Source organism: Paenibacillus sp. D9 (genome assembly GCF_001188365.1).
GTDB lineage: Bacteria > Bacillota > Bacilli > Paenibacillales > Paenibacillaceae > Paenibacillus_O > Paenibacillus_O humicus.
Genome location: NZ_JZEJ01000001.1, coordinates 3364034 through 3421704, shown reverse-complemented (window position 1 = coordinate 3421704; position 57671 = coordinate 3364034). Strand labels below are relative to the sequence as shown.

Below are 57671 nucleotides of genomic sequence, written 5' to 3'. Positions count from 1 at the left end.
GGACATGATTCATGTGACGGAAGAAAAAGATTTCTTGATCCGGCTCAACGGGCTCATCGGCGGAGCGCAGACCCTTCTGGATGTAGGAAGCGGCCCCGGACCGCTCCTGACGTCCCTTCATGCCCGGCAAATAGTCGCGCTCGACGTCCATAAGCCGTACGTGGACTATATTGCGGCCCACTATCCGTCCGTTGTGCCTCTACACGCCGATGCGCTTGAGATCGGAAGGCTCTTTGTCCCAGGCTCCTTTACGGCTGTTACACTGGTGGATGTGCTTGAGCATCTGGAAAAATCGGCGGGATACGAGCTTCTGAGGCAGGCGGAAATCATCGCGCGCGAGCGGGTCATCCTGTTCACGCCGCGGGGTTTTTTCCCGCAGGAAGCTTTCGACCATTACGGGCTCAACGGCGAAAAGTATCAAATGCATCGCAGCGGATGGGAGCCGGAGGAGCTTGCGGCTCTCGGATACGAGGTTATGGTCATGAAAGGGTTTCATGATGCGTCCAACCCGGCATTTGTGAACGCATACGACAGAGATCACGAGCCGGTCGATGCGCTGATGGCCGTCAAGCGGATGGCATAAGCAGACTAGGCGGTATAGAGAGGAGAAGGCCCGCGAGCGGGTCTTTTTTTTGCTCAAAAATGGCTTCGGAATCCAATCGGGAGAATTGGACGCCGGTTTCCGACATAGCCTTCTAATAATCAAGGGGGTTAATGGCATGCCTGATCAACCGAGAAGAAGAAGACACGTATCCAAGCGGCCTCACTCCCAAAAGGATTGCGAGATGCCTGTCCGAAAGAAGCATCATTGCGTGATTCCGGTCACGCCGGCGGAAGCGGATCAATGGGAAGCCCTGCTGGAATGGCTTGATCAGGCATTGTCGGAATGGCCAAGAGGCGTTGCGGACGGGTCGCTCAGAGAGGTGCTGGGCCAGCTGCTGCTTCTCATCAACTCGATGCGGATTCCCTTGCAGGAAAAAGGGGTGCTGCAGGCGGCTCTGGAGCTGGCGATCGGTCAGTATGAAAATCGGAGCGAAAGCGATGCGCTGCTGATTGTCACTCTCCAAGCAATGGTGACCGAGTTGCTCGGCGCGGTTCTCGTCTTTTGCGTATCCCCGCGCGTCAAGGATGGATGGGTCGGCCTGCTTCGCGAGACTGGACAGCTGCTGGCTCTGGCGGGGCGGTCGCTGGGCGCAAGAGGAGCTGCCGGCGCAACGGGCCCGACCGGACCTGCCGGTCCGGCAGGAGTTCCCGGGGCCATAGGCCCGGCTGGAGCTGTGGGGCCAGCCGGCGCCCCCGGCTTGCCGGGAGCGGCCGGGGCAACCGGGACGCCGGGTCCCCCGGGCGATCCTGGAGAGACCGGGCCGAGCGGCGCGACAGGAACGGCAGGGTCGGAAGGAGCGACCGGCGCAACGGGAGCGACCGGTCCGGCTGGACCTGCGGGAGGGCCGACGGGGCTTACAGGAGCGACGGGGGCGACCGGAACCGATGGCAGTACGGGGACGACAGGCCCGACCGGGGCGACCGGGACGACGGGAGCGGGAGCGACAGGAGCGACCGGGCTGGCCGGGGACACGGGAGCCACGGGAGCGGTCGGCGCGACGGGTGCAACGGGAGCGGGAGCGACAGGAGCGACGGGGCTGGCCGGAGCAACCGGGGACACGGGAGCCACGGGAGCGGTCGGCGCGACAGGTGCAACTGGAGCGGGGGCGACAGGAGCGACAGGGCTGGCCGGGGACACGGGAGCCACGGGAGCGGTCGGCGCGACGGGTGCAACGGGAGCGGGAGCGACAGGAGCGACGGGGCTGGCCGGAGCAACCGGGGACACGGGAGCCACGGGAGCGGTCGGCGCGACGGGTGCAACGGGAGCGGGAGCGACAGGAGCGACGGGGCTGGCGGGAGCAACCGGGGACACGGGAGCCGCGGGAGCGGTCGGCCCGACAGGTGCAACCGGAGCGGGGGCGACAGGAGCGACAGGGCTGGCCGGGGCGACAGGAACCACAGGAGTCACGGGTATTACAGGGAACACGGGCCCAACCGGAGCAACAGGGTTGACTGGAGCAACCGGAGCTACAGGAGCAAACGGAGTCACAGGAACAATCGGCGTAACAGGAGCAACGGGAGCCGCAGGAGTTATGGGTGTTACAGGGGACACGGGCCCAACCGGAGCAACAGGGTTGACTGGAGCAACAGGAATTACGGGAAGCACAGGAGTAACGGGGGCAACCGGAGTCACAGGAGCAACAGGCGTAACAGGAACAACGGGAGCCGCAGGAATTACAGGTGTTACTGGTGTTACAGGGGACACGGGCCTAACGGGAGCAACAGGGTTGACTGGAGCAACCGGAGTCACAGGTTTAACAGGAGCAACGGCAGTCACAGGAGCAACGGGGGTAACGGGAGCCACAGGACCAACCGGAACAACCGGATTCACAGGTTCAATCGGGGCAACCGGGGCAACAGGAGCAACCGGAGCAACCGGAGCCCAAGGAGTAACCGGGGTAACAGGTGTCACTGGACCAACCGGGGTAACGGGCGTGACCGGAGCGACTGGAATTACGGGAATCACGGGGGCAACCGGCTCCACAGGTTCAACAGGAGCAACCGGATTCACAGGTTCAACCGGGGCAACAGGAGCCACAGGCCCAACGGGAGCGACAGGAGCAACAGGAACCACAGGATTAACCGGGGTAACAGGCGGCACTGGACCAACAGGAGTCACAGGAGCAACGGGAGTCACAGGAGCAACAGGAACCACAGGATTAACCGGGGTAACAGGTACCACTGGACCAACAGGAATAACGGGAGCAACCGGAGCAACGGGAGCAACAGGAGCAACAGGAGCTGCAGGTTTAACAGGAGCAACTGGAACTACAGGGGCAACCGGGGTAACAGGTGGTGCTGGACCAACAGGACCAACTGGAGCGACAGGAGTCACAGGTTCAACAGGAGCAACAGGAGCAACCGGAGCAACGGGGTCAACCGGTATTGCAGGTACGGGGGCCATCATTCCTTTCGCATCCGGCACTCCTGTCGCATTGACGACGATTGCTGGGGGGCTTGCCGGAACGGGCGGGCTTGTCGGTTTTGGCAACTCCGTGTCGAGCGTCAATGTCGGAGGTGCCACGATTGATTTGACGGGCGCGGCGGGGACGCTACTCAATTTTGCCTTCTCGGTTCCGCGTGCGGGTACGATTACTTCCTTGGCCGCATATTTCAGCACAACGGCTTCGCTAAGTCTGATCGGCTCTACGATTACAATCACGGCTACGCTGTACAGCTCGGCGACACCAAATAATACTTTCAGCCCGGTAGCCGGAGCTGTCGTTTCGCTCGCGCCGGCTCTTACCGGGACTCTGTCGATCGGAACCGTCAGCAACGGCCTGACGTCGGGTCTGTCCATCCCGGTAACCGCACAGACTAGACTGCTGCTGGTCTTCTCGGCGACGGCGACGGGTTTGACGCTCGTCAATACGGCGGCGGGTTATGCGAGCGCGGGGCTGGCGATCACTTGATTCCGGTGATGAAAGAAGGATGAAGCCAGTTTGGATTCATATAAAGATTTTTCCATGAACTAAAACCGATCATGGCCGGGTTCTGTCCGTCTAACATGACCGGGAATGCGGCCTGCGGCGGAGCGGAATCTTCGCCGCAGGCTTTTTCGCCTCCGGCGGCGCTGCCCGCTCCGCCTCCTTCTGTGCCGGAAGGGACAAGCCCGCCCGTTCACGAACGTCGGACCCTCCAAGGCGGCAATGGATTCCAAGCCAAGACACGGAAGCCTCTTTGTGCTATGATGATACAGGTTTTTTGGCGGAGACGCGGCCGGGAGCTCCAAGCTTCCGGCTGCGTCCATTTGCCGCACGCGGTTCGTAACCATCCCGCGTCACCAAAACTAGGGGGTAGTATGTTCATGTTCAATTTCACCTGGGGCGTGTTCTTCGTCCTGGTCAACTTCGCGCTGTTCCTGGCGTGTTATCGTTTCTTCGGCAAAAAAGGCCTCTATGCCTGGATCGGCTTCGCGACGGTGGTCGCAAATATCCAGGTGACGGAGACGATCTCCATGTTCGGCATCGTCATGACGCTCGGCAACACGATCTATGCGTCGCTTTACATGACGACGGACTTGATCAACGAGCGCTACGGCGGCAAGGAGGCCCGCCAGGCGGTATGGTTCGGCTTCTTCATTCTCATCGCCACAACGATCCTCATGCAGATGGTGCTCAAGTTTGATCCGGCGGAGACCGATTTCGCCCACGAATCGCTGTCGACGATCTTCGGCCTGATGCCGCGTCTGGCGCTTGCCAGCCTGAGCGCTTACTTCATCAGCCAGTTTCTGGACGTGCGCGTCTTCTCGGTGCTGAAACGGCGCTTCGGCGGACGCAACCAGTTCTGGATCCGCATCAACGGAAGCACGATCTTGAGCCAGTTCGTGGATTCGCTCGTCTTCTGCACGATCGCGTTTGCAGGAGTCAGCGGTTATTCATGGGATATCTGGATTCAAATCTTCCTAACCACGTACGTGATGAAGTTCGTCATCTCCATCGCATCGACGCCGGTGCTCTATCTGGCGCGAACGTTCCGGTTCAAGGACGAATAAAGCCGCTCGGCGGCAGCCGCAGCAGCCCGGCCCGCATGAATGCGGCCGGGCTGCTGCCGTTTAGAAGGCGTATTCGCTGCGGAAGCGGATGAATTTTGGAAGGGAAAAAGCGTTGGATGTCGAATTCATTCCTTCCAAGACAAGGAGAGGTGGACAGCCTATGCAGGAGAGACCGCAGAACCATGAAGTGCCCGATTACGAGAAGCCTTATGTCGGGGCCGTTCCCGATGGAGACCTGCTCGCCATTCTGGAAGGACAGCAAGCCGACATGCTTGGCCTGCTGGATACGCTTGCGGAGGAACAGCTGGAATTCCGCTATGCGCCGGGCAAATGGAGCATTCGCCAAGTCATCGGCCATGTGGCCGACAACGAACGGATACTGGCCTACCGGCTGCTGCGTTTCGCACGCGGCGATGCCACGGAGCTGCCGGGCTACGACGAGAATCTTTTGGTTGCCGAGGGGCCTTTCACCAGCTGGACGAGGGCTCAGGCCGCGGCCGACTATTCCGCTGTGCGGCAGGCGACATTGACGCTGCTTCGCGGTTTGCGGCCGGAAGATTGGCAGCGCGAAGGAGTGGCCAACGGTCTGCGGCACTCGGTTCTGCTGCTGGCCTGCGTCATTGCCGGTCATGAGAAGCATCATTTAAACATCCTGCGGGAGCGTTATATGAAGGAGTGAGGGAAGAGAGAGCCGGGGACAGTTCCCGGCTCTCTCTTTGCGGATTTCATCCTGGAGATGGGACGGACTGCCTGCCAAGGGACGGCTTCTCGAGATCAGGTGCGGACAGAAGAGCATCCGCAGATATTTCGTTTGCCAGAGATGAATCCTCTGCGGTCAGGCTTGTGATTCGTTTCCTTGGGCTTTGATCCGCTTCAGCTGGGCTACGATCAGAATGCTGATTACGACGAGCAGGAACCAGGAGCTGAGCTTGCTCCAGTGGACCATCGTCCAGTCCAGCTCCTGGTCGGGGTAGCGCCAGGCGCCGAGAAAGGTGGAGATATTTTCGGCGATCCAGATGAACAGAGCGATCAACCCGAAGCTGAGCAGCATCGGCATGCGCATCGTTCTGCCTCCCGCCGTATAGGAGACGGTCGTGCGCCAGAACAAGAGGGCAAGCAGAGCTGTCAGCCACCAGCGAAGGTCGGGCAGCCAGTGATGGGTGAAGAAATTGGCATAGATCAGCAGGGCCGTCCCTGCGGCGGCATAGGAATTGGGCCAGCGGTGGAATTGAAGGCCGAGCCTTCTCCAGGCCTGGCAAATATAGCTGGCCACGCTGGCGTACATGAAGCCGCTGTAGAGCGGAACGCCGCCGAGCTTGCTCCAGGCTTCGCCGGGATAGCTCCATGAACCCATGTTTACCTTGAACAGCTCCAGCGCCAGGCCGATGAGATGGAACAAGGTGATGACCTTGAGCTCATCCCATGTCTCCAGCCGCGTCCATATCATCGCCGCCTGGGCCGCCAGACAGATGACGAGGAGCAGATCATAGCGGGATAATCCAGGAACATGCACAAGCTTGGTCATTCCGAGCGAAGCGAAGATGACAATCGGAAAGGCGCAGCTGAGCGCCTGGCTCCAGCCGAAGGCCAGCAGGGTGCGGAGGCTTGCTGCCGGAGACCAGGCTCCGAAGCGGCCGGTCAGGCTTTTCAGCATGATTTCAGCTCCTTTGAAGCCATGAACGAATGGGGTTGGAAAAAAGTTTCCACACGAGCAGGGAAGCCGGAAGCGGAAGCTTGCCCGCTTACGCGGCTTGGCGGCAAAAAAGGATGTCGGCAAAAAAACAGGACCGCGGGCAGCGGTCCTGTTCCAATGAATAGTTGCGGAGCTTCATGGAATGATTCTCGTCCAGGCCACGCTTCGTCTTGCAATGGCGGCACAAGGAGCCGGACGCCGACTAGCCGAGCCGCGCCGAGAGTACGGCTGCGAAGCGCTCCAGCTGCACGCGGTCGATATCGTCGAAGCGGTTCAGGATCGGGCTGTCGATGTCGAGCACGCCGATCAGGCGGCCGTCTGCCGTCAACAGAGGCACGACGATCTCCGACTGCGAGGCGGCATCGCAGGCGATATGGCCCGGAAAGGCGTGCACGTCAGGGACGAGCATCGTTTCCTTGCGCTCCGCCGCGGTGCCGCAGACGCCGCGCCCGACCGGGATGCGGACGCAGGCCGGAAGCCCTTGGAACGGGCCGAGCACGAGTCCCTGCTCGTCGAGCAGGTAGAATCCCGCCCAGTTGATATCGGCGAGGAATTGCGCGAGCAGCGCCGAGGCGTTCGCCAGGTTGGCGATGGCGTTCGGCTCGTCCTCGATCAGCGCTTCGAGCTGGCGGATGACCGTCCCGTACTGCTCTTCGCGGGTTCCGTCGTAAGTGACTGTATGGAACATTTGCTTCTTCCCCTTTCTTCGTGGACTTACAATATCATATCTGCGGCACTGCGGTAAATGGCATGGCGGTCCAATTATTGACCGATCGTTCTGAAACGAATATACTGGACTAAAATTTGAAGCCGATAGGAACAAAATGGAGGTGCAGGATGGCCAGACCGAAGGAGTTCGACCCTGCGAAGGCGCTGGACCAGGCGCTGGAAGCATTTTGGGATCAAGGCTACGAAGCCGCATCCGTGCAGGGGCTGTGCTCTGCCATGGGCATCAACAGGGGAAGCCTTTATGATACGTTCGGAGACAAGGAGACGCTCTTCACCGCCTGCATGGATCGTTTCCGCGCCTTGCAGGAGCAAGGGCTCTACCGGATCCTGGAACGCCGGGAAGAAGATCCGCAGGAGCAGCTGCGGCTGTTCTTCGATGCGGTCGTCGAGTCTTCGCTCGTGAACTTTTCCCGGGGCAGAGGGTGCTTCATGACGAACACGACGCTAGGCTCGTCGGTCCGTCTCCCCTCGATCGCGCAGCGTGTGGAGGATTATCATCTCTATACCGAAGACGTGCTGCTGCGTTTTCTGGAGGATGCGTCGAAGCGCGGATTGACCAAGGATGGCTTGCAGCCTCGAGAGGCGGCGCGCTTCCTGCTTGCCATCAAGCAGGGAATTCATGTCACCGCACGCACGGAAGCGGGTCGGAGCATGCTGGAGGATGTATGCCGGATGGCTGTGAATGCCGTATTTTGAGCGGCGTTTGCGCGCTCTTTTTTGAACGATCGTTCCAATAACCTGTCCAACCGAAAGGAAGTGTCTCTAATGAAAAGAATGCTCGGCATCCTCATCATCATGTCGCTGGTCGCCACATCGGTGTCCTCCTTGTTTCCGCTGTACCATCGGGACTATGGCCTGAACAGCCTGGAGCTGACCCTGCTGTTCGCCAGCTACGCGGCCGTCCTGCTTCCTGTCCTGCTCCTGACCGGAGTCCGTGCCGCTTCCTGGGGGCATAAGCGGGTCATACGGGTCGGAATCTGGCTGTCGATCGCCTCGTCGCTTCTGTTCATGCTCAGTACCGACGCCTGGATGCTGTATGCGGCGAGAATGGCCGAAGGAGCGGCATACGGCCTGTTCACGGGAACGGCGACCCCGTTCCTGCTTCGCCACACGCCGTCGTCCCGGACGGGGAAAGCGATTCTGCTGTCCGGCATGACCGTTTCCCTCGGCTTCGGAATCGGGCCCGCCATTACCGGACTGTTCGCCCAGTATGCTCCTGTCATGCCTTCACGGCTCCCGTATGCCCTGTTCATCGCCCTTCTGCTGGCATGCGCGGCTGTGCTGGAGACGCTCCATTCGCATGAGGAGGAGAACACAGGGGTACAGGCGCCGGACTTGGATAGAGATGCAGCAAGCGGAGCCGGGCTCCATAGAATTCCTGCGGCCGATGCCGCAAGCGCGCTCGGAGCGGAAGGGAAGAGCCGTGAGCGCCGGGGCGCGCTGCTCGGCGTCCCGGCATCCATCGGCAGACATTTCTGGACTATGAGCGCTTTGTCGGGGTTCACCATTTTCACCTTGAACGGAATTGTCCTCTCGCTCATTCCGACATTCGTCACGAACGTCCTCCACAGCTCCAATCTCTCCATCAGCGGCCTGCTGGTGCTGCTGCTGCTTGGAGGCGGCGCCTTGACGCAGCTGATTCCCCTTCCATTGAATCCCGTCGTGCGCCTGCGGGCCGGGCTGCTCATTCTGGCAGCCGGCGCCTGGACAGTCGTGCTCTCGGGCCATGAAGGAAGCCTCGGCCTGTTATGGTTTGGCGTCGGCCTGCAGGCGCTCGGCAGCGGCTGGTCCTTCCAGGCCAGCCTTCGCTTCGCCGGCGAGCTGCCCCGCCCCGCAGACCGTCCGCGCGTCATCACGACCTATTACCTCGCAGCCTACTCCGGCTTTATCGTTCCGATGACCGGGCTCGGAGTGCTCAGCTATGCTTTCGGCATGTCGGCGGCGATGGTGGTGCTGAACATTCTCGGCCTGCTGCTTGTGCTCTACGCCGCCTTTTATTCCGTAGGGTTCAAGCGCGAGTACGGCGCGCTGCTGAAATGCCGGGCCGCCGCATCCGTCAGTGGGGGGCGCCCGGCAGCGGCGGAAGGCTGATCGATAAAGAGACAGCCGCAGGCCTATCAGGCCTGCGGCTGTCAGTCCAGCTGGCAGGTCGCAGACCGCTCGCTTACGGCGGGCGCGTCATTCCGGAGAAGCGGCTGCCCGTCTATTCCACTGGTTATTTAAGGCAAGACGGGGAGAACGGACCGGGCTTGCCGTCTCCCTTGCCATCGTCGAGCGCTGCAAGCCGGCAGCCATAGTCGTTCTGAAAAAAATAGAAATGCATATTAATCGTATGATGAACCGCTATCCCATGGGTCGCCGCCAGTTCAGAAAGGAGGAATAGCCAGCGATAGAATGATCATCCTGTTTTGGCTTCGCAAATGTAATCGATTATATTTCAAAGAAAGGTTGTGTTCCTGATGAGTCTTCCTTCTTTCCTCCAAAAAAAGCTGGCTTTTACGTTAGCGCTTCTGGTCGGTATTTTGATGATCGCATTTCCGCCAGCCAAAGCATCCGCAGCGACTCTATACAGCCTCCAAGCCCGAGCCAACAACAGTTATGTCAGTGCCGACAATTATGGCAGCAATCCTTTAGTGGCCAACCGGACTTCGGCCAGCGCATGGGAACAATTCCAGGTGATCAACAATTCGGATGGCACCATCTCTCTCCTGTCCATGGCCAACAACAGGTATGTGGCGGCCGATCTTAATCAAGGAGCCAAGCTGATTGCCAGAAGCGCCAGCATCCAGCAATGGGAGAAATTCACGAAGGTCGTCTTGGCGGACGGAACCATCGCGCTAAGAGCCTTGGCCAACAATCAGTATGTATCGACCGATTTGAACAACGGCGCGGTTCTGGCGGCGAACAGAGCTGCCGTAGGCGGCTCATGGGAAGCATACAACCTTGTCAGCACCGGCTCTACGGGCGCGGGCGTATCCAAGCCTGCCGAAGCTCCCGGCTATATTTGGAACTATGCGGTGAATGCGGACAATCGGTTTGGCAAAAACGGCGATTTCGCTTTGCTCCTCTGTGCCGTGATCAAAAAAGAAACGAACTATGGCACCTATACATCCGGTCCATCCGGTGCGGATGGACTGATGCAGGTGGAGCCCAACACAAGAAACGGCTATTCCAGCCAGTTCCTCTCTACATTCGGGCATGCCTACAACCACGGCGATCAGCAGGACCAAGTGTATATGGGAGCCATGATTCTAAATGATATGATCAATAGGGGAGGATACATCTGGAAAGGGTTGGCGCTCTACAACGGGGGACCCAACTGGTATCCGGGAGCGACGGATTCCTACGGCCGTGTCATCCATGCCGAGCAATACGCTGACGAGGTCTATGCCACCTACCGCAGCTACGGCGGCGTGAACTGAGACGAACGAATCCGGGCCAGGGCGCCCATGAGAAGCACCGTTGTTTTTCATTATGATCGGCCCCTCTTCTTCCTTGCCGCATGCTGACTATAAAGGGCGGCTCTATAGGCCAAGGCTGGCGGACTTCCCTTCCATTGTGAGGGGGAGTCCGCCAGCGCTGGTATCGGCAGGAACCGCTCCTCGCAATTTCTGCACATGCAAAAGCCGGCATCTCCCCCTGAGGCAGAGGCCGGCTTGGGCCTTGTACTGGATGCGCTCCATAGGGGCGTCGATCGCCTCATGGACGATCCCTCGCAGCCGGGCGGCAGGCTCCCGCTGCCAAGGCTCCTTCACGGCTCCGGATTCATGGCCATTCCCCTTCTTATAAGATTGAAAATACGGTTGCCAAGGCGAAGAGGACCGCGATGGCGGCAGCCGTCATCGCGAATCCCTTGACATAGCTGCGGGCGAAGGACGGCCCTTCCTGCGGCTCGCGGCCGGACCACTTCCAGATGGCTCCAAGCGCGAGACCGGCCAGCGCGATCCGGACGGCAAAGCGGAGAAGGTTCAGGATGTAGTCCCGCAATGGAAGCTCGGCCACGCTCTTTACTCGACCGGAAATCTGCGTGACGGAGTCGGGCACGAGGAGCAGTCCCAGGGCCAGGCCGAGCAGAAACGTGTACAGGGCCGTTTTGAGCAGGTAACGCTCCATAGGCCGGATTCCTCCTTTCTATCTTTCGATGGACCCGTTCTTTAGAGGGCTCATCGCTGTTCTGTATTTGAAAAAGCTTCCGATCCTCCATACGGCGATGTAGCAGACGGCGATCGACATCGTGAGAAAGACGAATTGGCCCGGCTGCAAATGTTGCAGGTACCGGGACAAAGCCAGCCTGAGAACGATGACGGCTAGGATGACATACTTGAAATTCGCATTCGGCTTCGTATAGACGCGCCCGTCCGCATTCAGCTCGTATCCGGTATGGTACAGCATCACGGCGCCAAGCGCGATCCCGATCAGCACGGCGCACAGCTCCTCCCACAGGGGAGGGTATTGCACGGCTTGGCCGGTTGCAGACAGGGACGACACGCTGGCGAAGAAGCCGAGCAGCACGAACAGAATCGGCAGCATCATGAGCCACCCGCCGGCGCGGATCGGACGGGCCTGGGAGGAGCGCACGGAACGGCGCCAGTAGACGAGAAGCAGTACAAGCAGGATGAAGCCATAGGTGCCTAGCATTTCCGAATTCAAATTCCTCACTCCTTGAGCGGCCGCTGGGGCGGGATTGCTGTATAGGATAAGTGTAGGCTTATTCCCAATTCCATACAATAGCGAATAGGCTCGAAATTTTATTTCAACGACAACTTTGGTTTAGGCCGAATTCGCCATTGACGATCGAGAGGGGGCTGAAGTACAGTAACGGAATGGAAGGAAGTGTTCGTATGTCAGGGGAACAAACGGCGGGCGCCGTCAAGCCCGCCAAGGGCTGGGGCGTCTACCGGGAGATGCTGGCCCGCTACGTTTTTCCGCAGCGCCGGCTGCTGTGGAGCCTTGCGGCGCTGCTGCTCGTCTCGATCGGGCTGCAGCTGGTCAATCCGCAGATTATCCGGTATTTCATCGACAGTGCCCAAAGCCAAGGAAGCATCACGGCGCTGTACTATGCGGCGGGTCTGTTCATCGCTTTTTCTTTGCTTCAGCAGGGAGTATCGGTAGCGGCGGCCTACTTCAGCGAGAATCTCGGCTGGACGACGACGAACAAGCTGCGCGCGGAGCTCGCCGAGCATTGCCTGTCGTTGGATATGAGCTTCCACAAGACGCAGACGTCGGGCTCCCTGATCGAGCGGGTGGACGGCGACGTCAACGCGCTGGCGAATTTTTTCTCCAGCTTCATCATCCATCTGGCCGGCAACATCGTCCTGATGCTCGGCATCCTGGCGCTGCTGTTCCGCGAGAGCTTCTGGATCGGACTTGTCATGACGGCGTTCGTCGTCGGGGCCGTCTACGTCATCCAGTGGATCCGCAAGTTCAACGTGCCCGTGTGGAAGAACTGGAGGCAGATCAACGCCGAGTTCTACGGCTTCATCGGGGAGCATCTGGAGGGCACCGAGGACACCCGGGCCAACGGAGCGGCGGGCTACGTCATGAACCGCTTCTATGAGATGACGCGCCGCATGCTGCCTATCCGCATGCGGGCCTTCCTCGGATTCTGCATGATGTGGAGCACGACGATCCTGGTGTTCGCGCTCGGCAACGCGGCGGCGTTCATCGTCTGCGCGATCCTGTGGAAGAACGGCCAGAGCGGCCTGACGATCGGCTCCATCTATCTGGTGTTCTATTATACGGAGCAGCTGGCGAAGCCGATCGAGAAGATCCGCACCCAGCTGGAGGATCTGCAAAAAGCGGACGCCAGCCTCATGCGCGTGCGCGATCTGCTGGCGACGAAGCCGCTGATCCAGGACGGGCCGGGAGCTCCGCTGCCTGATGGGCCGCTCGCGGTGGAATTCCGCGATCTGGAATTCGCCTACGAGGAAGGCGGCCGCGCCACGCTCGACCATCTGCAGCTGAGGCTCGAGCCGGGACAGACGCTCGGCCTGCTGGGACGGACCGGCAGCGGCAAGACGACGATCGCGCGCCTGCTGCTGCGCTTTTACGATCCGCAGTCGGGCGCCATCGAGCTGGCGGGGACGGACATCCGCCAGTTCAAGCTCCACGAGCTGCGCCGCAAGGTGGCGATGGTGACGCAGAACATCGAGATTCTGGAGGGAAGCGTCCGCGACAACCTGACGCTGTTCGACGACAGCATCCGGGAGGAGAGGATCGCCGAGGTGCTCAAGGATCTGGGTCTCGGCGCCTGGTATGAGGCGCTGCCTGACGGCCTGGACACGATGCTCGCCTCCGGCGGAGGCAGCCTGTCGGCCGGAGAAGCGCAGCTGCTCGCCTTCGCCCGCGTCTTCCTGACGAATCCCGGCCTCGTCATTCTCGACGAAGCCAGCTCGCGTCTCGACCCTCTGACGGAAGCCCGCATCGAAGCGGCCGTCGACCGGCTGCTGGAGGAGAAGACCTGCATCATCATCGCCCACCGGCTGGCGACGATCCAGCGGGCCGATCGGATTCTGATCCTCGAGAACGGCCGGATGCTGGAGAGCGGACGCCGCGAGGAGCTTGCAGCCGATCCGCAGTCGCGGTTCAGCCGCATGCTGGCTGTAGGGATGGAGGAGGTGCTGGCATGAAGACTAGACATTTTTTCTGGCGGCTAATCGGCTACCGGCCCGGCTTGTATCTGCTCAACCTGTTGACCTGGTCGCTTATCCATATGGCTCCTCTCGTGCCCGGCCTGCTGACCAAAGCCTATTTCGACCATCTGGAAGGAACGTACGAGTTCCCCTACGGCGTATGGGCGATCGCGGCTCTCCTCGTCGCCGCGGCGCTGGCCCGGATCGCCCTGATCTTCGGAGGCTTCCTGACCGACGTCAACTTCCGCTTCCGGATGGCGATGCTGATCCGTCGCAATATGCTCTCCCATGTGCTGAGACAGCCGGGCGCGAGGGCGATTCCGACTTCGCCGGGCGAGGCGATCAGCAACTTCCGCGACGACGTCGATCATACGGAGGAAGCGATGAGCTGGTCGGTCGACACGCTCGGCCTCGTCGGCTTTGTCGTCGTTGCGAGCTGGATTCTCGTCTCGATCGACGCCCAACTGACCGTATTCGTGTTCGTGCCGCTCATCCTCGTCGTCACGGCGGCCCAGATCGCGACGGCGCGCATCCACAAGTTCCGCGCCGCCAGCCGGGAATCGACGGCCAAGGTGACGGGCGCGATCAGCGAGATGTTCTCCAACGTGCAGGCCATTCAAGTGGCGGGCGCAGAGAAGCGCATCGTGGACCGGTTCGTAGCCTTGAGCGAGAACCGCCGCCAGAATATGGTCAAGGACAAGCTGCTGACCGAAACGCTGTCGTCCGTGTTCACCAACTCCGTCAATCTGGGGACGGGCCTCATTCTCGTGCTCGCAGGCTATAAGATGCGCAGTGGAGGCTTCACCGTCGGCGACCTGTCGCTGTTCGTGTACTACCTCACCTTCGTCACCCAGCTGACTTCGAACGTCGGCAACTTCATGACCTACTACAAACAGATGGCGGTCAGCTTCGAGCGCATCAAGGCGATGCTGCAGGGGGCGCCGGCTTCTGTTCTGACAGCGGCCCGATATATCGGCCTTGGCAAGCGTGTCGGGGGACGGCCGGACAGGGCGGCATTCCCGGCTTCCCATCACGCTGAGCAAGCGGCGCCTGGCGCAGGCGGACCGGAGACGGGAACGGCTGGCCGGCCGGCTTCCGTGCGGAGAAGCCGGAACATGGACGACGAGCTGCCGTATTTCCAGGCGCCACCGCTGGAAATGCTGGAGGCAAGGGGGCTTACATACCGCTATCCGGAGACGGGGCGCGGCATCGAAGGCATCGATCTGAACATCCGGCGGGGCTCCTTCACTGTCGTTACGGGCATGATCGGGAGCGGCAAGACGACGCTCGTGCGCTCGCTGCTCGGCCTCCTGCCGGCCGAGGCCGGCGATATCCGCTGGAACGGCGAGCTTGTCGGGAATCCGGCCGACTTCTTCGTGCCGCCGCAGAGCGCGTACACCGCCCAGATTCCGCGCCTGTACAGCGACCAGCTGCGGCACAACATCCTGCTGGGAGCGGAGGATCGCCCGGGCGGCGTGGAGCGCGCCTTGCATGCGGCCGTGATGGAAGAGGACATGAACAATCTCGAGCATGGCCTCAGCACGATGGTCGGGCCTCGCGGCGTCAAGCTCTCGGGCGGCCAGGCCCAGCGCACGGCGGCGGCCCGCATGCTGGTGCGCGACGCGCAGCTGTATGTGTTCGACGACTTGTCGAGCGCTCTCGACGTGGAGACGGAACGCCGGCTGTGGGAGAGGCTGTTCACCGAGAAAGGGGACGCGGCCTGCCTCGTCGTTTCGCACCGCAAGGCTGCTTTGACCCATGCAGACCACATCATTGTGATGAACGGCGGCAAGGTTGAGGCGGAAGGCACGGCCGAGGAGCTGCTGAAGACAAGCGACAGCTTCCGCCAGCTGTGGTACGGCGAAGAAACCGGCTGAATGGATGAATGGCCGATTGTCCGTGCAGAGCGGAATCGCACCAGCTTTAGAACCTTACAAGAAGAGGCTGTCCGCAAGTCATGAACATGACTACGGACAGTCTCTTTCCTTTTTTTGGCGCTCCGGCTCCATTGCAATCAGGGATAAGCTCAAACGGCCTGCATCAAGAAAGCAGAAAGTCGGTAACGGACACCTTTGGGAAATTTCATTCATCGGGACCATCTTCGCATTCATGCGGTCGCTCCCTTTCCTTTCCCTGGCTGCAGGTCGAAGGGCCTGCCGGCTTGGGCAAAAAAGCCCTGCCATCTGGCAGGACCGGACAAGCGAAGCGTATGGATGCCGATTCAGAGCAAATAATGATACACATACGTTTTTCCGCACATATTGCGCATATCCGCGTCGTAGACGCGAATTCGAAGCACGTCGCTGACCGTCAGCGACTGGATATAGTCATTCAGCTCGGATTGGCGCTGGAACACGAGCTCCGGCTGCTGCTCATCCTGCCCATCCGCATACCGCAGCGTCCAGGTAGACATAAGGCGGATCCTCCATCTCCTACAGTGAACTCGGATAGATTCAGTTTCTCCTATATTCAATCAACCTAATCAGAACCCGTGAAACCGGATCATCAGGCGGGCCGCAGGCTGTCGCGGACGATGCCCGCAAGGGACAGCTTCTCGTCGGGCGGAAGCCATTCGGCGAGCCTCGCGGCAGCGAGAACCGGCATCCAGGCTTCGAGTTCTCCGCGCTCCAAGCCGCTCAGCCGCAGGTAGGTGCGAAGATAGCGGGAGAGCAGCAATCTGCGGACGGAGGTCAGAATGAGCTCGAAGGCGCGAGAGGACTCCTCCGGGAGCGAGCCCGTGCGCAGCATGAGCACGGTGCGGGCGGCATCCGCGGCAGGGTGGCCGTAGCTGGCGGTCATCCAGTCGATGATCCAGCCTTTGCGGCCGTCGATCATGATGTTGTCGGGATGAAGGTCGCCGTGGAGAAGCTGGCGGCCGACGGGCAGCTTGTCCAGGCTGGCGAGAACGCCTGCCTTCTCTTCGCGGGACAAAATAGGCGCCGCTTCGATCTTCTCCCGCAGCGCTTCCTTGAGGCAGGGCAGCCCGGAGTCCGGTCCGGCGCCCGTACGGTGCACGGCTACATGTAGACGAGCCATATGAGCCGCATCGCGGAAAAGATTCCACGGCTTCTGAACGAGCCGGCGCAGCATCGTGCTGCCGGACAGGCGCTCGTAGACGATGGCGGGGCGGTCTTCCCATTCCAGCAGCTGCTCCGGCTTGGGAGTGGGCAGGCCGGCTTTGACCGCGAAGCGTCCGGCCTTGAATTCGAACTCGGCATAGGCGCGCGGCATGCCTTCCTTGAAGATTTTCAGCAGGCGGTTCTGCCCATAAAGACGGATTTGCGCGGTACGGCCCTGTGCCAGTACCGCTCCGGGTGCATGCTCCATGGGTATTTTCATCTCCGATCCTAGAGGCAAGGTTCTCGTACAAAATACCTATTCTGGAAACGATTCCATAATCCTTCTTCTCCCAGACAAGGAATCGGGCCTCTGTAGCGCGGGAGAGCCCGGTTATGGTACGCTCAAGGTACTTGAACCGGGAGGTGAGTTTATTGTTCGAGCTTCATGAATTGCTGTCGTGGATCTGGTCCATCGGCATCGTCTGCTCCGCGGCTTATTATTATTTTGCCTGGTTCCATGATGCCGTCCAGGATGGCGGCTGGCGCCCCTCCGGAGTGCGCTTCGCGCCTCCGGGGGCGCCGAAGAGCGCCGCGATTCCAAGCCCGCTGCGGCTGCGGCTGGTCCGCCTGTCCAAGCGCAAGGATTCCCCCGATGATGACGGAGCGGATTGCCTCTCCCTATTCCAAGGCCGCTCAGCCAACGAATGGGGAGGATATTATTCATGGACACGAACAAGGACCGCCGATTCGCGGTTGCGGATGAGGTAACGAACAACCGCCGGAACGAAGCTCCGCGCAAGCGCAAATTCTGGAGCCGTCCGGCCAAGGCGATCGCCGCCGCGGGCAGCCTGCTGCTGCTCGCGGGATGCGGAGCCAAAGGAACCATCGACTCGGATACACCGGGATTTTTCAACCATTACGTCGTTTATCCGCTATCCTGGGTGCTGGAGCACCTCGCTTCTTTCTTCAGCGACAACTATGGCCTCGCCCTGATCGCCGTCACGCTGCTCGTGCGTCTCGTGCTCATGCCGCTCATGCTCCGGCAGTACCGGAGCCAGCAGATCATGAAGGGCAAGATGAAGAGGATGCAGCCGGAGCTCGACGACCTCAAGGCGCGCCATGCCGACAAGTCGCCGGAGACGATGCAGAAGCAGCAGCAGGAAATGATGGAGCTGTACAAAAAGCACGGCTACAATCCGCTGGCCATCGGCTGCCTGCCGATGCTGATCCAGCTGCCGATTCTGACGGGGCTGTATTACGCCATTCGGATGAGCCCCGATCTGGCCAGCCACACGTTTCTGTGGTTCCAGCTGGGCAAGCCGGACATCATCCTGCCTTTCCTGGCCGCCGCCGTATACTTCGTGCAAGCCAAAGTATCCCAGAGAGGCGTCGAACAGACGGACATGCAGCGCCAAATGGGCTGGATCATGTACCTATCGCCGATCATGATGGGCTTCTTCTCCTTCACGGCTCCCGCAGCGCTGCCGCTGTACTGGGCCGTCGGCGGCATCATCGTCATCCTGCAGACGCTGCTTGGGCAGCGGCTGTTCCGCCATTTGGCGGAGCCCGGACATCCGGAGGCGGCGGACAGCGGTCCGGCTGCTCCCGGCGGGCTCGCGCTGGCGGGCGGCGGAGCGTCGGTCTCGGCGGCCGCCGGAACGGGCCTTGCCCAGCAGCGCCAAGCTGCACGGGCCAAGGGCGACGGCGGCGGCTCCAAGCCGCGCGGCAGCTCCGGCGGCGACCGGGGCAGCGGCGGATCGCGCCAAGGACGCAAGCCGGGCAAGCGCTAGACGGGCTTGCCGCTACAACGGGAAAAGCCTTCATTCCGCCGACGTGCGGAATGAAGGCTTTTTTTGTGCGTCGTGCATGAAAACCGCCTGCGGATTGCGCGTGCCTGCAGGCCTATACCTGGACCTCGACAGGCTCGTCGGCGCCTTTTACCTTCACCAGCATCGCCTTCACGTTCTGAGACTCGCCGAGGTTGACGTTTTTCGCATTGAACTCGAAGCTGTCCTCGAGCGTTATGCGCTGTCCTTCGTCTACCGTCTGGGCGATCTCCTTGCGCAGCGAGCGCCCAGGATCGTTCAGCAGGAGATTGCCTTTCAGCACGGGCTCGACCCATTCGACTTCAATCGGCTTCTCGCTGACATTCTCGAGCGTGACCCGATAGGTGAACTTCTTCCAGTTGTCCTTGTTCGCCATGATTTCCAGACCTTCGGTGGCGCTGCGGGTTTTCCACCCTCCGGACACGGGGGAGGAGAAGTTGCAGCCCGCCAGCAGAAGGGAGGGCAGGATGGCGCAAAGGACCAGAAGCGTAAACAGGCGGCCAGCAGGCCGTATTCGGTTCGAGCGGTACATGGCGGCAGCTCCTTTATCGTAAGTTGATCATGAATGGGCTTCAGAGGGATCGCATAGGCGCACAGGCGAAAAGATGCAGAGGCTTGCGTATTGATTCCAGTGTAAAGGCTGCGCCGCCGGCGATGCAAAGGACGGAATGTGACAGTTGCCGGTCATCTCGCGGATGCGTCTATTTTGTGAAGATCATCCTAATATTTGCTCCTTGTTCGGGTTGTAGTACATTATTTTGCCGAAGGGGCTGGAATGCATGGCCTGGGCAACAGGGCTTGGGGCTTGTCGCAGCCGCCGCTTTTCCGCCCTGGCAGGAATCCCAGGGTCAAGAACAGCTGGCCGACGCAGCGGAGCGGGGCAAGGAAGCTCTGCAAGCTCCATGACAAAAAGCCCGGCATGCCGGGCTTTTTTGCTTTCTATCGGAGCTGCGGATTCATCTCCATAGGGTCGGGAAACAGAAAAAACATACCGCCGCAGGCTGCTCCAGCAGCTCTCCTGCTCTGCTATTCAGCGCGGACAAAATATCGGTCGCCATGGCGCTCCACGGCGACGGGGGCCTCGAAAAACCGGCTCAGGGTTCCGTCTGTCAGCACGTCGCCCGTGCTGCCGCTGCGGAACACCTCTCCTCTGCGCAGCAGCAGGGCATGGCCGAAGACAGGCAGGATCTCCTCCGTATGATGCGTGACGTAGATCAGCGAAGGGGCGTCGTGCTGCCGCGCCAGCCCGTCGATGCTCTCCAGCAGCCGCTCGCGCGAGAACAGGTCGAGGCCGTTGCAAGGCTCGTCCAGGATGAGGATGCGCGGGCGAGCCATCAGGGCGCGGGCGATGAGCAGCTTCTGCTTCTCGCCCTGCGAGCAGGTGCCGTATTCCCGATCCCACAAATGGGCGCAGCCGAGCGTCGCCATCAGCTCCCGCGCCGTCTCGAGGTCTTCCTCCTGCACCTTGTCGTAGAGTCCGATCGTCGCATGCTTGCCGCTGATGACGACAAGCTGGGCGCGGTCGGTCTTGTACAGCTTCTCTTGCAGCGAGTTGCTGACCCACCCGATGGATTTGCGCAGCTCCCGCAGATCCACTTCGCCGTACCGCTCTCCGAGCACCTCGACCGAACCCTCCGAGGGCCAGATGTAGCCGCAAATGATGTTGAGCAGCGTCGTTTTGCCCGACCCGTTGAGGCCGAGCAGCGCCCAGTGCTCTCCCGGCTTCACCTGCCAGCTGATGTCCTGGAGCAGCACGCGCTGCTCCCTTCGCCACGACACATGGTTCAATTCGATGATCATGGTGGTTCAGACTTCCTTTCCGTTTCTTCTCTGCCGCCCGTCCCCGTCCATTGACAAGCGCCGCTTATCCTCCTATCGTAACCCTAAACGGCCCGATGCGTCACCCGCGAATGATGCGGAACTGCCGGCCGCAATAATCGCTACAGGGGGCGAAGGGCGGATGGAAATGATGTTTCAGACCGGAGCGGTCGAGCTCTGGAGAGGCGCCGAAGGCTTCGCCAATACGCCCCACATCCATGAAGACTGGGTGCAGCTGACGCTTCCGGTCCAGGGCAGCTGCGAGTTCATCCAGGACGGCAGAGCCTGGGGGCTGAAGCCGGGCAGCGGATTGGTGCAGCCGCCCCGGGCTCTGCATCACTTCCGGCTGGAGAAGGGGGCGTCGGTGATCATCCTGAAATGCCGGGAGGACGCTGTGGCGGCGCCAGCCGCTTCCTCCGGTCATCCTTACGAGAATATGGCCAAGAGCTTCGATGCCGAAGCGCTGTCGCGCCGCTTCCGCATCTGGTCCGGCCAATTGATGAAGGCGCAGCTTGCCGGGGAAAGTGATGTCCGGGGGACCGAGCGGGAAATCATGGCGTACATGAACGGGATTCTCTCGGCCGCCCCCGGGACTGAAGCTCGGCAAGAGCAGCCGGGCGCGGGATTAGCCGGGTTTCCCCTGCTTGCTCCCGAATCCGGCTCCGCTTGTGCAGAGATTGCCGCCGGTGGCTCGTCAGGTTCGGCGGTTCCGACCGCCGCAAGCCCTTGCATGCAAAAAGTCGTCGACTTCATGAAGGAAGGCTACGCCGGCCGAATCACAATTGAAGAGCTCGCCTCGATCGCCTGCTTGAGCCGGTTCCACTTTATCCGGTCGTTCCGGGCCGAGACGGGGCTGACGCCTTACCAATACTTGCTGCGGCTGCGCATCGAAAAGGCGAAGGACCGGCTCTCCCGCTCTTCGGATTCCGTGTCCCATATCAGCGGGGAGCTCGGCTTCTCCAGCCCCAGCCAGTTCTACCGCTCGTTCCAGAAGCTCGCGGGCACGACGCCGCAGGCTTACCGCAGCCGCTGGTGAAAGGGCGTGCGGCCTTCATGAATTCTTAACATGGATGTGATTCCTCCTTTACATCTCCTTGATATGCTGACAGGCAGGAAGCAAAGCGGGCAGCAGGCCTGGTACCGGCATGTCCGCATCAGAGGGGGAAACGGAAGATGAACCGCTACAAACGCAAAATGAGCCGCACGCTGGGGCTTACGCTCAGCTTGTCGGCTGCGGCGATGGCGCTGCTGCCCGCCGGAATCGGCACCGCACAGGAGGGCGGCGCGGAGCCGGCCTCCATCGTCGGACAAGCCTTGGCCGCGCCGGCAGCCGACGCTGCCGATGTACCGACAGCTTCGGCTGCCGTTTATAAGGACCTGTTCAGCGTCACGAAGATCGGCTCCTACAGCGAAGGGGTCACGAACAAGGACGGCGGCGTAGCCGAGATCGTCAAATACAACCGCGACAACGGAAGGTTCTACCTCGTCAACGGCTCGGGCAACCCGCCGAGCCTCGACATCGTCAAGCTGGCCGAGGGACAGATGGTCAAGGAGAAGCAGATCGACATCCGGGCGCTTGCCGAGCAGGAGAGCGGATTCCTGTACGGGGACTTGACGAGCGTGGATATCAATACGGCCGCGGGCCGCGTATTCGCCGCCGTGCAGGCCAAGGGTGCCGGGGATCCGGGCCGTATTTTGGAGCTTGACTACGAGGGCAAGCTGATTCGGACATATGAGGCGGGCTCCCAGCCGGATATGGTGAAGTCGACGCCGGACGGGCGTTACGTGCTGACGGCCAACGAAGGCGAGCCGCGCGAGGCCGGCATCGATCCCGAAGGCAGCGTCACCATTGTCGACCGCCAATCGCATTCGGTGCGCCATGCGAAGTTCGACGATCCCTCCATCATCGACGATCTCGTTCATATTCGCGGCGATGCGGACGCAAAGGGGCTGATTACGGGGCCGGGAACGAAGGAGCGGGCGCTCACGGATCTGGAGCCGGAATATATCGCCTTGTCCGGGGATGCGGCCACGGCTTATGTGACGCTGCAGGAGAACAACGCCGTCGCGGAGCTGGACATCGCATCCGGCAAGTTCCTTTCGGTGAAGGGGCTGGGCTTCAAGGATTTCAGCAAGCCGGAAAATGCGCTCGACCTGCTCAAGGACGGCAAGATCTCGCTGGAGAACGTCCCGTTCTTCGGACAATACATGCCGGACGGCATCGCATCCTTCCAGGCCGGGGGCAAAACGTATCTGATCACCGGCAATGAGGGCGACGCCACCGACTTCCCCGGCCGCAAGAACGGCTCGACCGTCAAGGATCTGAAGGCCGCTCTGGATCCGAACTCGGCGGCTGCGAGGTTCCTGAACGGAACGACCGTCTACGACAAGGTCGAGGCGTCGAGCGACATGGCCAAGGACGGTATTTACATGTACGGAGGACGCTCCTTCTCCGTCTGGGACGCCGCTTCGATGAAGCAGGTGTATGACAGCGGCAGCGGCTTCGAGCGGATTACGGCCGAGCGCCTGCCGAACAACTTCAACGCCTCCAACGACAAGCCCGACATGGATTCCCGCAGTCCCAAAAAAGGGCCGGAGCCCGAGGATGTGAAAATCGGACATGTCGGCGACCGGACGTTGGCCTTTATCGGCCTGGAGCGTGTGGGCGGAGTGATGACGTACGACGTGACGAATCCGGAAGACGCCCGTTTCGTCAACTACACGAACACCCGCGATTTTGGAGCCGGCGATCCGCTTGCTTCGGATACGGCGCCGGAAGGCATCGAATTCATCTCCGCCACGGACAGCCCTACGGGCCAGCCGCTGCTGCTGGTCGCCTTTGAAGTCAGCGGCACGGTCGGCGTGCTTCAGCTCAACACGACCCGGGTGACGCTGGACCGCAGCGATATCGCCCTGACGGCAGGCGGCGACGCCGCATCGCTGAAGGCGACAGTGGCAGCGGGCACGTACGGCTCGGACAACGGCGCGGTGACGTGGACCTCCTCCGCGCCGGACATCGCCTCCGTCGATGGTTCCGGCAAGGTGACCGGGCATAAAGCCGGCACAGCCGTCATCCGCGCCGTGAGCGCCGACGGCTACGGCGCCGCCGAGGCTGCGGTGAAGGTAGCGGCTGCGACGCCGACGCCGAGCGGCACGCCGACGCCAAGCGGCACGCCGACGCCGAGCGGCACGCCGACACCGAGCGGCACGCCGACGCCGACGGCAACTCCGGTGCCATCGGCTACGCCAGCGCCATCGGCGTCTTCGAGTCCTTCCGCCGTTCCGACGGCCAGCCCGGCGCCGACGCCGTCCCCTTCGGCTCCGCTGTTCCGGGACATCAGCGGCCACTGGGCCTCGGATTCCATCCGCCAAGCATCCGCCCAAGGGCTGCTGACCGGTTACGCCGACGGCAGTTTCCGTCCGAACGAGCCGGTTACCCGGCTGGAGCTCACCGTCATGCTGCTTCGCGCCATGGGAGTAAAAGAGCCCGGTCCGGCTGGAGCGTCCGGCTTTTCCGACGGCGCCTCCATTCCGGCCTGGGGCCGGGCATTCGCCGCTGAGGCTGCCAAGCGCGGGCTGGTGTCCGGCTACGAGGACGGCAGCTTCCGTCCCGAACAGCGCGTCACCCGCGCCGAGCTGGCTGTGCTGCTGAGCCGCGCGGCAGGGCTCGAAAGCGGCAAAGCCGCAGCGTCCGGCTTCTCCGATGCGGCGCTCATTCCGGCCTGGGCGCGCGCTGCAGCCGCGTCCGCACAAGCGGCCGGCCTGCTCCAGGGCCGCGAAGGCGGGCGCTTCGCGCCGGCAGCACAGACGACCCGCGCCGAAGCGGCGGTCGTGCTTCTTCGCCTGCTTCAGCTGCCGCAGCAAGGACGCTGAGCCGCAGGCGAGCCATGCTCTCTGCGCGGGGTTATCGCCCCTCTGAGCAGGGTCAACGCACCCTCTGCGTGGGGTTATCGTGCCCTCCGAGCACATTCATCGCATCCTGCGCAAGGTCATCGCGCCTCTATCAAGCGTCTCACCCGACAAGCGGGGAGACGCTTTTCTCATCCCTGCAGGATTTGCGGCTGTTCTCTTCACGACGCCGTCATCCGTGCGGACGCACTGCCACCACTGCATGGAGTCGACCCGGATCTCGGACATCGCGAGGATGGCCGGCGTGCACCGCTCCCATCTCTACGCGGAATTCAGCCGCCGCTAGGGCAGGAGTCCCAAGGCGTACCTGCTCAGAAGGCGAATGGACAAAGCCGCCGAGCTGCTTGCGGCAGACGATCTTTCCGTTACGGAGGTTTCGCTGTCGCTTGGCTACTCGGACCTGTACGCTTTTTCGGGAGCGTTTTGCCGCCATTACGGCATCTCTCCATCCGATTCCCGCCTGCAGAGGGGGCAGGACCGGGCGGCCGGCCCATGGAGGCCGATATCAACGACACCGGCTTTCCGATCGCGAAGTCGCCGATCAAGCCGAAGACGTTCACGCAGCGCGCGCCGCTGAACGGCCCGTATAAGGACATGCTCTTGTTCCAGGACTATGCGAAAAAGACGGGCATCGAGGTGCAGCGGGAGGATGTGCCCGCCGATCTATTCGTGCCTTTGCAAGCAAACGACCATGCCTAGAATCGGATCAGAATCCTTGCCGAGCCTTGCTCAGGAAGTTGTTCATGAGCAGAGGCAAGGAGACCAGGATCGGCGGATCATCCAGCCGGGGCTCATGCAGCAGCACCTCCTGAGGCGGGACGGGGACGCCCGGGAGGACGGCGAGCGGCGCCTTGCCGCGGCTGCGAAGAGTCGTCTCCGGCAGCAGCATGTCCATCCTCCCCATCGTCCAGGAAATAGAGGTGGCCATCAGGTAATAGGTTCCCGGCTTCACGCCGTCGAAGCGGAAGCTGCCGGGATAGCGGACCAGCGTGCCGTACAAAGGGAGGCCTTCCGGAATCGGCTTGGCGAACAAGCCGACGAGGACGAAGCCTTCGAACGGAACCATGGCCTTGATGGTGCCGCTTACGCCCCCCTCCATGAAGATCGGAGCGGCAGGCTGCCGCCAGTCTCTCAGCCGCCGAAGAGACTCGAAATCCCGATCCGCGCTGGTAATCGACTGGCGGAATTCGGCGGGGGATACCCCTACGCGCTGCGTGAAGCGGGTCGTGAACGTGCCCAGGCTCTGCTGCCCGATCTCGAGGCCGATGTCCCGGACGCTCAGATGGGTGCGGAGCAGCATGTCCTTGGACCGCTCAAGACGGATGGAGGACACGTAATACAAGGGCGTCAGTCCGGTGCGTTCCTTGAACAGCCGGGCGAAATGCGAGGGGCTGTAGGAAATGTGCCTGGCCAGCCGGGCAAGCGGCATCGGGTCGAATAGGTGCCGGTGAATGTAGGCGATAACCTGGTCGATCTCACTGCAAGGCACCATGGAAGGATCCTCCTCCGCCCGCGCCGGCGTCAAGCCTGCGACAGCTCCGAATTCGAACATTTGTTCTCATTCTATCATATGGAATGGAAATGGAAAAGATTTTTTTGGCTTCCAAACGGTCCCGTTCACACCTTCAGCTGGCTCTTCCATAATACGAAGCGGTGGCGGTCCTTCTCGGCTCCCAGATCCCGGAGAAGCCCGGCACCGCGCGTATCGTCGACGGGGCTTCCGTTCCACTGCTCGACGATGACGCGCGAGAGGCCTTGCCGCACCGCGATCGTGCGCAGGATTTCCTGCAGCACCTCGGCTTCTCGCGCCGGCTCGCCTGCTGGAGCGGAGAGCGGATGGATCTTGCGCGCGTTGTTCTCGATCCAGTACAGCCAGCGGCCGTTCTCCAGCACGAGATAGTTGCCGGGCTTGCGGGCAAAGACGCCCTTGCCCTCCTGCGGCCAGTCGGCGACTAGCCCGAACGGATTGGCGGGATCGGCAGCCGACAGGACGGTCAGGCTGCGGTCCGTGTCCTGCGGGAGGGGACGGCGGACCGCCTCGGCCATTTCGCGGGTGGCGAACTGCATGGACGGCATGCCGGCGATCAGGAAGCCGCGGACCAGCACGCCCCATTCCTCCAGCCGCTTCAGCAGCGGCAGCAGCTCGTCCCAGGAGAAGGGAGAGACGGCGGAGACGAGATCTCTGGAGAGGATTCCGTACGATTCCAGCAGATGGTTGATCCAGCGCAGCGCAGGCGAGTCCTCGGCAGGCGAGGAGAGCTGACGGCCGGCAGCTGCAGGAGGCTCCGCCGCCTCATGGCTGGATGTCCCGGAAGTTGACCGATAGCCGCCTGGAGCGGCGGCGGTTCCGGCAGCGCCTGGGCGGGCGGATGCCGCGATGGCCGATGGCGGGCCTCCCGGTGCTTCGGCGCCGTCAGCCGCAGCCGGGCGTCCGGCCGTCCCGGCGCCTGAGCCGCCTGTTCCGGCGTCCAGCGAGCCGGTCCAAAACCAGCGGCCGAGACCGGAGCCTCCCCAGGCTCCCGGCCGGCCCTTGGGCGAGCGGGGCTTGGCGGAGGAGACGGCTCTGAGCGGGGCGAACTGGTCGTTCGAGACCAGCCCTTCCCAGACCAGCTCCAGCAGCTGCTCCTGCACTTCCGAAGGCGGCAGGTCCATCTCGCGCGCGATCCGGGCCAGGAAGGAAGCGCCGCCGGCTTGGAGCGTTTTCAGCAGGGCGGGATGGGCGGAGCTGCCGTCCTTCGGCAAATAAGGCGCGTAAAGCTCCCGGGATTCCGGCAGAAAAAAGGCGATTTTGCCTTCTTTTTCACCCGCCTCCTTGCGCCCGAGCCACAGCACCTCCCCCGAGGCGCAGAGCAGGTCGAGCTCCTCGGGCCGGTAGGCGGCGAGGCGCGAAGGGAGAATGAAGCTTTCCCAGTGGGACAGCGGGAAGAAGAAGCCCTGCAGCGACTGCAGCACCTGAAGCAGGCCATGCTCGCCCCGCAGCTGGCTGCCCTGCAGCGCATGCTGGCGGAGCGCCATCTGGCCGCACCAGCGGACGGCGTCGGCCGCCTCGCTGCGGCTGCGCGCATGCTGGACGGAGAGCCGCACGACCCGCGCCGCAATCAGGCTCGAGGCGTACAGGCGCTCACCCTCCGCCGCGAACGGGGCGGGCTGGATCCGGTCGGCATCCAGCAGCCGGGTAATCAGCCTGCCGGCTCCATCGGAGCCGAGGGCCGGATAGCGTTCCGCCAGCTCCTCCGCCGTGAAGGAAAGGCGATGGGAGATGTACCGCTCGACAATGAACGACACGGAGTCCTCGTCCTGCGGAAAGGCCGCATACACGCCGGTCTCGTCCGCGCAAATGAGACGTTCCTCGGCCGAGCCGCCGGGCGTGTAGGCGGCGACTCTTCCCTGGCTTCGCAGCGCGGCGAGCCAGCCATCCGCCTCGGCCCGGCCGGCAGGCTCGGCTGAGGCGGGCTCGTCCGGGCCGCCAGCGGACGATGCCAGCCGGAGCAGCTCGTCCGGCTCCAGATCGCCCCGCCGCTTGAGCAGCTGGTACAGATCGTCCTCGCTGCGCAGGCCGGCTGCCGGCTGTCCCAGCCGCTCGCGCTCCGCCTCCAGCACCTCGGGAGCGACCGCGCCCCGCAGAGCCTCGGCGCCGAACAGCTCGCCGGCGAGCTCGCGGCTCATCTGCAGCAGCTGGGCGCGGACGGCGCCATCCAGGCCGTCGCCCTCGTAGATGCGCATATTCACGTAATCCGCCGCGAACTGGGAAGCGAGCGGCGACGGGCGAGAGGTATGAACGACCTCAAGCGCGATGCCGCCGCTCTCGATTTCCCGCAGCAGCTCTCTCAGCCGCCCGAGATCGAGGTAGACGTTCATGCATTCGCGCATCGCCTCGGCGAGATAGGGAAAGCGGTCTCCGTAGGGAAGGGCGGCGCGCAGCAGCTCCTCGCTGCGCAGCCGCATCTGCCACATCGGCGTGCGGGTGAAGCTTCGGGCCAGCAGCAGAGACGTCTCGGCGATGCGCCGGAAGGCGACGGCAAGCAGCGGGGAGCCGGGAATGGCCGCGAGCAGCAGCTCCGCCAGGTTGTCCGAGGAGACGGAATGGACGGCCTGGAGCCAGGAAGGCTCCCATTCCGGCAGCACGAACTCGATTCCGTTGTCCTTGGCGTTGCCGTACAGGCGATAGGGCAGCGTCTCCTCGAATCTGCGCTCGATGGCGAGCTGCCAAGTCCGGTTCACGCGGCGTCCCCAGGAATTATGGATGACGATGTGGGTCTGGTTCGAAATATCCTTGTACACCTCGACGGCGATCCGTTTGCGGGTCGGCCTGACGCCTGAGGCGGCCTGGGCGCGGACGAGGGCGGCCAGCTGCCGCGCGGAGCGGTCATCCATGCCGCTGCGCTCCATGAGCTCGGAGATGACGGCTTCGTCTCCGGGATGGACCGGCTCGTCCGGCAAGGCGCTGCCGTCCTCAAGGCTGTCCATTCCGGGAACGGAGTCTTCGGAATGGACGGTATTCCGCTCGGCAGGAATGCCCGGACTCCCCGCCTTACGCTCGACAGGAATGCCCGGACTCTCCGCCTTCCGCTCCGCAGGAATGCCCGGACTTCCCGTCTGGAAAGCCGCTTCATCTCCCTGCTCCAGCCTCTCCAGCAGCTCCGTCCACAGCTCCGCCACCCTCCTGCCAAGCAGGTAGGAGCGGGAGCCGGCTTCGTTGCGCCAGAATGGAATCTCGCTGAAGCTGTTCGACGTCTCGGTCACATAAACGCGGTCCTTGCTGATCTGGCGGATCATCCAGGAGTTCGTGCCGAGCTGGAACACGTCGCCGACCCGGCTCTCCTGGATGAACTCCTCGTCCAGCTCTCCGATGTGGGCGCGGCTGTCGGCATGATGGACGGGATAAGCGCTGCTCTGCGGAATCGTGCCGGCTCCCGTACCCGCCGCCATGGAGCTGTTGCTGCGCGGCCCGATCGTGTCCGAGCCCCGGTCCCACTCCAGCAGCGGCCGGGAAAAGGGATAGAAGCCGGCCAGCACGGCCAGCATCGACTCCAGCCTGCCGCGCGGGAAGGTGCGGTAGCTGTCGCTTCCTGCGATCAGGCGGTGCATGGCCTCCCCGGTCCACTCGCCGCCGGAAGCCATGGCGACAGCCTGCTGCGACAGCACGTCGAGCGGGTCGCGGGGAATCTCGATCGGCTCGATGTCGCGCTCGGCGATCATGCGGCTGAGCACCGCGATTTCCGGCAGCGCTCCGCGCTGGCGGGCGAGGATGACGCCGCGGCTCGCCTCGCCGACTCCGTGGCCGGCGCGGCCGATCCGCTGGATGCCGGAGGCGGCCGACAGCGGCGAGTCGACCTGGATGACGAGATCGACGTGGCCGACGTCGATGCCGAGCTCCAGCGACGAGGTGGCGACGATGCAGCGCAGCTCGCCCGCCTTGAGCAGCCGCTCGACCTCGAGGCGGCGAGTCCGGTCCATGCTTCCGTGATGGGCGCGGCACATCTCGCGGCCCGTATAGTCGTTCAGCCGCAGGCAGAGCCGCTCGGCCAGCCGCCGGCTGTTGACGAAGACCAGCGTCGAGCGGCTTCCCTCCATGAGCTGGAGCAGCCGGTCCATGATCGGGAACCAGACGGATTCCCGGGTCCGGTGCAGCCGGCTGTGGTCGGGCATCGTGACCGATACCTGCATCGCCTTGGGCATCGCGCTTTCCACGATGGCGACGGGACGGGGGAGATAGCCGAGCGGATGGGCCGGGACCCCGACTCCGTCCTGGTCAGGCGAGAGAAGAGGGGCGGCTGAATCGGAAGCCTCCGTTCCCCCGCCTGGTCCGGGAGACCATCCCCCGAGGAAGCGGGCGACGCGCTCCATCGGCCTTACGGTCGCCGACAATCCGATTCGCTGCAGCGGACGGCCGCACCAGGCCTCGAGCCGTTCCAGCGTCAAGGAGAGATGGGACCCGCGCTTGTCCGCCGCCAGATCGTGAATCTCGTCGACGATGACTTGGCGGGTCGTGCGCAGCATCGTTCTCCCTTTCTCGGAGCCGAGCAGAATATAGAGCGATTCGGGAGTGGTCACCAGCACGTCGGGCGGCTTGCGCAGCATGGCGGCGCGCTTGGAGGCGGGCGTATCGCCGGTTCGGACGGCGCAGGTAATTCTTTGTAATACCTGGTCATGCCCGGCAGGATGTTCATGGGCCAGCCATTGTTCATACTGGCGTCCGATCTCTTCGACGAATCCCGTGACATGGTCGTAAATATCGTTGTTCAGCGCCTTCAGCGGCGTGACATAGACGACCATGACCCCGGCAGCCTCAAGGCCGCCGTCCAGGCTTGCATCCGGAATCGTCTTGGAGCGGAGCACCCGGTCCAGGCAGGGCAGCAGCGCCGCCAGCGTCTTGCCGGAGCCGGTCGGAGCGGCCAGCAGCGTATGCTCCCCCTCCCCGATGGATGCCCAGGCCCGTCGCTGGATATCGGTAGGGCTGCCGAAAGAGCCCGCAAACCATTCCGCAAGCACGGGATGGAACCGGCTCAGCGATGGATCGGGCTGTCGTTGGGTCGTCATGGAATCATCATGCCTCCTTGTCATCAAAGGGAAGAATCGGCTCCGTGGAGCCGGCAGGGCTGCGATGTAGCGCCTTAAGCATTGTCCTCTAAGGATACTATACTTCGCATTGCCGTCCTAATCGAAAGCACGGCTAGCCGCAGCCGGATACTTGCCTTGATTTTCGATTGCCCCCTTTTAAAAGCCGGCACTGGAGACCGGCGCAGCTGCTCCGCCCAGCGATGAAATGGAGCTGCCCTGTGAAACATTCGGGACTGGAATGCGTCTACTCTAGTGGGAATATTCGGCATAGAAACGACGACTGACATCGATTTCGACTCAAGGAGGCTGTCTTCATATGATCTTAACATCTATCCGCCGCCCCGCTCTCGCCGTGCTGGCGGCAGCCATTCTGGCTTCAGGCGGCATGCAAGCCGGCACCGCTGCCGCGGCCGGCTCGGCCCCGTCCGCGACCATCCTGCTGGACGGGTATCCGCTCGCTTTCCCGGCCCAGCCGATCATCCAGAACGGGACGACGATGGTGCCGTTCCGGGCCATCGCCGAAGCGCTGCAGATTCCCGTCGAGTGGAATGCGGCCGGCAAGACGGTTACGGCCGTCAAGACAACGGATGAAGGCCAGCGCAAGGTCGTGCTGCGCCAAGGCAGCAAGCAGGCGACGGTCGACGGCGCGGCGGCTCAGCTCGGCGCCGCCCCGGTGCAGAAAAACGGGACGGTGCTCGTTCCGCTGAGCTTTTTCAGCAGCGCGTTCGGGGCGCAGGTGAGCTGGAACGGGGCGACCCGCACCGTATCGATCGTTTCCCCTCCGGAGAAGCTGTATACAAAAGCCTATTATGCCATCAAATCCTATTCCCAAGTGAAGCAGCTCGGCCGCTTCGACGCGGTCGCCTTCGGCTGGGGCCGGATCGGCGAAGACGGCAGGCTCACGCTCAAGGGCAAAGACTTCTACTGGCCCCAAGCCGACGGAGACGTCACTCCCGAGTCGATCGTAGCGGGCGCAGGCGCGGCGGGCGGCCTGACGGAATTTATGGTTTTCTCCGGGGATGCCAAAGGCGAGCTGACCAAGATGCTCGGGAATTCCTCGCTGAGAGCCGAGACGGTCAAAGGCATCGTCGACGCCGCTTCGCAGGGAGGCTTCAAATCCATCGACCTGGACTTTGAAGGGCTTGGAATGACCGGAGACAAGGCGGCGGCCGCGCAGTCGTTCAACGTGTTCGTCAAGGAGCTGCGCGCTGCGTCCAAGGCGGCCGGACTCGGCCTGTCGCTGTCGCTGCATCCGCTGAACGGCTCCTACAAAGGCTATGATTACAAAACGCTGGCGCAGCTGTCCGACGAGATCGCGATCATGGCGTACGATTACGAGCAAGGCGGCAAGCCGGAGCCCTTGGCCAAGGTGGACGAGGCCATCCGGCTGGCATTGAAGGAGACCGACCGCAGCAAGCTGCTGCTCGGCATCAACTTCAACAGCGAAACGGCGTTGTCGCTGTCGGGCCCGGCGGGTCTGGCCAAGCGGTACGGCCTCAAGGGCATCGCGCTGTGGCGGCTCGGTCCCGGCCTGGTCGACGCCGATTCCTTGACGGCTCTGGAACGGACGGTCAAGCTCAGAGGTCCGGCCGAGGGCTGATGAGATCGATTTATTTTCAACTGGAGCATGGAGGAGGGAGGACATGGGCGGAATGGAGCGGGAAGCTTATCTAAGAAGCGTGCAGCTGCTGCGGGAGAGCGTGCCCTCCTTCGCGGAATACCCGTTCTCGCTCCCGGTCATCCGGGAGATGGACCGGCTCGCGCTGCATCCCAAGGTGACGTACATCGTCGGAGAGAACGGCATGGGCAAGTCGACTATGCTGGAAGGCATCGCCGTCGCTTGGGGCTTCAATCCCGAGGGCGGCAGCCTGAACTTCACCTTCTCCACCTATGCCTCCCATTCGGAGCTTCATCGTCATTTGAGGCTGGCGCGCGGAATCCGCAAGCCGCGGGACGGCTTCTTCTTCCGGGCCGAGAGCTATTACAATCTGGCGAGCAGCATCGAGGAGCTGGACCGTGAAGGAGGCGGCCCTTCCATCATCGACAGCTACGGCGGCCGCTCGCTGCATGAGCAGTCGCACGGGGAATCTTTTTTCGCGACCTTCATGAACCGGTTCGGCGGCGGAGGACTGTATGTGATGGACGAGCCGGAGGCGGCGCTGTCGCCGACCAGGCAGCTGTCGATGCTGGCCCGGATTCACGAGCTCGTCCGCCAAGGCTCCCAATTCATCATCTCCACGCATTCGCCGATTCTGATGGCTTATCCGGACGCCGTCATCTATCAGCTCGGCGGGAGCGGCATCGAGGAGGTCGCGCTGGAGGAGACGGAGCCTTTCCGGGTGACGAGGCAGTTCCTGAACAACCGGAGTCCGATGCTGGAGGAGCTGTTCACGGAGGAATAGCCCGAATCCTCGTGCTCCCGAATCGACGGAGCCGGAGGCGCGGGCAGAGGGAATGAGGAGAGGCGCGAGAATTTCTCGCGCCTCTTTTTGTTCCTTCCGGGAGGCAGCCGGACAGGCTGCGCCGACCCTTCAGCTCCCAACCGGGAGAACGGGACTCCCGCTTGCCGCCGGCCGAGTGGCAATGGAACTTGAGCGGGTCCTATAATAAGAGCAAACAGATTCCCTCGGGACGGATAGAGGGAAAGGGGGCTGCAGGCGCATGTCATCTTCAACCGAAACCGCATCTTACCGCGGGCGCGGCGAAGCCGCTTCATCCGATGGACAAGGAGGCAAGCGGGCCGGCTGGCGTTCCTTCGTCAGGCTCATCATGGCGTCCAAGCCGCCCAAAAAGCTGATCGCCGTCGCGCTGCTGCTGAGCCTGGCTTCTACGGCGGCAGGGCTCGTCGTACCGATGGTGACCAAGCAGTTCATCGACGGCTTCAGCCTGAGCGCCCTTAAGCCGGGCCATATCGTCATGCTGGCCGGATTCTTCGTCATCCAAGCGCTGGCCGGAGCGTATTCCAGCTATTTGCTCGCCCGGCTGGGGCAGCATGTCGTTGCGAGCCTGCGCGAACGGCTGTGGCGCAAGCTGATGGCGCTGCCGGTCGCTTATTACGACCGCCACCAGACGGGAGAAACGGTCAGCCGCATGACCAACGACACGGGCGTCGTGCGCGGACTCATCACCGATCATCTGGTCGGCTTCGTCACCAGCATCATCTCGGCGATCGGAGCGTTCATCCTGCTGCTGACGCTGGATTGGCGCATGACGCTCATTCTGCTCATCGCGATTCCGGTGCTCGCCGGCATCATGGTGCCGCTCGGCATGATGATGCACCGCATCGCCAAGGAAACGCAGGACGAGACGGCTTCCTTCTCCGGCGGCATCAACAACGTCCTGTCGGAGGTCCGCCTCGTCAAGGCTTCAGGCGCGGAGCCGCGCGAGCTGGAGCACGGCTTCAAGGGCATCCGCGCCTTGTACCGGCTTGGCGTGCGGGAAGGCAAGGTCGGAGCATGGATCGGCCCGGCCGTCTCCTTCACCATCATGATGCTGCTCGTCATCATCATCGGCTACGGCGGCGTGCGCGTGTCGTCCGGGGCGATGACGGCAGGCGATCTCGTCGCCTTCATCCTGTATCTCATGCAGATCATCATGCCGGTCAGCCAGATCGCGGTCTTCTTCTCCCAATTCAACAAGGCGATGGGAGCGACGGAGCGGATCAGCGCGACGCTGGAGGAGACCGAGGAGGACTTCGCCGCAGGCGAAGAGCTCCGCAGCGCGTCGGCTCCCGTCACGGCCGAAGGACTGGAGTTCGCCTATGCCGGCAGCGAGCCGATTCTTCGGGGCATCGATTTCGAGATCCAGCCGGGACAGGTAACGGCTATCGTCGGTCCTAGCGGGGGCGGCAAGACGACGCTGTTCTCGCTGCTGGAGCGGTATTACGCTCCTACGGCAGGAAGGCTGCTGATCGGCGGCGTGCCGCTCGCGGACTATTCGCTCGCCAGCTGGCGCAGCCGGATCGGCTATGTGGCGCAGGAAAGCCCGCTCATAGCGGGCACGATCCGCGACAACCTGACGTACGGCATCGACCGCGCGCCGGAGCCGGAGGAGCTGGAGAGAGCGGCCCGGCTGGCCTATGCCGACGTCTTCATCAACGAGCTGCCGAAGAAATACGACACGGAGGTCGGCGAGCGGGGCATCAAGCTGTCCGGCGGCCAGCGGCAGCGCATCGGGATCGCGCGGGCGCTGCTGCGCAATCCGGACATCCTGCTGCTGGACGAGGCGACCTCGGCGCTCGACAGCCAGTCGGAGGTCATCGTGCAGCAGGCGCTCGGCAATCTGATGGAAGGGCGGACGACGGTCGTCATCGCCCACCGGTTGTCGACCGTCGTGGACGCCGACCAGATCCTGTTCGTGGACAAGGGACGCATCACCGGGCGGGGCACCCATGAAGAGCTGCTGGAGACGCATGAGCTGTACCGCGAATTCGCGCTGCGCCAGCTGCGATCGCCGAAGGAAGACGAGGCGGCGGAGGCGGTTGACCCCCGCTGACAGCCGGAATTATACTAGAAGCAGCCGGCGGCATGCCGCCGGCAAGGAACGGGAGGCGGACTCGCGTCTGCCGGCTCTCGATTGAACGTCATGGGGTTGCACAACAGATAGAGATTGAAATAGAAAATAGAGACAGAGATAGAAACGAGAACCGATCCTCTCACAACTGGCAACGGATAGGAGGAGATTGTGGAGTGAACAGCATCTATTCCGAAGAAGACTTGGTCAAGCTCGCGCAGCTTCATCTGCCGGGCTATGGCTTTGCAAAAACAGCTGATTCCGGAGCATCCGCCGTCACGGCGGCCGCCGCCCCGCCGCCCATCTTATGCGCCTCGACGCGGCGGATCGTGCTGATCAGCCCGTATCCCAACCTGCTGCATGAGCTGATCCGGGATTTGTCCGCCGCCTGCTACGATGTGATGGTCTTCCATCGCGCGGACGATTACGTCCTGCACAGCCTGCAGGCCGACCTGTACCTGATCGACGGCAGCGCGGCCGACATGCTGGGCAGCGATCCCGGCTTCCGTACGTTCACGTCCGATCCTTCCAAGCTGAGCCGGGCCGTTCTTCTGGACGACCGGCACAAGGAAGGGAAGGCCTTCCGCACCGGCTTCGATTCGGAAGGCATGCCGACCGTCGCTCCTGCGGCCGCGCTGGAGTTCGTCCAGGACTGGCTGCTTCGGCATCCTGCCGCAGACGAGGCTGATCCAGGCATTCTGGGCTTCAAGGATCTGATTCTGGATACGAAGCGCATGGCGGTGTTCCGCGGCGGCAGCCCGATCGATCTGACCAAGACGGAGTATGAGCTGCTGCTCAGCTTCATCGGCGCGGAAGGAGCCGTCCAGACGCGCGACCATCTCATGGCGACGATCTGGGATGCGCCGTTCTTCGGCAACAGCAACGTCGTCGACGTCCATGTGAAGAGCCTGCGGCGCAAGCTGGGGGACAACGCCCTGGCTCCGATGTACATCGAGACGGTCCGAGGGGTCGGCTACCGGCTCGCGGACTGACACGATCATCAGGCAGGAAGAAGCGCCCGCGGGCGCTTTTTTTTTTATCCGTCAAATCCATCCCCGCGCCTCCATCTCCTCCTCGTGCGATGGCGGCTTCCGCAGGTTCCGTTTGGCTATAGCCATCCTTTACGTAGAGAGCGCGCCGAGAACAGGGATACGATAGGGCAGGAGGCGCATGCTCCGCTGGAGGAAGCTGCGTCCGCAGGAGGTGCTCCCGATGAAATGGCTTCAAGCCTTTCTCGCCTATTACAAGCCTTACCGGCTCATGCTGGCCGCCGATCTGTTCTTCGCCGCCCTGGCTTCCCTCGTCGTCCTTGCCTACCCGATTTTGATCAACCGCATTACGAGCGAGGCGATCAGCGAGCAAGGGATAGCGGTAGAGATGATGGCGAGGATCATCGGCGTGTTCGTGCTCCTCATGATCGTCGAGTACGCAAGCGGCTTCTATACCGATTACTTCGGGCATGCCATGGGCGCGCGAATGGAGGCGGACATGCGGGACGATCTGTTCGTCCATGTCCAGAAGCAGAGCTTCGCCTTCCATGACAACGCCAGCACCGGCCAGCTGATGTCGCGCATGACGAACGATCTGTTCGACATTTCGGAGCTGGCCCATCACGGGCCGGAGGATGTCGTTGTTTCGCTGGTGCGGATTATCGGCGCTTTCCTCATTCTGAGCCGGATCAGCGGCCCGCTCGCCTGGATGATTTTCGGCATTCTTCCGGTACTGTTCCTGCTCGTCTATCTATACAGCGGGAAGCTGAAGAAGGCGCTGAAAACGAGCAAGGAGCGCATCGGCGACATCAACGCCCAGCTCGAGGACACGCTCGCCGGCATCCGGACCGTGCAGGCCTTCAACGGGGAGGAGGCCGAGACGGAAAAGTTCAGGCGCCGCAACCGCCGCTTTTTCGACAGCCGCAAAAAAGGCTACTGGGCCGAGGCGGTCATGTTCAACGGCCTGAACAGCTTCGTGTCGCTGCTTACGATTCTGGTCGTTGTCGTTGGCGCGTACCTGATCGGCCGCCGCGAATTGCAGCTGCCCGACCTGATCACCTTCCTGCTCTATATCGGCGCCTTGATGGCGCCGATCCGGATGCTGGTGAACTTCACGCAAAATCTGCAGAACGGAATCGCGGGATTCGAGCGCTTCCGGGAGCTGATGGAGATCCAGCCCGATATAGGAGATGCCGATCATGCCGCCGATCTTCATCATGTACGCGGAGAAGTGGCATTCGACCGCGTCGGCTTCCGCTATTCGCAGGAGGAGGGGGAGGTGCTGTCGGGCATCGATTTCATAGCCCGCCCTGGCGAGTTCATCGCTCTCGTCGGCCCCTCGGGGGTCGGCAAAACGACCTTCTGCAGCCTCATTCCCCGCTTCTACGAATGCACCGAAGGAACGGTGAGGATCGACGGCAAGGACGTCAGGGACATCACGCTGAAGTCGCTGCGCAGCCATATCGGCATCGTGCAGCAGGAATCGTATCTGTTCGCGGGGACGATCGCGGAGAATATCCGCTATGGCCGGCCGGATGCAACACACGAGGAGATCAGGGAAGCGGCGGTGAAAGCGAACGCCGATGTCTTCATCCGGGAGCTGCCGCAGGGCTACGGCTCCATGATCGGGCAGCGGGGCGTGAAGCTGTCCGGCGGACAGCGCCAGCGCATCAGCATCGCCAGGACATTCCTCAAGAATCCGTCCATTCTCATCCTGGACGAAGCGACCTCCGCTCTGGACTACCGGAGCGAGAGGGCCGTCCAGGAAAGCCTGGAGCGGCTGGCGAGGAGCCGGACGACGTTCGTCATCGCCCACCGGCTGTCGACGATCCGGAGCGCGGACCGGATCCTCGTGCTCTCGGAGCGGGGCATCGAGGAGGAGGGCACGCATGAGGAGCTTGCATCCCGGGACGGCTTGTACGCCCGTCTCGCCGGCATGCAGGTATGACCGGGCTGCAGAGCCCGAGCGGCCGATCCGTCCGGGCCGGGGCCGGCATGCCGGCTTGACCGGGCTGAGGAGCCGAGCGGCCGATCCGTCCGGGCAGAGGCTTGGTCCTGGTTCCGGGAGGCGGCCTACGGGTAAGGATAAGTACCCTAATCCTACCGAAACGGAGGCAATCATCATGGGCATACGAACGGGATTGATCGGATACGGCCTGTCAGGCTCGGTATTTCACGCCCCCCTCATCGCAGCCGAGGAAGGCTTGCAGCTGACCGGAGTCGTCACCTCCCAGACGGACAAAGTCCGGGAGGATTACGAGAATGTCGACGTGTACGAAGACGTGGAAGCGCTGCTCGGCAGCGGAGTGGAGATGGTCGTCGTGGCCAGCCCGAATACGCTGCACTACGAGCATGCCAAGAGCGCCATTCTCGCGGGCAAGCATGTCGTGGTGGAGAAGCCGTTCACCAATACGGTGCGGGAGGCGGAGGAGCTGATACAGCTGGCGCGGGACAAGGGCGTCCTGCTCAGCGTTTTCCACAACCGCCGCTGGGACAACGACTTCCTCACCGTGCGCCAGGTGCTGGATTCCGGCACGATCGGGCGGATTTCCGTCTACGAGGCGCATTACGACCGCTATTCGCCGGAGGTGGAGGTCGAGACGAGGTGGCGGGATCAGCCGCTGCCCGGCTCCGGCATTCTGTATGACCTCGGAGCGCATCTCATCGACCAGGCTGTGCAGGTTCTAGGCAGCCCGGATTCGATCTGGGCCGATCTGCGGCTCGACCGGGAGGAAGCGGAGACGGTGGACTACTTCCACCTGGTGCTCGCCTATCCCCAGTCGCGGGCGATTCTGCGGGCCGGCACGCTGGTCCGGCAGGCGGGGCCGCGGTTCATGGTCCATGGCGATCTCGGCAGCTATATCAAATACGGGCTCGATCCGCAGGAGGATCAGCTGAAGGCCGGCCTGCGGCCGGGCGACGCCGACTGGGGCGCGGATAAGGAGGAATGCTACGGCGAGCTGACGACGGCCGTCGGCGACCTCACCATGCGCACCAAGATCGATACGCTGCCCGGCAGCTATCAGGAGTACTACCGGGGAATCGCGGAGGCGATCTCCGGCGGAGGCAAGCCTCCGGTCCGCGCGGAGGAAGCGCTGGAGGTCATCCGGTTGATCGAGGCGGCGCATCGCAGCGCCAGGGAGCGAAGGGTCATCGATCTGTCTTCTGTACCCGGCGAAGCCGCCCAAATAGACTAGGCTCTTGCATGAAGGCAGGAGCCGGCTGTTCGGGAACGGAATTTTGGAAAGGCTAAAACACCGAAGGCATCCCGGCACGCGACCGTTTCTCCGGCTATCGGCGGAAAACGGTCTTTTTGCTGTTCCAGTATCGCCGAACCTGCGGCACAAACAGAGGAAATCTCCGCCTGGGCAGGCGGACAGGAAGCGCTCGGAGCGGTTCCCGGGGCATGCCGCGCGCGAAGCGCGGCAGATTTCTTTGTGATGCCATTTTCATGAAAATGGAACCGATCGTCCTTCCAAGCGGTCCTATATGCATAAGGGGGGCGGCCATGTCGGAAGAACTGGACTATATCAAGCATCTGGCTCCTGGGTTTGATCGCGGCAGAGTGCTGCAGGATCTGATGAATCATTTCGGAGACGACGTATGGAGGTTCGCCTATTTTCTGACGCGCCGGGCCGATGCTGCGGACGATCTGTCCCAGGAGGTATTCCTGTCGGCCTACACCTCGCTGCATGCGTATCGCGGGGACGGCTCCGTCAAGGGCTGGCTGCTCAAAATTACCCGCAATAAAGCTCTGCACTACTTGCAGAGCGCCTTCGTCCGCAAGGTGACGCTGACGGATATGTTCAAGGCATCCGGCAGCGCTCCCGGCGCCGACACGGTTTTTTTCGACCGGATGGAGAGCCGCTCGCTGTGGGAGGCGGTCATGAGCCTTCCGCGCAAATACAGGGAGCTGCTCATTCTGGATTATCATTACGGCTTGTCTCGGAGAGAAACAGCCGATTTGTTGGGAGTGCCGGAGGGCACCGTCAAGTCGAGGGCGCACCGGGCTCGAAAGAAGCTGGCCCAAATGCTCGACGGAGAGAAAGGAGCCGTGGGACCATGAAGGAGCGGGAAGAGGCATGGGCAGAGAAGATGAAGGCATCTCCGTTCGGTTCGGCCCGGTTCACCGGGGAGATGAGGCAGGCCGTGAACCGGAAGCTGCAGGAGCGGACCGGCAACGGGCTTGTCCGAAGCCGAGCTCGGCGGAGGGGGCTGGTGTTGTCCGCCCTCATTCTGGCTGCCGCCTGCATGGCTGGAATAGGGCTGCTGCCTCTGGGCGACGGAGCCGGCCGCCAGGCTCCGGCCGGCTGGGAGGAGCAGCACGCTTATCCGGAAGAAGGCAAGCCCTTATTCTCCGTTTATCCGGAGCCTGAAGCCAAAGCCGGCATCACGCAAGGATATCTCTTTTCCTTTACAGCCCCGTTCCATACTTTTGCGGGAAAAAGCCTGGAGGTGCTGGCGGTGCACGGAGCTTCGGGGCTGCAGGAGACGGTTCTGTCCGAAACGATCCGAAATCCCGACAGCGGGTATGAGGGTTTGCAGAGGCATGGAATGCAGTTCACCCTCCCCCTGGGAGGACTGTGGAGGCTCGACGTGCTTCTGGACGGCGTTTCTTACGGCCATGTGACGATCGCCTTGCGCGAGCCGGATTGGGAGGCCAGTCCCGAGTTCCGCTCCGGCACCTATTTCATGCGCGGCGTGGAAGGGAAGGCGGCCTTCATCGACGCCGGCTTCACGGCGGGCATGCCTCAAAAGTACATGTGGCATTTCTGGGGGAATGAGGAGGAGTTCAAGGGAGGCTTCGAGGTGAAGGCGCTCAAGGAAGGAAAGGTACAGCCGGTCGAGGTTTATTCGGCGAGGCCGTTTCTATCCGGCTCCTTGAACGGAGCGAACCGGACCGCCGTGACCACGATGTCGCTGCCCGAGCCGGGACGCTGGCGGCTGCTTCCTTACGTGGGCGGCAGGCTGCTGGATACGATCGTCGTCGATGTGAAACGGCCGGGCAAGGAATGAGAGCGCGGATGGGAAGCAAGCGGGCGAGGAGAGGAATTGCGGATTTGATGTGAACGAGGGATGGGAAGCAAGCGAGAAGAAGGACCGCCATGGGGCGGTTCTTTTTTGTTGCATGGCGATGGAGGGACGAATTGGGCGGTCTATCGGCGGCAGGGAAATTCCAGGGGGAGCTGGAGCGGGACATTCCCTTTCAGTTCGGAGAAGGAACAAACGGAGAGACTAATTCATCGTTTGCAGGATTCCGGTCATCTGATTGAGCTTGAAAAACAAGCAAAAACAACATAAATTAAAAGATAAAACAACAAAACACACAATCTTAACTTGTTTTTGACATCCCATTTACATTTCGCTCCTATCATGAAAGCAAGAACGAGCAGGATGGAGGATGACCATGGCAAGGGAAGGATTGACGGCACGCGGAGTAGGCAAATCATTCGGCGCCTTCGAGGCGCTCGGCGGAGTGGACGTGCACGCTCCCGAGGGGAAGCTCACTTGCCTGCTGGGGCCGAGCGGCTGCGGCAAGACGACGCTGCTGCGCATCCTGGCGGGGCTTGAGCAGCCAGACCGGGGCGAGGTGGCGCTGGGCGGACGCAGCCTGACGGGAGTGCCCGCCTCCAAGCGGCGCTTCGGCTTCGTCTTCCAGTCCTATGCGCTGTTTCCGCATATGACGGCTGCAGGGAATATCGCATACGGGCTCAAGGGGAATATGCCAAGGCGGGAAATAGGTGCAAGAGTGGACGAGCTGCTGAAGCTCGTCCGTCTGGAAGGGGTTCGGGACCGTTATCCGGCCCAGCTCTCCGGCGGCCAGCAGCAGCGTGTGGCGCTGGCCCGCGCGCTGGCGCTGCAGCCGGAGGTGCTGCTGCTCGACGAGCCGCTCTCCGCTCTGGACGCCAAAGTCCGCGCCATGCTGCGCGAGGAGCTCTGCCAGCTGCAGGAGAAGCTCGGCATCACGACCGTCATGGTCACCCATGACCAGGAAGAAGCGCTCACGATGGCGGACGAGATCGTCGTCATGAACGGCGGCAAGGTAATGCAGGCCGGCACGCCGACGGACATCTACGATCGGCCGGCGGATCCCTTCGTGGCCGCCTTCATCGGCGCGGTCAATTTCCTTCCGGAATGGGTGGGCGCAGCGAGTCCGGACAGCCGGCTGGCCATCCGTCCGGAGCATGTGCGCATCGCCCGGGCGGACGACATTTTCGACGCCGCCAGGCGGGAGCTGGCGGCAGGAGCAGCCGAGCGGCAGCCGGGCGGGCGCCGGACAGCAGGATGCCTGCTGCTCGCGGGCCGCGTGGAGCAGGCTCAATTCCGCGGCTCCAGCTGGCGGATCAGCGTGCTGCTGCCGCATCCGTCCGGAGGAGCGGAGCCGGCGCTGATCCATGCCGATCTGCCCGCCCATGAGGCGGCGGGACTGCGGCTCGAGCGCGGCGCCCTGCTGGATTTGGCGCTGCCGGAAACCCGGCTGCTGAGCTACCCGTCGGAGGCATGCCGATGACGGCGCCTCCTTCCGGCTCCTCGCCGCTTCAGCCGGCCGCGGCATCCGGCAAGCCGCCGATCCGCGGCACCGTCCTTGCCCAAGGAAGCTCGCTTATTCTGCTGCTCGCGCTGCTCGCCGCCGGTCTTGTGCTGCCGCTGCTGTTCATGTTCCGGCAGGCGTTCCTGAGTCCGGACGGAAGCTATGCGGGACTGCGGTATTTCCGGGCCTACCTGGAATCGCCGGCGCTGCTGGAATCGCTCCGGCACACCGTCTCCATCTCGGTCATGACGACCGTGATCGCCGTGCCGCTGGCGTTCCTGCTGGCCTATGCGCTCGCGCGATCCGCGATCCGCGGCAAGGCATTGTTCAAGGCCATCGCGCTGCTGCCGCTGTTCGCTCCGACGATGATGCACGGCATCGGGCTGACCTACCTGTTCGGCAATCAGGGCTTTGTCACGACCGGCTTGTTCGGCCTGCTGCCCTTCGAGCTGCGCATCCCGCTGTACGGACCTGTCGGCATCATCATCTCCGAGGTCGTCTACACGTTCCCGCAAGCGTTCCTGATTCTCTCCGCGGCGCTCTCGGTCAGCGATTACCGCCTGTACGAGGCGGCCGAGACGATGGGCGCCGGGCGGGCGCGCCAGCTGCTGACCGTCACTCTGCCTTCGGTGAAGTACGCGCTTGCGGGAGCCGTCACCGTCTGCTTCTCCCTCAGCTTCACCGATTTCGGCGCGCCGAAGGTCGTCGGCGGCTCCTACAACGTGCTGGCCACCGATATTTTCAAGCAGGTCGTCGGCCAGCAGAACATGGCTCTAGGAGCCGTCGTCAGCCTCGTGCTCTGCGTCCCGGCGGTGCTGGCGTTCATCGTCGACCGCGTCGTCTCTCGCAAGCAGCAGGCCTACGTCACTTCCCGCTCGACGGCCTATCGGATCGGTCCCGGCAGGCTGCGCGACGCGGCGGCTTACATCTATGCATGCCTTGCCGCGCTGGCGATCGCGGCGCTGCTCGCGGCCGTCGTGCTGGCTTCTCTCATCAAGGTGTGGCCGTACAACCTGACGCTGACGCTGAGCCATTTCAACTTCGCCGACGCTGCCGCCGGCGGCATGGCTCCTTTCTGGAACAGCGTGCGGATGAGCCTGCTGACCGCCGTCATCGGTACGGCCGCAGCCTTCATGGCCGCATACCTCATCGAACGGATCTCCCTGTGGAGAGGCCTCAGGCAGGCCGCCTACTTCCTGTCCGTGCTGCCGCTCGCCTTGCCCGGCATGGTCATCGGCCTGGCGTACATTTTCTTCTTCAACCATCCCGGCAATCCGCTGCATGCGCTGTACGGGACGATGGCGATTCTCGTGCTCTCGGGAGTCATGCATTTCTTCTCCGTTCCGTTCATGACGGCCTCGGCTTCCCTGAAAATGACGGACAAGGAATTCGAGACGGCATCCTTGTCCATGAATGCAGGCTGGCTCCGGACGTTCCTGAGAATTACGGTGCCGCTCTCGCTGCCCGCCATTCTGGAAATGGCCGTGTACTTCTTCGTCCAGGCGATGGTTACCGTATCGGCGGTCATCTTCCTGTACGGGCCGCAGCTCAAGCTGGCTTCCATCGCCGTCGTCAGCATGGATGACGCCGGCGACACCGACATGGCAGCGGCCATGTCCGTCCTGATCCTCGGCATGAATGTGGCCGTACGGCTGGGTTACGAAGCGCTCAGCTGCCGGCTGCGCCGCCGTACGGTTGCCTGGCGCGGGCATTGATCGGCACAGGCGGCCGTCGGGCCGTCGCGGCCGTCCTCCGATGCTCATCAGGGCTGCGCTCGGCGAGGTTGATTGAATCCGCTGCAAGGCGAAAATGATTTCATTTTATACATTCGGGAGGAATTGAAATGACAAAAGAACAGCTTCGCGTGCAAGCGGTCATTCTGGATTGGGCAGGGACGATGGTGGACTACGGAAGCCGGGCGCCGGTGGAGGCGTTCATCCGCCTGTTCGCGGAGCGGGGCGTAGAGGTATCCGACGAGGCGGTGCGCAAGCCGATGGGCCGCATGAAGCTGGATCATCTGCGCGACATCTGCGCGGATGACGAGGTGAAGCGGGCATGGAGGGCGCGTTATGGCGCCGATCCTGGCGAGCAGGACGTGCAGGAGATGTACCGGGAATTCGAGCCGATGCTGATGAGCACGCTGGACCGGTTCGCCGATCCTGTGCCGGGCGCTCTTGCCCTGCAGGACCGGCTGCGCGCCGCAGGCATCCGGATCGGGACGACGACCGGCTATACCCGCGAGATGATGGCGATCATCGAGCCTGCCGCGGCGGAGAAGGGTTATGCGCCGGATGCCGTCGTGACGCCCGACGAGATGCCCCGCGGGGGACGGCCGCATCCGTGGATGATTTTCCGCAACGCCGAGGTGCTCGGCATTTATCCGCTGTCCGCCTATGTCAAATGCGGCGACACGCCTGCGGATATGAGGGAAGGCCGCAACGCCGGCGTCTGGACGGTCGGAGTCGTCTTCGGCGGCAACGAGCTCGGCCTGTCGCAACCTGAGGCCGCCGCGCTGTCCGAGGACGAGCGGGAGCGCCGCTTCCGCGACATCGCGGCGAGTCTGGAGGCTGCCGGAGCGCATGCCGTCATCCGCGAGATCGGCGATCTGGACCGCTTCATCGAGACGGTCAACGAGCGGCTGGCGAAGGGGGAGCGTCCATGAACGCGGAAAGGCCGTATCTGCTGCTGACGCCGGGTCCGCTCTCCACGACCGCAACGGTGAAGGAAGCGATGCTGCGCGACTGGTGCACCTGGGACGACGAGTACAACGGCCTCGTCCAGTCCATCCGCGAGCGGCTGACGCTGCTCGCCGCTCCTTCGGCGCCGGAAGCCTACACCGCCGTCCTGATGCAGGGCAGCGGCACCTTCAGCGTGGAGGCTGCCGTCGGCACGGCGATGCCGCGCGATGGCGGACGCCTGCTCGTGGCGGCCAACGGCGCCTACGGCGAGCGGCTGGCGCAGATCGCGGAGACGCTCGGCATCGACACGGCCCGGCTCGGCTTCGGCGAAGTCAGCCCGGTTTCGCCGGAGCGGCTGGACGAAGCGCTTGCTGCCGATCCCGGCGTGACGCATGTCGCCATCGTCCACTGCGAGACGACGACCGGCATCCTGAATCCGCTGGGCGAGCTGGCTGCCGTTGTCATGCGGCATGGACGGGAATTCATCGTCGATGCCATGAGCAGCTTCGGCGGCATTCCGCTCGATGCCGCCGAGCTCGGCATCGACTGGCTGATCAGCAGCAGCAACAAATGCATCCAGGGCGTGCCGGGCTTCGGCTTTGTCATCGCCCGCCGCGCCGTGCTGGAGCGCTGCGGCGGCCATGCCCGCTCGCTGTCGCTCGATCTGCATGACCAGTGGGCGACGATGGAGAAGGGCGGCGGCAAATGGCGCTTCACCTCTCCGACCCACGTCGTGCGGGCTTTTGACCAGGCGCTGCGGGAATTGGATGAGGAGGGCGGCATCGAGGCGCGCCATCAGCGTTATGTCCGTACGCAGCGGGCGCTCACCGAAGGCATGGAAGCTGCAGGCTTCGCGCCGCTGCTGCCCGCGGAGCTGCAGTCTCCGATCATTACCGCGTTTCTTTGCCCCGAGGGCTTTGAATTCCGGGAGTTCTACGGCTATCTCAAGCAAAGGGGGTACGTCATCTACCCCGGCAAAATTTCCGCCGCCGATACGTTCCGGATCGGCAGCATCGGCGATGTGCAGGCGGAGGATCTGAAGGAGCTGACCTGCGCCGCCGCAGCCTATATGGTTGAGCGGACAGAGCCGGCTTCCGGCGCCTAGAGGCTGATCCGGGGGATAGGGCGGCGGGAGCGAGAAAGGGCCAGACAGAGCAAGGGCAAAAAGAGCAGAAAGATATAGACAGAGCAAGACCGAGCAAGACAGAGAAAAAATAGAGCAAGAAAGAGCAAGGCGGAGAAAAATAGAGTAAGAAAGAGAAAGGCAGAGCAAGACACAGGGCAAGAAAGAGAAAATAAGCTGGATAGGGCCGGATAAATCAGTTGAAATGTACCAGGCAAGAGCAGGGGAGAATGGCTGTCCGAGCATATTCTCATTCGGGCTTCACAAATCCGTCGCTCCGAGGTACGGTTAAGAGAAACGAGCCTGGACAGGGAGATTTTCGCCCGCAGGCTGGACTTAGAGGGGGGAGCAGCCATTTCGCTGGCGGGTGAGGAACGGAAACAGATGATCGTGAACCTGCTGCAGCTGCAGGGCAAGGTGCGCACGCCGGAGCTGGTGGCCAAGCTCGAAGTGTCGAGCGAGACCGTACGCCGCTATCTGGAGGAGCTGGAGCAGGAGAACCGGCTCAAGCGGGTGTACGGCGGAGCCGTGAAGGTGAACGTCGAGCGGGAAGAGCCGGCGTACGTCAAGCGCGAGGTGCTGCAGGCGGAGGAGAAGCGGCGGATCGGGCATGCCGCGGCGGCGCTAATCCAGGACAAGGACGTCATCATTCTGGATGACGGCACGACAACCGTTCAGATGATCGACATGCTGGTGCTGAAAAAACAGCTGACCGTGCTGGTGACGTCCATCCATGCGCTGAATCTGCTGCTGAGCTACAAGAACCGCGGCGTCTTCGACGGGGAGATCGTCTTTGTCGGCGGCCGCGTCAACAGCCGGCATTACCGCACGAGCGGCACGCTGGCGATGCATTTCATGGCCAACTTCCACGTGGACAAAGCCTTCATCGTAGCCGACGGCTTGCAGCTCGACGGCGGCGTCACCTGCTTCGAGGACGACCGGGCGATGCTGGGGCGAGTGTTCCTCAAGCAGGCGAAGCAGAGCATCGTGCTGGCGGATCATGCCAAGGTCGGCAGCATCTACTACTGCCGCACTTGCGGATTGGAGGAGATCGATATCGTCGTCAGCGATATCGCCCCTCCCATGGAATGGGCGCCGTCTCTGGAGGAGAAGGACGTGCACTGGATCGTGGCGGATTAGGAGAGATAGCCTGGCTGGGAACAGCCGGGCTTTTTAATCTTTTCGGGGCCAGCGCCGGACAAGGGAGGAAGCTGCTGGTAAAATAGGGAAAAAAGCGGACGGAGAGATTGCATTGGCTCTAAAATTGGCTTGCCTGCATGCGCATGAATCCAATATCGGGTATATCCAAGGGATCGCGCCTCGGGGATTCGTCCTGGAGCATTACGTCGATCCCGGCCTGCTCGCCCGCATCGGAAGGGATCCCGGCTTCGCCAGAGACGGGGCCGGCGACAGGGTGCTGGAGCAGCTGGAATGGATGGCTGCGGCGGGAGCGGATGTCATCCTGATTACCTGCACCAACTATATCGCGCTGCTTGACGATTCCCGTCTGCCAGCCGGACTGCCGGCCGTACTCAAGATCGATGAACCCTTTTTCGAGGAAGTCTGCCGAATCAGGCAGCCGCAGCTGCTGCTGTTCAGCAACCCGGCCACAGTAGAAGGAACGATGGCGAGGCTGCAAGCCTATGCGGAGGCTTCCTCCTGCACGACGCCGGATGTCCGCGCGGAGGTCGTCCCGGAGCTGTTCAGCCTGATCATGGCCGGACGGAAAAAGGACTATGAGGATGCGGTAACCGCTCATCTCATCCGGAAGGCGGAGTCCGATCCCCGGCTGGCTGTATCCGTCGCCCAGCTGTCGATGGCCGGAGCGGCCGAGAGGGCCGGGCTGGAGACGGGCAGGCAGATCGGCGATCCTCTCCGACCGCTTGCTAGAGCGCTGGAGATGTTGGCCGCGACCTGACAAAAACGAAAAAGCCCCTTGCCGGAACAAGCTGGCGCCGCGACCCTTTGAGGGTGCCGCGGCCCGGCTTGGTCCGGAGGGGCTTCTTTTATGCGGCTGGACGAAGGGAATCAGCTTCCCTCGATGCGCTCCAGCTCCTTGTGCACGATCGGAGCGACCTTCGTCCCGAGCAGCTCGATGGCCTTCAGCACTTCGCGATGCGGCATCGTGCTGACGTCCACATGCAGGAAGAAGCGGTCGAGGCCGAGGTTCTTGCGCAGCAGCACGATCTTCTCCGCAACGAACTCGGGGTCGCCGACATACAGCGCGCCCCTCAGAGTGCGGGACTGGTCGTAGGCGGCGCGGTCGTAGCCGGCCCAGCCGCGTTCTTTGCCGATGGCGCTCATCTGCGCCTGGTTATGAGGGAAGAAAGCATCGGCGGCTCCCTGCGTCGTATCGCCGACGAAGCCGTGCGAGTGCGTGGCGACCCGCAGCTTCGAGAGATCATGGCCGGCCTGGGCGGCGGCGCGGCGATAGAGATCAACCAGCGGGGCGAATCTTTCCGGCATGCCGCCGATGATCGCGAAAACGACGGGCAGGCCGAGCACGCCTGCGCGAATGGCGGATTCCGGGTTGCCCCCGGTAGCGATCCAGACCGGCAGCGGCTCCTGCACCGCCCGCGGGTACACGCCCTGGTTGTCGATGGCCGGGCGATGGCCGCCTGGCCAGCTTACTTTTTCCGACTGCCGGATGTTCAGCAGCAGCTCCAGCTTCTCGTCGAACAGCTCGTTGTAATCATCCAGGCTGTAGCCGAACAAGGGGAACGACTCGATGAACGAGCCCCGCCCCGCCATGATTTCGGCACGTCCGTTCGAAAGGCCGTCGAGAGTGGAAAACTGCTGGTAGACGCGGACGGGATCGTCCGAGGACAAAACCGTGACGGCGCTGGTCAGGCGGATCTTCTTGGTCAGGGGCGCCGCAGCGGCAAGCACCACGGCCGGAGCGCTGCCCGCATAATCAGGCCGGTGATGCTCTCCGATGCCGTAGACGTCCAGACCGGCCTGCTCGGCGACGACGATCTCCTCGACCGCGTTGCGCAGACGCTGGGCGTGACTGATCGTCGGGCCTGCAGTCGAGGCTGGCATAGCCTCCAAAAACGTGCTGATTCCAAGTTCCATCTTTCTCGGTGAAGCGGACATAAGAATAGGCCTCCTTTAAGTCTATTCATTGTACTAAATTATCTATTGTTTCTCAACTTTAGTAAGCAAAATGAAAGAGCTTTTAAGGGGCATATCCGACTCGGAAGGCATAGGTATAAGGATGCCCTTTTTCTTTTCCCTTTATTTTGGAAGAGGGGATGAATGGCCGGGAAGAGCTTGGAACGCAACCAAAACACGGGTTTTGTGAAGAAAAACTTCGGATGAATCCACATAAGAGCCAAAACAATACAAATCATTCATATTCGCTTTACGTTCCATTGAACAACCAACGCTAATGTAGGAAGGGAGAGCGAAGCCGAAGCGAAGGGGAGAAAAGACCATGAAGAAACAATGGCTGTTGACAGCGGCGATGCTCGCCGCATTCACCTGGGTAGCAGCATGCGGCAACGGAACCGGCGGCGGAGGAACGGTATCGGAAGGCTCGTCCGGCGGCACGCAGGCCAAGCAGGGCAAGGCAGGCTCCGAGCTGCTCGTCTACACGGCGCTTGAGGACGATCAGATCAAGGAATATCTCCAAACATGGGACGAGCAGCACCCCGACATCAAGATCAACATCATCCGGGATTCGACCGGCATCATAACGGCCCGCCTGCTGGCGGAGAAGGACAACCCGCAGGCGGATGTCGTCTGGGGAACGGCGGCGACCAGCCTGCTCGTGCTCGACCAGAACGACATGCTGGAGCCTTATTCGCCGACGGGCATGGAGCGCATTCAGACGACCTTCAAGGATGACAGGGAGTCTGCCCATTGGGTCGGCATCGATGCATGGGAAACGGCCTTCGCCGTCAACAAGACGGAGATGGAGAAGAAGGGGCTGGCGATTCCGAGATCGTACGAGGATCTGCTGAAGCCGGAATACAAAGGTCTGATCACGATGCCGAACCCTGCTTCCTCGGGCACGGGCTTCCTGACCGTCTCCGGCCTGATCCAGCTGATGGGCGCCGACAAAGCATGGGCTTACATGGACAAGCTCAACGAGAACATCGCCATGTACGTGCACTCCGGCTCCAAGCCGGCCAAGATGGCGGGAACGGGCGAGTACCCAATCGGAATTTCCTTCGGCTACCGGGTCATCTCCGAGCAGGACAAGGGAACGCCGGTTGAAGCCGTCTTTCCTGCGGAGGGCTCCGGCTGGGACGTCGAAGCCAATGCCCTGATCAAGAAGCCGAACATCAACCCGGCCGCCAAGGAGTTTCTGGATTGGGCCATCACGGACGACGCGATGAAGGAGTACAAGAAAAACTATCCCATTACGGCCGTGAAGGACGAGTCGGGCGAGCTTCCGGCCGGTTATGCCAAAAACCCGGTCGATCAGCTTATCAAATATGACCTGCAGGCAGCGGCCAAGGATCGCGACGAGATTCTGATGGAATGGACCAGGCGCTACGACGGCAAAAGCGAGCCGAAAAGCTGAAGCTGAAGCGCTGAAGAGCTGAAGAGCTGAAATGCTGAGAAGAAAGCGAGCCGAAAAGCTGAGCCGAAAAAGCTGAGCCGAAAGCTGAACTGGAAAGCTGAGCCGAAAAGCTGAGCCGAAAAAGCTGAGTTGAAAAGCTGAGCCGAAAAGCTGAGCCGAAAAAGCTGAGTTGAAAAGCTGAGCCGAAAAAGCTGAGCCGAAAAAGTTGGATAGTGAAAACGGGGATGGCCTGCCGGCCTATCCCCATTTATTTGTTTGGCGCGCTGCTCACCCAAGCAGCTCCGGCCGCAGCCTGCCCGCAAGACGGCGAGTAGCCTGGGCAGGGTCGATATCATAGACGATCAGCTCGTCGACTTCGGGCGATGCCGAGGCAAGCGTTTCACCGGCAGGGGAGATCAGGCTGGTGACGACCTGCTGACCTTTCAAGGCGAAATTGACGCTCGCGAAGTAAATTTGGTTCTCCCCGCTGCGGCAAGCCATGGCGCCTATGTAGAATTCAGGGTTGGGCACCGCGGGAGTGAACTGGGGATGAAAGACGATATCCGCTCCTCGGCGCGCGGCCCAGCGGACGGTCTCGGGATACCTCCACCCCTCATGGCAGATGACGATGCCGAACTTGAGCCCTTCGATCTCGAACAGCGTTCTTCCAACGCCGGGGTTGTAACCGAATGGCTCTTCGTCCGGATCGAGCTGATTTTTGGTCTGGCGTCCAAGAAGCTCGCCATCGGCGGAAATGACAAATGCCGCCAGCTCCATGCCTCCCTCGCCCCTCCATTCCGTAGGCAGAACTACCGCGATCCGGCGGCTGGCGGCCAGCTCGCAGACGCGCTTCAGCACAGCCTGCATGGCCTCGTGATCATAGGGCTCAACATCGAAGCCGACCCCTCTCAGCCCCGGAAGGACTGCCTCCGGAAAACAGACGATGGCGCTTCCCTGATCTGCAGCCTGGCTTATTCCTCGGGCTATGAGATCTTCTCCATCCACTAGAGACTTGGGAAAGCGGGTTTGGGCGAGTGCGATTCGGACGAGATTCTTTTCCATTCGGTATCCATCCCCTTTTTCTTCTATTGTAAGATGTCTCCAAGCAGCCTGCATAGGCTTTTCTGGAAAAGGATGTCGGAACACAACCAACGGGGTCAAGTAGAGAAAGCAAGGAAAATGAAGCCGAAAGTTAACGAATGCAGCACAAAATCGAAGACAGATACGGAAGCCGAAAACGAAACATGAACTCACCGTTTACAGATGGGATCAGAAAACAGAAGAGAAGAATGGTATCAGAAAACAGAAGAGAAGTTAGAAAAACGGAACTGGAGACAAGAAAACGCCTATGAGATCACAAATATGATGCCAATGATGCCTGCGCGCCTCGGTTGTGCTTCTAAATCAAACGGGGAAATGCCAATTAACCGATATCGGACATAGGATCCGTTATTTGAGCGAGAATGAGCCTTCATGGGCGATTATCGGACATCAGATCCGTTATTTCTGTAAAATCTACCTCTATGCGGATAAAAAATGGGGAATAGCGGATCGTATGTCCGATAAATCTGAATTAGCCTTCAAATGGGTCAAATAGCGGAACGTATGTCCGATAAATCCGGAATGGCCTGTATCGGCGGACAGTGGGAGGAACCGGCGAGGCCTGAAATCGGCGAAAGCGGAACTTATGCCCGTAAAGAAGGATAGCCTGAAATCGGCGAAAGCGGAACTTATGCCCGTAAAGCCGGGAGCCTGTAAGCTTATGCCCGTAAAGCCGGGAGCCTGTAAGCTTTCGAGAACGGAACTTATGCCCGTAAAGCCGGATGGCCTGTAAGCGGTGAAAGCGGAGCTTATGCCCGTAAAGCCGGAAGCCTGTAAGCTTCGAGATCGGAATTTATGTCCGTATAGCCGAATGGCCTGATTGGCGAAAAGCGGGACACTACCCGTACCCGGAAGGTCTGTAAGAAGTGAAAGCAGATGCATACCGTAAATCCGGGATGGCCTGTAATCGGCGAAAGGCTGAGCCGCTTGAGCGGCTCAGCCTTTGTCATTGCGCGGGCGAATCCCGGCAAGTGCGAGTATGAAGGCGGCGGCAGCCACGGAAGCCATTACTCCCAGGAGCAAAGGCGCGGACTGCTTCATGAGCAGCGAAGCGACGGGCGGGCCTGCGGCCACGCCGATAAATCTCATGCTGCTGTACAGCGAGCTGATGGTCCCGCGCTCCTCCTTGTCGATGCCTTCGGTAATGAAGGCATCGAGGCAGGGCAAGCCGGCACCGATGCCAAGGCCTGCGCCGGACAGCAGGGCGATGCGGATGGAGGTCGCCTCCCAGAACAGGCAGGCGGCGATGCTGGCCGCGCAGAGGAGGAACCCTCCGGTGACGGTCCATTTCATCACTTTTTTATGCTCGCCGATCCATTTTCCCGCAGCATAAGAAGCAGCGCACAGAACGGCCAAAGGAATCGCGAGCACAAGGCCTTTCAGGATGCCCTTCATGTGATGGCTTTTTTCCAGCGTTTCCGACAGGTAGAACAGCAGCCCAAATAAAATGAACATCGAAAAGCAGCCTACGACGAACAAAGCCGTCAGCCATCCCGCCTTGCTTCGGTAAAGGTTCCAAACGCCGCTCAAAAATTTGCCCGGAGGCGGAGGCGCTGCTGCTTCCTCGCCCTGCTTGGGCGGAACCTTGACCAGGAACAGCACAAGGATAATGGAGAGCGCGCAAAGAATAGGCACGGACCAGAACGGCGCCTGCCAGGCAAGAAGGGCGAGAGCCGATCCGAGAATCGGGCTGAGCACCTTGCCGAATGTGTTGGAGGTTTCGATCAGCCCGAGTCCCGCGCTGACCTGCTGCTCGCTCCGGAACATGTCCCCGACCAGAGGGAGGACGATCGGCATGGCGCCGGCAGCGCCGATTCCCTGCAGCACTCTTCCCGCCAAAATGATGCCGTAACCCCCTGGCTGGAGACTGCCGGCCCAGCCGCATACAGCGCCTCCCGCCCCGGCCAGGATCAGCGAGGGAATGATGACCTTCTTGCGGCCGATGCGGTCGGATAGATATCCGGCGATCGGAATCAGAATGATGGCCATCACGGAGTAGACCGTGATGATGAGGCTTGCCTGCAAAGGCGTGATGCCGAGCGCCGTTTCGATGGCGGGCAGCACGGGAATAAGCATGGAATTGCCCAGCGTCATGATCAAAGGAACGGATGAGAGGGCGAGAAGGGCGGCTGTGCGGCTGTCATCGGCTTTTTTGTGGGATGGCTGAGGCTCCCTGCCAACGAACTTTCCGCGCGGCCGCTTTATCCCTCCGCCCGATACGGCGGCGGAACCGCCGCGTTTATCTGGTTTCACTCCTGCCGTCACCCTTCTCTCGCGTAATGTACTCGAGCGCCGGAAAAGCGTCCTTGGGTAGGATTCGCCCCGGCCGGGAGTTTCATACCCGGTAAAGAAAAAGGACGGAATCCGCCTGCTTGCAGCGGAGTGAAAGGAGCCTTTCTGCCGAGGAGCGGATCAATCGGCTTGCAGCAAGAATGAAATCATCCTGCCTGCTGCGGAAACTGAAGCTCGTACAGATGGCGATAGCGGCCGCCCTGCTCCATGAGCTCCTCGTGGGTGCCGCTTTGAACGATGCGTCCTTGCTCCATGACGACGATGAGATCGGCTCTGCGGACGGTGGAGAGGCGGTGAGCGATGACGAGGCTTGTTCTTCCGGACAAAAGGGTTTCCAACGCTGCTTGGATGAGCTGTTCGGATTCCGTATCCAGAGATGCCGTCGCTTCGTCGAGGATGATGACTTTGGGGTCGGCAAGCAGCGCCCTGGCGATGGAAAGCCGCTGCTTCTGCCCGCCGGAGAGGCGGACGCCTCTCTCTCCGACTTCCGTATCGTAACCGTCCGGAAGCTCCTCGATGAACGGATGCGCGTAGGCCGCCTGCGCGGCGCTGATCATTTCCTCCTCGGCGGCCCCGGGCTTGCCGTAGGTCAGATTGGCCCGCACGGAGCCGTTGCGGAGCATGACATCCTGCGAGACGATCGCGATCTGACGGCGCAGGGAAGCCTGGGTCACATCGCGGATGTCGGTTCCGTCGATCGTGATCCGCCCTCGGGTTGCGTCATAATAGCGCATGACGAGATGGGCTGCCGTCGTTTTGCCCGCGCCCGAAGAGCCGACTAGGGCGGTCGTTTTGCCCGGGGCCAGCGTCAGGTTGAATTCATGCAGCACATCGGAGGAGGAGGAAGAGTAGCGGAACGAAACCTGCTCGAACGCGATTTCTCCGCCTGCGAGCCTAAGCTCGCCCGCATCGGGCCGGTCCTTGACGTCGGGAACGGCCGACATCGTCTCCATGATGCGGTCATAGGCCGCCGCGGACTGCTGCACGGTGCTCATAAGGCGGCTGAAGCGCCGGACCGGGTTTTGGAGCAGCCGCAAGTAGCTGAGGTAGGCGATGACGGAGCCGGCGGTCATATCGCCCCGCATCGCTTGCCAGGAGCCGAAGGCGAGCACGAAAGCCATGCCGGCGTATTGAAGCAGGTCGATCATGGGACTGAAAATCGCGCTGAAGCGGGTGGAGCGGAGATTGGCGTCCCGGTTGTCGGCGCTCAAGCGGGCGAATACAGCGCTTTCGCGTTCTTCGGCGGAGAACGACTTGACGAGCCGGATGGAAGAGAGCGTGTCCTGCAGATGGCTGCTCATCTCCGCCACGGTTTCCTGGACCCGGCGGAAGGTGCGGCGCATCCGTCCGCCGTAGCGGCGGGCCGTCAGGAACATGACGGGAAACAAAGCCAGGAGCGCGACGGTCATCTGCGCATTCTCCAGCAGCATGTAACCGGCAATGGCGATGAATGTGACGGCGTCGGTCAGGATGCCCATCGTTCCGGAGCTGACCATTTGCTGCAGCTGGTTGACATCGCTCGTCATGCGGGACATCAGGTCGCCCGTGCGGCGGCGGTCGTAGAAGCCGAGATCGAGGCTCTGCAAATGGCGGTACAGGCGGTTGCGGATCTCGAAGACGGTCTGCTGGCCGGCTTTGCTGAACGTGTAGCTGCTGATATAGCCGAATACGCCGAGCAGCACCGCCGTCCCCAAGACGGCTCCTGCGATCGGCAGCAGCTGGCCGTAGAGCTTGCCGGGAATGACATGGTCGACCGCATACTGGGTGAGCTTCGGAATGACGAATTGCAGGGCGGCGACGGCGGCCATGGACAGCCAAGCGGCCAAAAGCAGCGGCCATTGTCCTTTGACATGCAGGAACAGGCGCTTGAACATCGGCCACAGCGGAGCTTTATCGGGTTCGGGCGCGGCATGGGATCTCATGCTGATTCCTCCGGGCACAGATGGATCTGCGTAATGGTGGATAAAACATAGGCATAGGGACAGCAGGGGCTGGCGATATTGCGGATCAGGCATTCCCTGAAGCCCGCTGCGCTTGGTCAATGAATAATGCCGCTTGCGCGGGCTTTGGCCGCAAGGCTCTCGGCGACTCTTCCTAGCGGCTTCTTCAGCATCAGGCCGGCGAGCAGCGCGATGACGCCGAAGAGCAGCAGCATCGACAAATCTCTGCGCGCGGCTTCCGGGAGAATGCCTCCGACCGTTTCGCGCATGAGGCCGACGGCATAGGTGAAAGGCAGAAAAGGATAAAATGCCCGGAAGATCGGCGCCGTGACCTGCACCGGGAACGTGCCGCCGGAGCCGGCGAGCTGCAGCACGAGCAGGACGATGGCGGCAGCTTTGCCGACATTGCCGAGAACGGATACGAGCGTATAGACGATAAGCATGAACACGGTGCTGATGAGCAGCCCCGACAGCACGAACAAGACCGGCGACGCGGGGCGTACGCCGAGCAGCAGGATGTCTCCGAGCGTGACGAGCAGCGACTGCAGCAGGCCGATCGCCCAGAAGGTGAGGAAGCGGCCGAGATAGGCATGCTGGACTGCCGCATCTCGGTGGACATCCAAGCTGAGCATGGAGACGAGCAGCAGCGCGCCGACCCACAGCGAGAGCACGGTGAAAAACGGCGTCATCGCCGTTCCGTAATTCGCGATCGGGAACAGCGAATGCTGCTTCAGCTCGATCGGGCGGGCCAGGAATTCGGCTTTTTGGACGTAATTGCTCTTGAGCAGCTCGATGGCTTCGCCGAGATTGCCTTTCTTGCGAAGCTCACGGAGCTTGGCCGCGAGGTCTCGAATCCGCTTTTCGGCCTCCGGCAGCCGACTCTGGAAGGCATCGAGCTTGCTCTGGCCGAATGCGATGCCTTTGGCGGCATCCTGGAGCAGTCCGGTCACGGCGGGCAGCTCGGCATGCGCCCGCTTCAGGGCGTCGCTGGCTTCTGCGGCGGCCTTTTGCGCCGCCTTCACCCCTGCAGCGACACGCGGCGCGAGCTCGCTGTCGTAGCGGCCGAGGAGGTCGGCGGCGATGCGCCCGGCCTCCCCGGCCCCTTGCCGCAGCTGCTCGGCAAGCCCGGCTGCCGGCTGCCGCCCGGCCGCCAGCGCCTCGCCTGCGGCG

Annotated in this window: 45 protein-coding genes and 1 pseudogene; 31 read left to right on the top strand and 15 right to left on the bottom strand. The window is 62.1% G+C overall.

Annotation, left to right across the window (positions count from 1 at the left end; translation table 11 throughout):
* Nucleotides 1-4 precede the first annotated feature (4 nt).
* The 4 genes from VE23_RS15400 to VE23_RS15380 all read left to right on the top strand — a co-directional run bounded on the left by VE23_RS15400 (nt 5) and on the right by VE23_RS15380 (nt 5276).
* On the top strand, nt 5-583 hold the full coding sequence (locus VE23_RS15400; protein ID WP_049868461.1) for a class I SAM-dependent methyltransferase: 579 nt from the start codon (nt 5-7) through the stop codon (nt 581-583).
* A 202-nt stretch (nt 584-785) separates the two neighbouring features.
* The gene (locus VE23_RS25935; RefSeq protein ID WP_269745997.1) at nt 786-3515 is read left to right on the top strand and encodes an exosporium glycoprotein BclB-related protein; all 2730 of its coding nucleotides are present in this window, start codon (nt 786-788) and stop codon (nt 3513-3515) included.
* A 395-nt stretch (nt 3516-3910) separates the two neighbouring features.
* Nucleotides 3911-4597, top strand: a complete 687-nt coding sequence (locus tag VE23_RS15385; RefSeq protein WP_049868459.1) for a queuosine precursor transporter — start codon at nt 3911-3913, stop codon at nt 4595-4597.
* 160 nt (nt 4598-4757) lie between these two features.
* Nucleotides 4758-5276: a DinB family protein gene (locus VE23_RS15380; RefSeq protein WP_049868458.1), complete on the top strand. Its 519-nt coding sequence runs from the start codon at nt 4758-4760 to the stop codon at nt 5274-5276.
* Between the two features lie 156 nt (nt 5277-5432).
* On the opposite strand, the gene VE23_RS15375 is transcribed toward VE23_RS15380, so the two are convergent.
* Nucleotides 5433-6251, bottom strand: coding sequence for a DUF817 domain-containing protein (locus VE23_RS15375; RefSeq protein WP_049868457.1), 819 nt, complete (start codon nt 6249-6251; stop codon nt 5433-5435).
* Nucleotides 6252-6492: 241 nt separating this feature from the next.
* Entirely contained in the window at nt 6493-6978 is a 486-nt protein-coding gene (locus VE23_RS15370; protein ID WP_048744859.1) for a GAF domain-containing protein, read from the bottom strand.
* 149 nt (nt 6979-7127) lie between these two features.
* On the opposite strand from VE23_RS15370, the gene VE23_RS15365 reads away from it, so the two are divergent.
* From VE23_RS15365 to VE23_RS27395, 3 genes are all read left to right on the top strand, one after another.
* Entirely contained in the window at nt 7128-7715 is a 588-nt protein-coding gene (locus VE23_RS15365; protein ID WP_049868456.1) for a TetR/AcrR family transcriptional regulator, read from the top strand.
* 69 nt (nt 7716-7784) lie between these two features.
* The gene (locus tag VE23_RS15360; protein ID WP_049868455.1) at nt 7785-9110 is read left to right on the top strand and encodes an MFS transporter; all 1326 of its coding nucleotides are present in this window, start codon (nt 7785-7787) and stop codon (nt 9108-9110) included.
* A 368-nt stretch (nt 9111-9478) separates the two neighbouring features.
* Entirely contained in the window at nt 9479-10441 is a 963-nt protein-coding gene (locus VE23_RS27395; protein ID WP_232316967.1) for a transglycosylase SLT domain-containing protein, read from the top strand.
* A 361-nt stretch (nt 10442-10802) separates the two neighbouring features.
* On the opposite strand, the gene VE23_RS15345 is transcribed toward VE23_RS27395, so the two are convergent.
* A complete protein-coding gene (locus tag VE23_RS15345; RefSeq protein ID WP_021881828.1) occupies nt 10803-11132 on the bottom strand; it encodes a hypothetical protein in 330 nt (109 codons plus the stop codon).
* An 18-nt stretch (nt 11133-11150) separates the two neighbouring features.
* On the bottom strand, nt 11151-11669 hold the full coding sequence (locus VE23_RS15340; RefSeq protein ID WP_048744856.1) for a CcdC protein domain-containing protein: 519 nt from the start codon (nt 11667-11669) through the stop codon (nt 11151-11153).
* A 191-nt stretch (nt 11670-11860) separates the two neighbouring features.
* Here VE23_RS15340 and VE23_RS15335 point away from each other — a divergent pair, with 191 nt between their 5' ends.
* Both VE23_RS15335 and VE23_RS15330 read left to right on the top strand, forming a co-directional pair.
* Nucleotides 11861-13648, top strand: coding sequence for an ABC transporter ATP-binding protein (locus tag VE23_RS15335; protein WP_083436245.1), 1788 nt, complete (start codon nt 11861-11863; stop codon nt 13646-13648).
* Entirely contained in the window at nt 13645-15528 is a 1884-nt protein-coding gene (locus tag VE23_RS15330) for an ABC transporter ATP-binding protein (protein ID WP_048744855.1), read from the top strand. The genes VE23_RS15335 and VE23_RS15330 overlap by 4 nt, the downstream gene beginning before the upstream one ends.
* Before the next feature lie 344 nt (nt 15529-15872).
* On the opposite strand, the gene VE23_RS15325 is transcribed toward VE23_RS15330, so the two are convergent.
* Together VE23_RS15325 and VE23_RS15320 are read right to left on the bottom strand one after the other, a co-directional pair.
* The gene (locus VE23_RS15325) at nt 15873-16064 is read right to left on the bottom strand and encodes a hypothetical protein (protein WP_021882196.1); all 192 of its coding nucleotides are present in this window, start codon (nt 16062-16064) and stop codon (nt 15873-15875) included.
* A gap of 92 nt (nt 16065-16156) precedes the next feature.
* Nucleotides 16157-16978 carry a phosphotransferase gene (locus VE23_RS15320; RefSeq protein ID WP_049868453.1) on the bottom strand — a complete coding sequence of 274 codons (822 nt, stop codon included), beginning with the start codon at nt 16976-16978 and terminating at the stop codon, nt 16157-16159.
* Nucleotides 16979-17103: 125 nt separating this feature from the next.
* On the opposite strand from VE23_RS15320, the gene VE23_RS15315 reads away from it, so the two are divergent.
* Together VE23_RS15315 and yidC are read left to right on the top strand one after the other, a co-directional pair.
* Complete coding sequence (locus tag VE23_RS15315) at nt 17104-17478, top strand: hypothetical protein (RefSeq protein ID WP_021882194.1); 375 nt, start codon at nt 17104-17106, stop codon at nt 17476-17478.
* The gene (gene yidC, locus VE23_RS15310; protein ID WP_069202478.1) at nt 17433-18500 is read left to right on the top strand and encodes a membrane protein insertase YidC; all 1068 of its coding nucleotides are present in this window, start codon (nt 17433-17435) and stop codon (nt 18498-18500) included. The genes VE23_RS15315 and yidC overlap by 46 nt, the downstream gene beginning before the upstream one ends.
* A gap of 112 nt (nt 18501-18612) precedes the next feature.
* Here the strand turns inward: yidC and VE23_RS15305 are convergent, their stop codons facing one another.
* Both VE23_RS15305 and VE23_RS15300 read right to left on the bottom strand, forming a co-directional pair.
* Entirely contained in the window at nt 18613-19068 is a 456-nt protein-coding gene (locus VE23_RS15305; protein ID WP_048749198.1) for a hypothetical protein, read from the bottom strand.
* Nucleotides 19069-19562: 494 nt separating this feature from the next.
* Entirely contained in the window at nt 19563-20336 is a 774-nt protein-coding gene (locus VE23_RS15300) for an ABC transporter ATP-binding protein (protein ID WP_049868452.1), read from the bottom strand.
* A gap of 160 nt (nt 20337-20496) precedes the next feature.
* On the opposite strand from VE23_RS15300, the gene VE23_RS15295 reads away from it, so the two are divergent.
* The 5 genes and pseudogenes from VE23_RS15295 (at nt 20497) to VE23_RS26560 (ending at nt 24962) form a co-directional block, all read left to right on the top strand.
* Nucleotides 20497-21390, top strand: coding sequence for an AraC family transcriptional regulator (locus tag VE23_RS15295; protein WP_049868451.1), 894 nt, complete (start codon nt 20497-20499; stop codon nt 21388-21390).
* Between the two features lie 137 nt (nt 21391-21527).
* On the top strand, nt 21528-24227 hold the full coding sequence (locus VE23_RS15290; RefSeq protein ID WP_049868450.1) for a choice-of-anchor I family protein: 2700 nt from the start codon (nt 21528-21530) through the stop codon (nt 24225-24227).
* Between the two features lie 79 nt (nt 24228-24306).
* A complete protein-coding gene (locus tag VE23_RS26565) occupies nt 24307-24549 on the top strand; it encodes a hypothetical protein (RefSeq protein WP_157053972.1) in 243 nt (80 codons plus the stop codon).
* A gap of 12 nt (nt 24550-24561) precedes the next feature.
* Nucleotides 24562-24840 (top strand): annotated as a pseudogene (locus VE23_RS27855) (helix-turn-helix transcriptional regulator); the annotation flags it as partial.
* A complete protein-coding gene (locus VE23_RS26560) occupies nt 24756-24962 on the top strand; it encodes a hypothetical protein (protein WP_049868449.1) in 207 nt (68 codons plus the stop codon). The pseudogene VE23_RS27855 and the gene VE23_RS26560, both read left to right, overlap by 85 nt.
* A gap of 7 nt (nt 24963-24969) precedes the next feature.
* Here VE23_RS26560 and VE23_RS15280 read toward each other — a convergent pair whose 3' ends face one another.
* Together VE23_RS15280 and VE23_RS15275 are read right to left on the bottom strand one after the other, a co-directional pair.
* Nucleotides 24970-25755 carry a helix-turn-helix domain-containing protein gene (locus VE23_RS15280; RefSeq protein ID WP_049869758.1) on the bottom strand — a complete coding sequence of 262 codons (786 nt, stop codon included), beginning with the start codon at nt 25753-25755 and terminating at the stop codon, nt 24970-24972.
* A gap of 125 nt (nt 25756-25880) precedes the next feature.
* Nucleotides 25881-30803 (bottom strand): DEAD/DEAH box helicase, encoded by a 4923-nt coding sequence (locus VE23_RS15275; RefSeq protein WP_049868448.1) that lies wholly within the window; start codon nt 30801-30803, stop codon nt 25881-25883.
* A 337-nt stretch (nt 30804-31140) separates the two neighbouring features.
* Between VE23_RS15275 and VE23_RS15270 the strand changes: the two genes are divergently transcribed.
* From VE23_RS15270 to VE23_RS15205, 14 genes are all read left to right on the top strand, one after another.
* Entirely contained in the window at nt 31141-32424 is a 1284-nt protein-coding gene (locus tag VE23_RS15270) for a stalk domain-containing protein (protein WP_049868447.1), read from the top strand.
* 43 nt (nt 32425-32467) lie between these two features.
* Nucleotides 32468-33226, top strand: a complete 759-nt coding sequence (locus VE23_RS15265; protein ID WP_049868446.1) for an AAA family ATPase — start codon at nt 32468-32470, stop codon at nt 33224-33226.
* Between the two features lie 259 nt (nt 33227-33485).
* Nucleotides 33486-35318 carry an ABC transporter ATP-binding protein gene (locus tag VE23_RS15260; RefSeq protein WP_084781517.1) on the top strand — a complete coding sequence of 611 codons (1833 nt, stop codon included), beginning with the start codon at nt 33486-33488 and terminating at the stop codon, nt 35316-35318.
* Nucleotides 35319-35512: 194 nt separating this feature from the next.
* Nucleotides 35513-36328 carry a winged helix-turn-helix domain-containing protein gene (locus VE23_RS15255; RefSeq protein ID WP_049868445.1) on the top strand — a complete coding sequence of 272 codons (816 nt, stop codon included), beginning with the start codon at nt 35513-35515 and terminating at the stop codon, nt 36326-36328.
* A 220-nt stretch (nt 36329-36548) separates the two neighbouring features.
* Entirely contained in the window at nt 36549-38273 is a 1725-nt protein-coding gene (locus tag VE23_RS15250; RefSeq protein ID WP_049869756.1) for an ABC transporter ATP-binding protein, read from the top strand.
* Nucleotides 38274-38448: 175 nt separating this feature from the next.
* Nucleotides 38449-39522 carry an oxidoreductase gene (locus VE23_RS15245; RefSeq protein WP_049868444.1) on the top strand — a complete coding sequence of 358 codons (1074 nt, stop codon included), beginning with the start codon at nt 38449-38451 and terminating at the stop codon, nt 39520-39522.
* Between the two features lie 311 nt (nt 39523-39833).
* Nucleotides 39834-40391 carry an RNA polymerase sigma factor gene (locus VE23_RS15240; protein WP_069202477.1) on the top strand — a complete coding sequence of 186 codons (558 nt, stop codon included), beginning with the start codon at nt 39834-39836 and terminating at the stop codon, nt 40389-40391.
* On the top strand, nt 40388-41341 hold the full coding sequence (locus VE23_RS15235) for a DUF4871 domain-containing protein (protein WP_049868443.1): 954 nt from the start codon (nt 40388-40390) through the stop codon (nt 41339-41341). The genes VE23_RS15240 and VE23_RS15235 overlap by 4 nt, the downstream gene beginning before the upstream one ends.
* 391 nt (nt 41342-41732) lie before the next feature.
* Nucleotides 41733-42836, top strand: coding sequence for an ABC transporter ATP-binding protein (locus tag VE23_RS15230; protein WP_049868442.1), 1104 nt, complete (start codon nt 41733-41735; stop codon nt 42834-42836).
* A complete protein-coding gene (locus VE23_RS15225) occupies nt 42833-44572 on the top strand; it encodes a putative 2-aminoethylphosphonate ABC transporter permease subunit (protein ID WP_049868441.1) in 1740 nt (579 codons plus the stop codon). The genes VE23_RS15230 and VE23_RS15225 overlap by 4 nt, the downstream gene beginning before the upstream one ends.
* A gap of 128 nt (nt 44573-44700) precedes the next feature.
* Nucleotides 44701-45519, top strand: a complete 819-nt coding sequence (phnX, locus tag VE23_RS15220; protein WP_049868440.1) for a phosphonoacetaldehyde hydrolase — start codon at nt 44701-44703, stop codon at nt 45517-45519.
* Complete coding sequence (gene phnW / locus VE23_RS15215) at nt 45516-46640, top strand: 2-aminoethylphosphonate--pyruvate transaminase (protein WP_049868439.1); 1125 nt, start codon at nt 45516-45518, stop codon at nt 46638-46640. The genes phnX and phnW overlap by 4 nt, the downstream gene beginning before the upstream one ends.
* Before the next feature lie 372 nt (nt 46641-47012).
* Nucleotides 47013-47798, top strand: a complete 786-nt coding sequence (locus VE23_RS15210; RefSeq protein WP_049868438.1) for a DeoR/GlpR family DNA-binding transcription regulator — start codon at nt 47013-47015, stop codon at nt 47796-47798.
* 112 nt (nt 47799-47910) lie between these two features.
* Nucleotides 47911-48576: a hypothetical protein gene (locus tag VE23_RS15205; RefSeq protein ID WP_049868437.1), complete on the top strand. Its 666-nt coding sequence runs from the start codon at nt 47911-47913 to the stop codon at nt 48574-48576.
* A 110-nt stretch (nt 48577-48686) separates the two neighbouring features.
* Here the strand turns inward: VE23_RS15205 and VE23_RS15200 are convergent, their stop codons facing one another.
* Complete coding sequence (locus VE23_RS15200; RefSeq protein WP_048747592.1) at nt 48687-49754, bottom strand: LLM class flavin-dependent oxidoreductase; 1068 nt, start codon at nt 49752-49754, stop codon at nt 48687-48689.
* Between the two features lie 340 nt (nt 49755-50094).
* Between VE23_RS15200 and VE23_RS15195 the strand changes: the two genes are divergently transcribed.
* The gene (locus tag VE23_RS15195; RefSeq protein WP_049868436.1) at nt 50095-51189 is read left to right on the top strand and encodes a putative 2-aminoethylphosphonate ABC transporter substrate-binding protein; all 1095 of its coding nucleotides are present in this window, start codon (nt 50095-50097) and stop codon (nt 51187-51189) included.
* Between the two features lie 267 nt (nt 51190-51456).
* Here the strand turns inward: VE23_RS15195 and VE23_RS15190 are convergent, their stop codons facing one another.
* From VE23_RS15190 to VE23_RS15175, 4 genes are all read right to left on the bottom strand, one after another.
* Nucleotides 51457-52230, bottom strand: coding sequence for a carbon-nitrogen hydrolase family protein (locus VE23_RS15190; RefSeq protein ID WP_048747617.1), 774 nt, complete (start codon nt 52228-52230; stop codon nt 51457-51459).
* Nucleotides 52231-53205: 975 nt separating this feature from the next.
* A complete protein-coding gene (locus VE23_RS15185; RefSeq protein ID WP_232313136.1) occupies nt 53206-54522 on the bottom strand; it encodes an MFS transporter in 1317 nt (438 codons plus the stop codon).
* Between the two features lie 185 nt (nt 54523-54707).
* Nucleotides 54708-56483, bottom strand: a complete 1776-nt coding sequence (locus VE23_RS15180) for an ABC transporter ATP-binding protein (protein ID WP_049868435.1) — start codon at nt 56481-56483, stop codon at nt 54708-54710.
* Between the two features lie 116 nt (nt 56484-56599).
* Nucleotides 56600-57671: YhgE/Pip family protein (locus VE23_RS15175; RefSeq protein WP_198156180.1), on the bottom strand; the 1072-nt coding region annotated here is incomplete at its 5' end.

Coding starts and splice junctions, on each gene's coding strand:
- VE23_RS15295 (WP_049868451.1), top strand. CDS start 20,497: ATGGAAATGATGTTTCAGACCGGAGCGGTCGAGCTCTGGAGAGGCGCC.
- VE23_RS15230 (WP_049868442.1), top strand. CDS start 41,733: ATGGCAAGGGAAGGATTGACGGCACGCGGAGTAGGCAAATCATTCGGC.
- VE23_RS15180 (WP_049868435.1), bottom strand. CDS start 56,483: ATGAGATCCCATGCCGCGCCCGAACCCGATAAAGCTCCGCTGTGGCCG.
- VE23_RS15225 (WP_049868441.1), top strand. CDS start 42,833: ATGACGGCGCCTCCTTCCGGCTCCTCGCCGCTTCAGCCGGCCGCGGCA.
- VE23_RS15300 (WP_049868452.1), bottom strand. CDS start 20,336: ATGATCATCGAATTGAACCATGTGTCGTGGCGAAGGGAGCAGCGCGTG.
- VE23_RS15245 (WP_049868444.1), top strand. CDS start 38,449: ATGGGCATACGAACGGGATTGATCGGATACGGCCTGTCAGGCTCGGTA.
- VE23_RS15235 (WP_049868443.1), top strand. CDS start 40,388: ATGAAGGAGCGGGAAGAGGCATGGGCAGAGAAGATGAAGGCATCTCCG.
- VE23_RS15200 (WP_048747592.1), bottom strand. CDS start 49,754: ATGTCCGCTTCACCGAGAAAGATGGAACTTGGAATCAGCACGTTTTTG.
- VE23_RS15380 (WP_049868458.1), top strand. CDS start 4,758: ATGCAGGAGAGACCGCAGAACCATGAAGTGCCCGATTACGAGAAGCCT.
- VE23_RS15330 (WP_048744855.1), top strand. CDS start 13,645: ATGAAGACTAGACATTTTTTCTGGCGGCTAATCGGCTACCGGCCCGGC.
- VE23_RS15290 (WP_049868450.1), top strand. CDS start 21,528: ATGAACCGCTACAAACGCAAAATGAGCCGCACGCTGGGGCTTACGCTC.
- VE23_RS15280 (WP_049869758.1), bottom strand. CDS start 25,755: ATGGTGCCTTGCAGTGAGATCGACCAGGTTATCGCCTACATTCACCGG.
- VE23_RS15270 (WP_049868447.1), top strand. CDS start 31,141: ATGATCTTAACATCTATCCGCCGCCCCGCTCTCGCCGTGCTGGCGGCA.
- VE23_RS15365 (WP_049868456.1), top strand. CDS start 7,128: ATGGCCAGACCGAAGGAGTTCGACCCTGCGAAGGCGCTGGACCAGGCG.
- VE23_RS15190 (WP_048747617.1), bottom strand. CDS start 52,230: ATGGAAAAGAATCTCGTCCGAATCGCACTCGCCCAAACCCGCTTTCCC.
- VE23_RS15260 (WP_084781517.1), top strand. CDS start 33,486: ATGTCATCTTCAACCGAAACCGCATCTTACCGCGGGCGCGGCGAAGCC.
- VE23_RS15250 (WP_049869756.1), top strand. CDS start 36,549: ATGAAATGGCTTCAAGCCTTTCTCGCCTATTACAAGCCTTACCGGCTC.
- VE23_RS15305 (WP_048749198.1), bottom strand. CDS start 19,068: ATGTACCGCTCGAACCGAATACGGCCTGCTGGCCGCCTGTTTACGCTT.
- VE23_RS15345 (WP_021881828.1), bottom strand. CDS start 11,132: ATGGAGCGTTACCTGCTCAAAACGGCCCTGTACACGTTTCTGCTCGGC.
- yidC (WP_069202478.1), top strand. CDS start 17,433: ATGGACACGAACAAGGACCGCCGATTCGCGGTTGCGGATGAGGTAACG.
- VE23_RS15325 (WP_021882196.1), bottom strand. CDS start 16,064: ATGTCTACCTGGACGCTGCGGTATGCGGATGGGCAGGATGAGCAGCAG.
- VE23_RS15370 (WP_048744859.1), bottom strand. CDS start 6,978: ATGTTCCATACAGTCACTTACGACGGAACCCGCGAAGAGCAGTACGGG.
- VE23_RS15240 (WP_069202477.1), top strand. CDS start 39,834: ATGTCGGAAGAACTGGACTATATCAAGCATCTGGCTCCTGGGTTTGAT.
- VE23_RS15360 (WP_049868455.1), top strand. CDS start 7,785: ATGAAAAGAATGCTCGGCATCCTCATCATCATGTCGCTGGTCGCCACA.
- VE23_RS15335 (WP_083436245.1), top strand. CDS start 11,861: ATGTCAGGGGAACAAACGGCGGGCGCCGTCAAGCCCGCCAAGGGCTGG.
- VE23_RS15315 (WP_021882194.1), top strand. CDS start 17,104: ATGGTACGCTCAAGGTACTTGAACCGGGAGGTGAGTTTATTGTTCGAG.
- VE23_RS15275 (WP_049868448.1), bottom strand. CDS start 30,803: ATGACGACCCAACGACAGCCCGATCCATCGCTGAGCCGGTTCCATCCC.
- VE23_RS15385 (WP_049868459.1), top strand. CDS start 3,911: ATGTTCAATTTCACCTGGGGCGTGTTCTTCGTCCTGGTCAACTTCGCG.
- phnX (WP_049868440.1), top strand. CDS start 44,701: ATGACAAAAGAACAGCTTCGCGTGCAAGCGGTCATTCTGGATTGGGCA.
- phnW (WP_049868439.1), top strand. CDS start 45,516: ATGAACGCGGAAAGGCCGTATCTGCTGCTGACGCCGGGTCCGCTCTCC.
- VE23_RS15195 (WP_049868436.1), top strand. CDS start 50,095: ATGAAGAAACAATGGCTGTTGACAGCGGCGATGCTCGCCGCATTCACC.
- VE23_RS15265 (WP_049868446.1), top strand. CDS start 32,468: ATGGGCGGAATGGAGCGGGAAGCTTATCTAAGAAGCGTGCAGCTGCTG.
- VE23_RS27395 (WP_232316967.1), top strand. CDS start 9,479: ATGAGTCTTCCTTCTTTCCTCCAAAAAAAGCTGGCTTTTACGTTAGCG.
- VE23_RS15320 (WP_049868453.1), bottom strand. CDS start 16,978: ATGGAGCATGCACCCGGAGCGGTACTGGCACAGGGCCGTACCGCGCAA.
- VE23_RS26560 (WP_049868449.1), top strand. CDS start 24,756: ATGGAGGCCGATATCAACGACACCGGCTTTCCGATCGCGAAGTCGCCG.
- VE23_RS25935 (WP_269745997.1), top strand. CDS start 786: ATGCCTGTCCGAAAGAAGCATCATTGCGTGATTCCGGTCACGCCGGCG.
- VE23_RS15400 (WP_049868461.1), top strand. CDS start 5: ATGATTCATGTGACGGAAGAAAAAGATTTCTTGATCCGGCTCAACGGG.
- VE23_RS15375 (WP_049868457.1), bottom strand. CDS start 6,251: ATGCTGAAAAGCCTGACCGGCCGCTTCGGAGCCTGGTCTCCGGCAGCA.